Consider the following 53,887-nt stretch of genomic DNA (forward strand, 5'->3'; position numbering starts at 1 on the left):
AAGAAGGTCTGCGCTTCGCTATCCGTGAAGGCGGTCGTACCGTCGGCGCTGGTGTCGTCGCCAAGGTTCTCGAGTAAAATCCTGAGCTTGCTTCAAAAAAGCTGTAATTTGTAGTCGTGCCCGGAGCCGGGCGCACGCACCTTGCTGGTGCCCGGCTCCATGCTCTTTTACCAAATCGACGGTGCAACACCGTCTCGCTCTTTCAAGGAATTGTCATGGCAAACCAGAAAATCCGCATTCGCCTGAAGGCTTTCGACTATCGTCTGATCGATCAATCGGCAGCTGAAATCGTCGATACGGCTAAGCGGACTGGCGCAATTGTACGTGGTCCGGTGCCGCTGCCGACCCGCATCCAACGTTTTGACATCCTGCGTTCGCCGCACGTCAACAAGACGTCGCGCGATCAGCTCGAAATCCGTACCCACCAACGCCTGATGGACATCGTCGATCCGACGGACAAGACCGTTGACGCGTTGATGAAGCTCGACCTGCCGGCTGGTGTGGACGTGGAAATCAAGTTGCAATAAGTTTTACCAAGCGCTGCTCTCGCGAGGAGCGGCGCTAAGTCTTTGATTGCTTGCGGAAAACGAAAAGCCTTGTTATACTCCAAGGCTTTTCGCGCATTTGCGCAAAAAAGTCGGTTTCTTTCTTAAGAATGAGTTCTCAAGAATTAGCCGGCATTTTGTAAATCAGCCCCGACCAATCGCAGTTGGGAATGGAGAAAACGATGAGCCTTGGACTCGTAGGTCGCAAGGTTGGCATGACCCGTATCTTTACGCCTGAAGGGGATTCGATTCCCGTCACCGTATTGGACGTGTCGGACAACCGCGTGACGCAGATCAAGTCTGTAGAAACGGATGGTTACATCGCCGTTCAAGTTGCATTCGGCACTCGCCGCGCATCGCGCGTGACGAAGCCGCTGGCAGGTCACCTTGCCAAAGCCGGCGTACAAGCTGGTGAAGTTCTCAAAGAATTCCAGATCGATTCCGCTAAGGCTGCCGAGTTGTCGAACGGTACCGTGATCGGTACGGACATCTTCGAAGTGGGCCAGAAAGTCGACGTGCAAGGCGTGTCGATCGGTAAGGGCTACGCCGGTACCATCAAGCGTCACAACTTCGCTTCGGGTCGCGCATCGCACGGTAACTCGCGTTCGCACAACGTCCCTGGTTCGATCGGTATGGCGCAGGATCCGGGTCGTGTTTTCCCGGGTAAGCGCATGACGGGTCACATGGGCGACGAAACGGTTACGGTGCAAAACCTCGTGATCGCTCGTATCGATACCGACCGTCATCTGTTGCTGGTCCGTGGCGCTGTTCCTGGTGCCAAGGGCGGTAAGGTCTTCGTGACGCCGGCTGTCAAGGCTCGCGCTGTGAAAGGAGCGAAATAATGGAACTTAAGCTCCTGAGCGCCAATGGTCAGGAAGGCACGGGTGTTAACGCATCGGACGTCGTGTTCGGTCGCGATTACAACGAAGCCCTGATCCATCAGGTCGTCACGGCCTATCAGGCCAACGCACGTAGCGGTAACCGCGCGCAGAAGGATCGTGAGCAAGTCAAGCACACGACCAAGAAGCCGTGGCGTCAAAAGGGCACGGGCCGCGCTCGTGCCGGTATGTCGTCGAGCCCGTTGTGGCGCGGCGGTGGCCGTATCTTCCCGAATTCGCCGGAAGAAAACTTTTCGCACAAGGTCAACAAGAAGATGCATCGCGCAGGTCTCTGCTCGATCTATTCGCAGCTGGCCCGTGAAGGTCGCATCGTGGTCGTCGACGAGATGACCCTCGAAGCGCCGAAGACCAAGCTGTTGGCCGAAAAATTCAAGGCAATGGGTCTCGAGTCCGTCCTGGTCATCACTGACACGGTCGACGAAAACCTGTACCTCGCGTCGCGCAATCTGGCCCACGTGGCCGTTGTCGAGCCGCGTTACGCCGACCCGCTCTCGTTGATCTACTTCAAGAAGATCGTGATTACGAAGGCTGCGGTCGCCCAGATCGAGGAGTTGCTGTCATGAGCGAGATTCGCAAGAACGATCATCGTTTGATGCAGGTCCTGCTCGCGCCGGTGATCTCCGAAAAGGCGACGCTGGTGGCCGACAAGAACGAGCAAGTTGTGTTCGAGGTCGCGCCCGATGCCACGAAGCAGGAAGTCAAGGCTGCTGTCGAGCTGCTGTTCAAGGTAGAAGTCAATTCCGTCAACGTGCTGGTCACGAAGGGTAAAGCCAAGCGCTTTGGCCGCTTCATGGGCAAGCGCAAGGACGTGAAGAAGGCGTATGTCTGCCTGAAGCCCGGCCAGGAAATCAACTTTGAAGCGGAGGCCAAGTAATCATGGCAATCGTAAAAGTTAAGCCGACTTCGCCGGGTCGCCGCGCGATGGTCAAGGTGGTCAACAAGGATCTGTACAAGGGCAAGCCGCACGCAGCGCTGCTCGACGCACAGTCCGTGACCGCCGGCCGGAATAACTCCGGTCGCATCACGACGCGTCACAAAGGTGGCGGTCACAAGCAACACTACCGTATGGTCGATTTCCGTCGCGACAAGGACGGCATTCCGGCAAAGATCGAACGTCTTGAGTACGATCCGAACCGTAGCGCGAACATTGCGCTGGTTCTGTACGCAGACGGCGAGCGCAAGTACATCATCGCTCCGAAGGGTGCGACGGTGGGTCAGTCGTTGATGTCTGGTTCGGAAGCGCCGATCCGCTCGGGTAACACCCTGCCGATTCGCAATATTCCGGTCGGTACGACGATTCACTGCATCGAGATGCTGCCGGGCAAGGGCGCGCAAATGGCGCGTTCGGCTGGTACGTCCGCCATGCTGCTGGCTCGTGAAGGTACGTACGCTCAGGTTCGCCTGCGTTCGGGTGAAATTCGCCGCGTGCACGTTGAGTGCCGCGCGACGATCGGTGAAGTTGGCAACGAAGAGCATAGCCTCCGTCAAATCGGTAAGGCTGGTGCTAACCGCTGGCGCGGTATCCGCCCGACGGTGCGTGGCGTTGCAATGAACCCGGTCGATCACCCGCACGGTGGTGGTGAAGGTAAGACGGCAGCAGGTCGCGATCCGGTCAGCCCGTGGGGAACCCCGGCTAAGGGTTATCGCACCCGCAGCAATAAGCGCACGACGACGATGATCGTTCAGCGCCGTCACAAGCGCTAAGGAGTAAGCAATGGCACGTTCTGTTAAAAAAGGTCCGTTCTGCGACGCTCATTTGCTGAAGAAGGTTGAGGCTGCCGCAGCTGCGCGTGACAAGAAACCGATCAAGACCTGGTCGCGTCGTTCGACGATCCTGCCGGATTTCATCGGTCTGACGATCGCCGTGCATAACGGCCGTCAACACGTCCCGGTGTATGTTTCGGAAAACATGGTCGGCCACAAACTTGGCGAGTTCGCATTGACCCGTACGTTCAAGGGTCATGCAGCCGACAAGAAGGCCAAGAAATAAGGGGCTATCAAGATGGAAGTAAAAGCTATTCATCGCGGTGCCCGCATCTCGGCGCAGAAAACGCGTCTTGTGGCTGACCAGATCCGTGGTTTGCCGGTCGACAAGGCGCTGAACGTTCTTACGTTCTCGCCGAAGAAGGCGGCGGGTATTGTCAAGAAGGTCGTGCTGTCGGCGATCGCGAATGCGGAACACAACGAAGGCGCCGACATCGATGAGCTCAAAGTAACGAGCATCATGGTCGACAAGGCCGCTTCCCTGAAGCGATTCACCGCGCGCGCAAAAGGCCGTGGCAACCGCATCGAGAAGCAATCCTGTCACATCACTGTGACAGTCGGGAATTAAGGAGCCATACGATGGGACAAAAAATTCATCCGACAGGCTTCCGTCTGGCTGTCAGCCGAAATTGGGCATCGCGTTGGTACGCGAACAACACCAATTTCGCATCGATGCTGCAGGAAGACATCGGCGTTCGTGAATACCTGAAGAAGAAGCTGAAAAACGCTTCGGTAGGTCGGGTTGTCATCGAGCGTCCGGCGAAGAATGCACGCATCACGATTTACAGCTCGCGTCCGGGTGTAGTGATCGGCAAGAAGGGTGAGGATATCGAACTGTTGAAGACGGAACTGCAACGCCGTATGGGCGTTCCGGTCCACGTCAACATCGAAGAAATCCGCAAGCCGGAAACCGATGCGCAACTGATCGCCGACTCGATCACGCAACAGCTCGAGCGCCGGATCATGTTCCGCCGCGCGATGAAGCGTGCGATGCAAAACGCCATGCGTCTGGGTGCCCAGGGCATCAAGATCATGAGCGCCGGCCGGTTGAACGGTATCGAAATCGCTCGTACGGAGTGGTATCGCGAAGGTCGCGTTCCGCTTCACACGCTGCGTGCCGATATTGACTACGCAACCTCGGAAGCGAAGACGACCTACGGCATCATCGGCGTCAAGGTGTGGGTCTACAAGGGCGACACGCTGGGCCGCAATGATGCACCGGTGGTCGAAGAAGTAGCCGAAGACAAGCGTCCGCGCCGCAACGCACGTCCGGGTGGCGATCGCCGTCCGCGTCGTGACGGTGAAGGTGGTGGCCCGGCAAACGCAGGTGCGCGCCGTGGCGCTCCCCGTCGTGCTGGCGGTGCCGGCGGCGACGGGAAGACTGGAGAATAACGATGCTGCAACCGAAACGCAGAAAGTATCGCAAAGAGCAAAAGGGTCGTAACACCGGCAAGGCGACGCGCGGCAACGCGGTGTCGTTCGGTGAATATGGCCTGAAGGCTATCGGTCGCGGCCGTTTGACCGCGCGCCAAATCGAAGCGGCGCGTCGCGCAATGACGCGTCACATTAAACGTGGCGGCCGTATCTGGATCCGCATTTTCCCGGACAAGCCGATCTCGCAAAAGCCGGCTGAAGTACGGATGGGTAACGGTAAAGGTAACCCTGAGTACTACGTCGCAGAGATTCAACCGGGCAAGATGCTGTATGAAATGGACGGTGTTACTGAAGAGTTGGCACGTGAAGCGTTCCGTCTGGCTGCAGCTAAGCTGCCGCTGAAGACGTACTTCGTTTCACGCCAGCTCGGCGCCTAAGGAGCAATGATGAAGGCTTCCGAACTTCACCAGAAAGACCAGGCCGCTCTCAATCAAGAGCTGACGGACCTGCTGAAGGCGCAATTCGGCCTGCGCATGCAACTCGCGACCCAGCAATTGACCAACAACAGTCAATTGAAGAAGGTTCGTCGCGACATCGCTCGTGTGCGGACCGTCCTGACTGAGAAGGCGAACCAGAAATGAACGATAGCGTAAAAACCTCGCTCAAGCGGACGCTGGTCGGCAAGGTCGTCAGCAACAAGATGGAAAAGACGGTCACCGTGCTGGTCGAGCACCGCGTAAAGCACCCGATCTACGGCAAGTACGTCGTACGGTCGAAGAAGTACCACGCTCATGACGACGCGAACACGTACAACGAAGGCGATCTCGTCGAGATCCAGGAAACCCGTCCGATTTCTAAGACGAAAGCCTGGGTTGTGTCGAAATTGCTGGAGTCGGCGCGCGTCATCTAAGCGTCAAAATGCGGTAAAAGAAGTGTCGCAGTAAGTTTCGCTTGCAAGACCGAGATTATGCGTTATAATTTCGGTCTTCCCTCTTTGTGGGAGCCCCATCGCGGGCGAAGTAGGTGGGGGAAGCCGGTACGGGCGCCAGTTCGTACTGACAGATTCACCGGATTGCGATGGCGGGTTTCGTCTGCCCTCGCTGCCTGTTCTAACCCAAGCAGCCACCAGGCTGACGGGACCAAGACTGACCGGGTGCGCCATGGTGGCGTAACTGGATTAAGTTGGGAAAGATAAACCATGATTCAGACCGAAACTCGGCTTGAAGTTGCCGACAACACGGGTGCACGTGAAGTGATGTGCATCAAGGTGCTCGGCGGCTCGAAGCGTCGTTACGCTAGCATTGGCGACATCATCAAGGTGACCGTCAAGGAAGCAACGCCGCGCGGACGCGTGAAGAAGGGCGAAATCTACAACGCCGTGGTCGTTCGTACGGCCAAGGGCGTGCGCCGCCAGGACGGCTCGCTGATCAAGTTCGACGGTAATGCCGCCGTACTTTTGAATGCCAAGCTCGAGCCTATCGGTACGCGTATTTTCGGACCGGTTACGCGTGAATTGCGTAGTGAACGATTTATGAAGATCGTTTCACTCGCGCCGGAAGTGCTGTAAGGAGTCGCGATGAACAAGATTCGCAAAGGTGACGAAGTTATCGTCACCACTGGCAAAGACAAAGGCAAGCGCGGCGTCGTGCTGTCCGTTGGCGAAGAGCGTGTAACGGTCGAGGGTATCAATCTCGTCAAGAAGCACGTCAAGCCGAACCCGATGAAGGGTACGACGGGTGGCGTGGAAGCCAAGACGATGCCGCTGCATATTTCGAACGTCGCATTGGTCGACGCGAATGGCAAGGCGTCACGTGTAGGCATCAAGGTCGAAGGCGACAAGAAGGTTCGCTTCTTGAAGTCGACCGGTGCCACGCTTAGCGTCTGACGCGGAGTAAAAAATGGCACGTCTGCAAGAATTTTATAAAGAGAAGGTTGTACCCGGCCTCGTTGAGAAGTTCGGCTACAAGTCCATCATGGAAGTGCCGCGCATCACCAAGATCACCCTGAACATGGGTCTTGGAGAAGCCGTCGCCGACAAGAAGATCATCGAAAACGCCGTTGGCGACCTGACGAAGATTGCTGGCCAGAAGCCGGTTATCACAAAGGCACGCAAGGCTATCGCTGGCTTCAAGATTCGTCAGGGCTACCCGATCGGCGCGATGGTTACGCTGCGCGGCCAGGCCATGTACGAATTTCTCGATCGTTTCGTGACGGTTGCGCTCCCCCGGGTTCGTGACTTCCGCGGTGTATCGGGTCGTGCGTTCGACGGTCGCGGCAACTACAACATCGGTGTGAAAGAGCAGATCATTTTCCCCGAGATCGATTACGACAAGATCGACGCGCTTCGTGGGCTGAACATCAGCATCACGACGACCGCGAAGACTGACGATGAAGCGAAGGCACTGCTCGCCAGCTTCAAGTTCCCGTTCAGAAACTGAGGTTACCGTGGCTAAATTGGCACTGATCGAACGTGAAAAGAAGCGTGCGCGCCTGGCTGCAAAGTACGCTCCCAAGCGTACGGCGCTGAAGGCGGTCATTGATGACGCGAGCAAGTCGGACGAAGAGCGTTATGCCGCTCGTCTCGAACTGCAACAACTGCCCCGCAACTCGAACCCCACTCGCAAGCGTAACCGCTGCGCGATCACGGGTCGTCCGCGTGGCACGTTCCGCAAATTCGGATTGGCACGCAGCAAGATTCGCGAAATCGCTTTCCGCGGCGAAATCCCTGGCCTGACCAAGGCGAGCTGGTAATAGGAGATATCTAAATGAGTATGAGTGATCCTATCGCCGATATGCTGACTCGCATCCGCAATGCGCAGATGGTTGAGAAAGTATCGGTGACAATGCCCTCGTCGAAAGTCAAGGTTGCGATTGCGCAGGTTTTGAAGGACGAAGGTTATATCGACGATTTCGCAGTGAAGTCTGAAGGTGCGAAGTCGGAATTGAACATTGCGTTGAAGTACTACGCTGGCCGTCCGGTTATCGAGCGCATTGAACGCGTCTCGAAGCCTGGTCTGCGTGTGTATCGCGGTCGTAACGACATTCCGGTTGTAATGAACGGTCTTGGCGTTGCAATCGTGTCGACGCCCCAGGGTGTGATGACCGACCGCAAGGCGCGCCAGACCGGCGTCGGCGGCGAAGTCCTCTGCTACGTCGCTTAAGCCGAAAAGGAGAAGAAACATGTCTCGAGTAGGTAAAAGCCCGATTACGCTGCCGCAAGGCGCGGAAGTGGCCTTTAGCGGCGAAGTAATCACCGTCAAGGGCCCGCTGGGTACGATTACGCAAGCGGCCAACCCGCTTGTTACGGTAGCAAACGACAACGGCACGCTCAACTTCGCCCCGGCTGATGAAAGCCGTGAAGCGAATGCGATGTCGGGCACGATGCGCGCCCTCGTGGCGAACATGGTGAATGGCGTTACGAAGGGTTTCGAGCGCAAGCTGACGCTGGTTGGCGTTGGTTATCGCGCGCAGGCGCAGGGCGACAAGCTGAATCTGTCGCTGGGTTTCTCGCACCCCGTGGTGCACGCGATGCCGGAAGGCGTCAAAGTTGAAACCCCGACGCAAACCGAAATCGTGATCAAGGGGATCGACAAGCAGAAAGTTGGCCAGGTCGCTGCGGAAGTTCGCGGTTACCGTCCGCCGGAGCCCTACAAGGGCAAGGGCGTGCGCTACTTCGGCGAAGTCGTCATCCTCAAAGAAACGAAGAAGAAGTAAGGGTGCGCAATCATGGATAAGACTCAATCTCGCCTGCGCCGCGCCAAACAGACGCGCGTCAAGATCGCTGAGCTGCAGGTCGCACGTCTGGCTGTGCATCGCACGAACACGCATATCTATGCGCAAGTGTTCTCGCCGTGCGGCACCAAGGTGCTGGCAAGCGCGTCGACGCTCGAAGCTGAAGTGCGTGCCGAACTGGCCGACAAGACCGGTAAGGGCGGCAACGTCAACGCTGCGATCGCTGTCGGTAAGCGTATTGCTGAAAAGGCCAAGGCTGCCGGCGTCGAATCCGTCGCCTTCGACCGTTCGGGTTTCCGTTACCACGGCCGCGTGAAAGCGCTGGCTGATGCGGCACGCGAAGCCGGACTCAAGTTCTAAGGGAAGAATTCGTCATGGCAAAGATGCAAGCGAATGTGAAGGCTGAAGAACGCGACGACGGCCTCCGTGAAAAGATGATCGCGGTCAACCGCGTGACCAAGGTGGTGAAGGGCGGCCGGATTCTCGGTTTTGCCGCACTGACCGTGGTTGGCGATGGTGACGGACGCATCGGCATGGGCAAGGGCAAAGCGAAGGAAGTTCCGGTTGCTGTTCAAAAGGCAATGGAACAAGCACGCCGCAACATGTTCAAGGTGCCGTTGAAGAACGGTACGCTGCAACACGAAGTGCACGGTAAGCACGGCGCATCCGCAGTCCTCCTGGCTCCGGCCAAGGATGGTACGGGTGTTATCGCCGGCGGCCCGATGCGCGCAGTGTTCGACGTGATGGGCGTTCAAAACGTTGTGGCGAAGAGCCACGGTTCGACGAATCCGTACAACCTCGTTCGTGCAACGCTCGACGGTCTGCGCAAGCAGTCCACGCCGGGTGACATCGCGGCGAAGCGCGGCAAGTCCGTCGAAGATATTTTGGGCTAAGCCAGGTGGTCACCATGTCTGATAAAACTGTCAAGGTTCAGCTCGTGAAGAGCCTGATTGGGACCCGTGAAACGCATCGTGCAACGGTGCGTGGTCTGGGCCTGCGCCGACTCAACTCGGTTAGCGAACTGCAGGACACGCCGGCAGTGCGCGGGATGATCAACAAGGTCTCGTACCTTGTCAAAGTCCTCAGCTAAGCGGCTGACCAGGGATCAAGGAGTTGAATATGGATTTGAATAACCTTAAGCCGGCAGACGGCGCGAAGCATGCAAAGCGTCGCGTTGGCCGCGGTATCGGTTCCGGCCTGGGCAAGACTGCAGGTCGTGGTCACAAGGGTCAGAAATCGCGTTCGGGCGGCTTTCATAAAGTCGGCTTTGAAGGCGGTCAGATGCCTCTGCAACGTCGTCTGCCGAAGCGTGGTTTCAGCTCGCTGACGCATGAGTTCGTTGGCGAAGTGCGTTTGTCGGACCTCGAGAAGCTGCCGGTCGACGAAATCGACTTGTTGGCTTTGAAGCAAGCCGGTCTGCTCGGCGTGCTCTTTACGAGCGCACGGATCATCAAGACGGGCGAACTGACGCGCAAGATCACGGTCAAGGGCCTCGTTGCTACGAAGGGTGCCCGTGCTGCGATTGAAGCCGCCGGCGGCTCGGTCGCTGAGTAACGAGCGCGTGTTGTCGTTGTTAGCGAAAGCATCGGAGAAGGTTCTTGGCTAATAGCCCGAGTCTCGCAAAATCCGGTCGAAGCGCTGCGAAGTTCGGCGATCTGCGTCGGCGTGCAATGTTCTTGCTGCTGGCGCTGATCGTCTACCGTATCGGTGCGCATATTCCGGTGCCGGGTATCGACCCGGATCAGCTGGCGAAGCTTTTCCAGAGCCAGTCAGGCGGCATTCTAGGCATGTTCAACATGTTCTCGGGTGGCGCACTGTCCAGGTTCACGATCTTCGCGCTTGGGATCATGCCGTACATCTCGGCGTCGATCATCATGCAGCTGCTGTCGATCGTTTCGCCGCAAATGGAAGCGCTGAAGAAAGAAGGGCAGGCAGGGCAGCGGAAGATTACGCAGTACACGCGTTACTTCACGGTTGTTCTGGCTACGTTTCAAGCATTTGGTATTGCGGTGGCGCTGGAAAATCAAGCCGGGCTCGTTATTGACCCAGGCATGGTGTTCCGGTTGACGACAGTCGTGACGCTGGTGACCGGCACGATGTTCCTGATGTGGCTGGGTGAGCAGATCACGGAGCGCGGACTGGGCAACGGTATCTCGATCATCATTTTCGGTGGTATTGCGGCGGGTTTCCCGAACGCAATCGGTGGTCTCTTCGAACTGGTTCGCACCGGCTCCATGAGTATCATCTCGGCGATCATTGTCGTCGTGCTGATTGCGGCGGTCACGTTCGTGGTGGTGTTCATCGAACGCGGTCAGCGCAAGATCCTCGTCAACTACGCCAAGCGTCAGGTCGGAAACAAGATTTATGGCGGTCAGTCGTCGCATTTGCCGCTGAAGTTGAATATGTCGGGCGTGATTCCGCCGATCTTCGCGTCGTCGATCATCCTGTTCCCGGCAACTATCCTGAACTGGTTTAGTTCGGGTACGCGGACCGGCTGGTTTGCGAACACGCTGCACGGTGTTGCTGAGGCTCTTAAGCCTGGCCAACCGGTGTATGTGTTGTTGTACGCAATGGCGATCGTTTTCTTCTGCTTCTTCTACACCGCGTTGGTGTTCAACAGCAGGGAGACGGCCGACAACTTGAAGAAAAGCGGTGCCTTCGTTCCCGGGATTCGTCCTGGTGACCAGACGGCTCGGTATATCGATCGGATCCTCACGCGTTTGACGCTGGCCGGTGCGATCTACATTGTGTTCGTTTGCTTGCTGCCGGAATTTCTGGTGCTGCGTTGGAACGTACCGTTTTATTTCGGTGGAACGTCGCTGCTGATCATTGTCGTGGTCACGATGGATTTCATGGCGCAGGTGCAGTCCTACGTTATGTCGCAACAGTATGAATCGCTGCTCAAGAAGGCCAACTTCAAAGGCAGTAACGTCCCTATGCGCTAGTAAGGACTATGGCCAAAGACGATGTAATCCAGATGCAGGGCGAGGTGGTGGAAAACCTTCCCAATGCTACTTTCCGGGTTAGGTTGGAAAATGGCCATGTGGTTCTTGGGCACATATCCGGGAAGATGCGGATGCATTACATCCGCATTCTTCCAGGCGACAAGGTAACGGTTGAATTGACGCCTTACGATCTGTCTCGTGCACGGATCGTGTTCCGGGCGAAGTGATTTGAAAAAAGGGTAATATCATGAAAGTGATGGCATCGGTTAAGCGCATTTGCCGCAATTGCAAGATCATCAAGCGCAAGGGCGTTGTGCGCGTGATTTGCAGCTCTGATCCGCGCCACAAACAGCGTCAAGGCTGAACGCCGCGCTTTTGCTTGCGCTTTTTGTTTGAGGAAAAACAATGGCTCGTATCGCAGGGGTTAACATCCCGAATCACCAGCATACTGAAATCGGCCTCACGGCAATTTTCGGTGTAGGTCGCACGCGCGCTCGCGACATTTGCGTGGCGTCTGGTGTGGAATTTTCGAAGAAGGTCAAAGACCTCACTGACGCAGACCTCGAAAAGCTGCGAGAAGAAGTGGGTAAGTTCATCGTCGAAGGCGACCTGCGTCGTGAAGTGACGATGAACATCAAGCGCCTGATGGACTTGGGCTGCTACCGTGGCGTGCGCCATCGCAAGGGCTTGCCCATGCGTGGTCAGCGTACACGTACGAATGCCCGTACCCGTAAGGGTCCGCGTCGTGCAGCGCAATCGCTGAAGAAGTAAGCGGAATTGATAGTTACAGGAAAACGTAATGGCTAAGGCTTCGAACAACTCCGCGGCGCAACGCGTTCGCAAGAAGGTAAAGAAGAACGTCGCCGAGGGCGTAGTTCACGTTCACGCGTCGTTCAACAACACCATCATCACGATCACCGATCGCCAAGGCAATGCACTCGCCTGGGCAACGTCGGGTGGCCAGGGCTTCAAGGGTTCGCGTAAATCGACTCCCTTTGCTGCTCAGGTCGCAGCCGAATCGGCTGGTCGCGTGGCGATGGAATACGGCGTGAAGAACCTCGAAGTGCGGATCAAGGGCCCCGGTCCTGGCCGTGAATCGGCGGTGCGTGCGCTGCATGGTCTTGGCATCAAGATCACCGCAATCTCCGACGTGACACCGGTCCCGCACAACGGTTGCCGTCCGCCGAAGCGTCGTCGTATCTAAGACGTCGCGTAGCGCCTTGACCTGTTGACGCTCGCGCGTCGACAGGTTGCTTGCGTTATGGAATCAGCGTTAAGAATACTGACTAAGCCCACCGTTCGATCCATTGAGTTCGAACTAGCGCGAATGTATTTCGCGTGATCAATTATTAAGGATGCAAAGTGGCACGTTATACCGGTCCTAAAGCAAAGCTGTCCCGCCGTGAAGGTACTGATCTTTTCCTGAAGAGCGCACGCCGCTCGCTCGCTGACAAGTGCAAGCTCGATAGCAAGCCGGGTCAGCATGGCCGCACGTCTGGCGCTCGTACGTCCGACTACGGTACGCAGTTGCGTGAAAAGCAAAAAGTGAAGCGTATTTACGGCGTGCTCGAACGTCAGTTCCGTCGTTACTTCGCTGAAGCTGATCGCCGCAAGGGCCCGACGGGCGAAAACCTGTTGCAATTGCTCGAGTCGCGTCTCGACAACGTCGTGTATCGCATGGGCTTCGGCTCGACGCGCGCTGAAGCACGTCAGCTGGTCGGTCACAAGTCGATCACGGTGAACGGCGTTGTGAACAACATCCCGTCGATGCAAGTCAAGGCCGGTGATGTGGTTGCTGTTCGCGAACAGTCGAAGAAGCAAGTGCGGATTCTGGAAGCGCTTAACCTGGCTGAACAAGGCGGAATGCCGAGCTGGGTTTCTGTCGACGCCAAGAAGTTCGAAGGCACGTTCAAGTCGATGCCGGAACGCAGCGATATCGCTGGCGACATCAACGAAAGCCTGATCGTCGAATTGTATTCGCGGTAAATCGGATTAACGGCCGGGGAGCCCTGATTGCCGAAGGCAAGGGGCTACCTCGGCTGTCTATTTTCGGGTTGTCACCGGTCAGCCTTATCGGCGTAACGAGCCGAGGGTATTGAAAAGGAAAACCTATGCAAACCAGTTTGTTGAAGCCCAAGATTATTGCAGTCGAATCGCTTGGCGACAGTCACGCGAAAGTGGTCATGGAGCCGTTCGAACGCGGTTATGGTCATACCTTGGGTAACGCGCTTCGGCGTGTGCTGTTGTCGTCGATGATTGGTTATGCGCCGACCGAAGTGACGATTGCTGGCGTCGTGCATGAATATTCTACGCTCGACGGCGTGCAAGAAGATGTGGTCAACCTGCTGTTGAATTTGAAGGGCGTCGTTTTCAAGCTGCATAACCGCGACGAAGTCACGGTCACGCTGCGCAAGGAAGGCGAAGGCGTTGTCACGGCCGGCGATATCGAACTCGCTCACGATTGCGAAGTCATCAATCCGGGTCACGTGATTGCGCATCTGTCGAAGGGCGGCAAGCTCGACGTTCAGATCAAGATTGAAAAGGGCCGCGGCTATGTGCCGGGCAACGTGCGCCGTTATGGCGAAGATTCGGCGAAGATCATTGGCCGTATCGTGCTGGATGCGTCGTTCTCGCCGGTTCTCCGCGTGAGCTACGCCGTTGAAAGCGCTCGTGTTGAGCAGCGTACCGACCTCGACAAGCTCGTGATGAACATTGAAACCAACGGCGTGATTTCGCCCGAGGAAGCAATTCGTCAATCGGCTCGTATCCTGGTCGACCAGTTGTCGGTGTTCGCCGCACTGGAAGGCACGGAAGCAGCGGCAGAAGCACCGTCTCGCGCGCCGCAGATCGATCCGATCCTGTTGCGTCCGGTGGACGATCTCGAACTGACGGTTCGTTCCGCGAACTGCCTGAAGGCCGAGAACATCTATTACATCGGCGATTTGATTCAGCGCACGGAAAACGAATTGCTCAAGACGCCTAATCTCGGTCGCAAGTCGTTGAACGAGATCAAGGAAGTCCTGGCTTCGCGTGGTCTGACGTTGGGTATGAAGCTCGAAAACTGGCCGCCGGCTGGTCTCGACAAGTAAGTTTCAAGCAGTACGCTTGACTGGCAAAGATGCGGATTTTCCTTTAAAATCCGCATCTTGCTTTTTCTACGACCGGCCCGTGCGCTCAAAAGAGACGCAATAGAAGAGCTGGATCTAAACTTGGTTAATTAGGAAATTCAAAATGCGCCATAAACATGGTTTGCGGAAACTGAACCGCACGAGCAGCCACCGTCTGGCTATGCTCCGTAATATGTCGAACTCGCTGATCGAGCACGAAGTCATCAAGACGACGCTGCCGAAGGCTAAAGAACTCCGTAAAGTCGTTGAACCGCTGATCACGCTTGGCAAGAAGCCGTCGCTGGCAAATCGTCGTCTGGCGTTCAACCGCCTGCGCGATCGTGACTCCGTCGCGAAGCTGTTCGAAGTGTTGGGCCCGCGCTATGAAAAGCGTCCGGGTGGATATCTGAGCATCCTGAAGTTCGGCTTCCGCCAAGGCGACAATGCACCGATGGCACTGGTCATGCTGATGGATCGTCCGGAACTCGCTGAAGGCGACGACGTGCAAGAAGCTGAATAAGCTAGCAGCACGCTGTTGTTCGAAGAAAGGCCAAGCTTTGCTTGGCCTTTTTCTATTGCGCGCCGGGTTTGAGCTGCCGATAGTCGGCGGCTTGCATCCGGGGGGATAGGCCGATTGGCTGAATGCGGGTTGTTGACGTCCAGTGCTAGGATTGCATGCATATCCACCGCATCGGAGCTTTTCTTGAACACGCCCGTTGTCCTCGTTCTTACAACGTTGCCCGACAGCGAGGCGGCGTCAACGCTCGCGCAGCAAGCCATAGACGCACGGCTTGCCGCCTGTGTAACGGAGCTGGGAACGGTCAAGTCGCGGTATCGCTGGAAAGGTAAGGTGGAGGTTGCCGAGGAGCTTCAGCTCCTGTTCAAGACGAGCCTCGCACGCGGCGACGAACTGACGCGCTTTATCGAAGCAAATCATCCTTATGAAACACCTGAAATTGTCTCGTGGCAGGCGGATGCATCGGCTGCTTATGGGCAATGGATTACCGCGGAAACTCAACGTCCTCTTAATGTTTAAGTCCTTTGCCTTCTCCGCGCGCCGGCCGCTCGACGCAGTTCTCATGCTGGTGTCGTGCCTCGTGCTGCTGCTCTGCCCGATCTCGCCAAGCCATGCCGCCGACGATTTTCTTGACCCCGCGGTCGCGTTCAAATTCAGCGCTAGCGAGAAGCCGGGCGAGATCGACGTGCGATATAAGGTCGCAGATGGCTATTACATGTACCGCGAGCGTTTTGCGTTTGCGGTGAAGAATGGCACGGCGACGCTGGGCGAACCACAATTGCCCGCCGGCAAGGTTCACTTCGATCAGACGTTTAACAAGGATGTGGAAACGTATCGCGGCGAACTCGTGATCCGGATTCCGGTGAAGCAGGCTTCCGGCCCCTTCGATATTGCTGTCACGTCGCAGGGCTGTGCGGACCAAGGCATCTGTTACCCGCCGATGGAGCGCGTTTACCGCGTAAACGGCGCAGCCCTGCAGGCGGCCAGTGCCAATGGTCAGACACCATTGGCCAGCACCAGCGACGTGCCTTGGTATGACCGCGCGACCAACGCCGATTACGCGCAATCCTTGCTCGAAAGCGGCGGCTTTTTTGCGATCATCGGTTTGTACTTCGTGGCGGGTGTCGTGCTGAGCTTGCTGCCTTGCTCTTACCCGATGATTCCTATTCTCTCGGCGATCATTATTGGTGAAGGCGCGCGAGTGACGCGATCGCGAGGGTTCGGGTTATCGGCGGCGTATGTGTTCGGCATGGCGCTTGTCTACACGGTGCTAGGCGTGCTCGCGGCGATGATCGGGCAGAGTCTTGGCGCGTGGCTCCAGAACCCCTGGGTGCTCGGCGTGTTCGGCGTGCTGCTGGCCATATTCGCGCTCACGCTGATTGCCGGTGTCGATATTGCATTGCCCGCGCGCTGGCAAAACAGCGTCAACCAGGCGTCGCAGAAGCGCTCGGGCGGGAAGGTCGCGGCGGTTGTCGTCATGGGTGCGTTGTCAGCGCTCGTGGTCGGTGCGTGCATGACCGCGCCGCTCTTTGCCGTGCTCGCATTCATCGCGCATACAGGCAATGCGCTGCTCGGAGGTGCGGCATTGTTTTCCATGGGCGTCGGGCTCGGCGTGCCGCTCCTGATCATCGGGCTCGGTGCGGGGACGCTGTTGCCGCGCGCGGGGAACTGGATGGACGGCGTGAAGGTGTTCTTCGGCGTCGTGTTGCTCGCGGCCGCACTATGGGTAGTGTGGCCGGTGCTGAGTGCTGTCGTGCAGATGGCATTGGCAGCTTTGTGGCTGCTTGTAGCGGCCGCGGCGCTGGGGCTGTTTACATCGGCTGCTGCGGCGGCGTCGATATGGCGCAAGCTGGGTCGTGGATTCGGCGCCGCGCTCGCTATCTGGGGCGCTACGTTGCTCGTCGGACTCGCTGCGGGATCCACTGATCCGCTTCGGCCGCTGGCCGTATTTGCTGCGCGGACGAGTTCCGGCGCTGAAGCCGGCGTGCAGCAATCCGCTCTGGGGGAGACGTTCGCGCCGGTCAGGTCATCGGCGGAACTGGATCTCGCACTCAAGGCTGCGGGCCGCCCCGCCATGCTGGATTTCTATGCCGACTGGTGCGTGTCGTGCAAGGAGATGGAGCATCTCACGTTCAGCGATCCGCGGGTACGTGCGCGCCTGGCGCAACTTAACCTGCTGCGCGCTGATGTTACGGCGAATAATCCCGACGATCAGGCGTTGCTCAAGCGCTTCAAGCTGTTCGGGCCGCCGGGCATCATCTTCTTCGACGCGCAGGGCAACGAAGTGGTGCGGGTCGTGGGGTACGAGTCGGCGGATACGTTCTTGAAGAGCCTGGACAAGCTTTCCGCACCCGCACCTACGACGTGATTGTCCACGTGCGGAACCTGATGTGCGTTCGGACCCCGGACGCACGCCGCGTTTCTCCGGGATCCGCGATTCGGGTCCTTGAGCCCTCGGGCCGTCGCCGCATTAACCGACCATAACCGAGCACCATCAACACTCAAGCAGCCTTTCTGGCCGTCTTCTCCGCAGATTTCCACTGAAGTCTCAATCTCCCGCGATCAAGTCCGCAGGATTTGGTAAATCGCGTCGTGATACTTTTGTCTGTACTCAACGCTCGCTCTCATCGAGACGCCCATGAACGATCTCACCTATCAAGCTCGCTACGAAGCGCGACTGAGCCGTGTGCTCGACCATATCTACGATCACCTCGACGAGCCGTTGGATATCGACAGGTTGGCTGAGATTGCGTGTTTGTCGCCGTATCACTGGCATCGGATCTACCAGGCGATGTACGGCGAGACCATCGCCGCGACCGTGCGCCGGTTGCGGTTGCATCGCGCAGGCGGCTATCTGGCGAATGGATCGATGCCGATCCCGGAGATTGCCGAGCGTTCCGGGTATAGCAGCTTGCAGTCGTTTTCGCGCACGTTCAGGGCTGCGTTCGGCATGCCGCCGGCGCAGTACCGCAAAGAGGGCACTCACAGCCGGTTTCGGCCGGCGTTATCAGGAGACGATCAAATGGTGATGCATGAGGTGGTTATTCGTGACGTACCTGCGATGAACGTTGTGTCTCTCGACCACGTCGGGTCGTATATGCAGATTGGCAAGGCGTTCGATTCGCTGTTCGGTTGGCTGGTCGCCAGGAATTTGTTGCAGGCCGAGTTTCGGACGGTCGGCATCTACTATGACGATCCGGGGATCGTGCCTGAAGCGGAGTTGAGATCGAAGGCAGGGGTGGTGTTGCCTGGGGATATCGACGTTGCAGCACCGGTCAGCGTGACGCCGTTACGTGGCGGCCAGTATGCAGTGCTCCGCCATAAAGGGCCTTACAGCGATATGCACGCCGCTTATCAGTGGCTGTATGGCACGTGGCTCGTGCAGTCGGGCCGTGAGGCCGCCGATGCGCCGGTATTCGAGGAATATCTGAATAATCCCAAGGAGACGGCACCTGCCGACTTGTTGACGGAGATCTGTTTGCCGCTGGTGTGAGTGTTCGCGGCGATGGTTGCTTGAATTGACAACCGGTCGGGTGCGCCACTCGGACGGTGGTTGACGGGAGAAAGTCCGCTCTCAGGTGGACGTGCATCCGGCATTGGGGGGGCCCGCTGCAACCGTGTCCCAGGCATCTGGATAGCATCCGTCGCCGGGGTGCTGAAGGGGCTTTCGCCCCTCAGCACCAGCCCTCTGGCAACTCCGGGTAATGAGGTGGCAACGCCACATCAAGCATCAAGCAACCGCATCGCGGCCTCAAACCCCTGCAACCCATCGACCCCTTTATTTCGATGACGCCCGCAAAAGCCGAGCGGCATCCAGCGCGAAGTACGTGAGCACGCCATCCGCGCCCGCGCGCTTGAATGCCAGCAGCGACTCCATCACCGCCTTGTCGTGATCGAGCCAGCCATTCTGCGTGGCGGCCTTGATCATCGCGTACTCGCCGCTGACCTGGTACACGTAGGTCGGAAAGCGAAACTCTTCCTTCACGCGATACACAATATCCAGATACGGCATGCCCGGCTTGACCATCACCATGTCCGCGCCTTCCTCGATATCCATCCGCACTTCGCGCAGGGCTTCATCGGAATTTGACGGGTCCATCTGGTACGTCATCTTGTTGCTCTTGCCGAGGTTCGCAGCGGAGCCGACCGCATCGCGGAACGGGCCGTAGAACGCCGACGCATATTTCGCGGCATACGCCATGATCCGCGTGTGGATATGTCCGTCGCTCTCGAGCATTTCGCGAATTGCGCCGATCCGGCCGTCCATCATGTCCGACGGCGCAACGATATCCACGCCCGCTTCGGCCTGTGTGCGAGCCTGTTCGACGAGAATTTCGCAGGTTTCGTCATTGATGACGTAGCCATGTTCGTCGAGAACACCGTCCTGACCGTGGCTGGTGTAAGGGTCGAGTGCGACGTCGGTGAGTACGCCCAGTTCTGGAAAGTGCTTCTTCAACTCGCGAACGGCACGAGGAATCAGGCCTTCGGGGTTCGTCGCTTCACGGCCATCGGGCGTTTTCAGCGAGGGTTCAATGGCCGGGAACAGCGAAATGACGGGCACACCCAGTTCGACGCATTGCTCGGCCATCTTCATCAGCAGATCGACCGATGTGCGCTCGACGCCCGGCATGGACGGGACGGCCTGACGCACATTCGATCCCTCGACAATAAACACGGGATAGATCAGATCGTTGGTGGTCAGCAGGTTTTCGCGCATCAGGCGGCGCGAAAAGTCGTCACGACGCATGCGGCGCGGACGATGATGGGGATAGAAGCTCATGACTTGGCTTGAGGGATGATGGATAACGCGATTGCGGGGAATGGATGCTGGCTCAACCGCCGCGACCGCCGCAGATATGGGGCACGACAGCCTCCAGAACCTTTTCGAGACAATGGTATATCATACCGATCGAGGTAGGCGCTTGGCGCCGAACTCCCCGCTTCTCCTCCCTGAGCGGGTGCCTGTGATGATCGTAAAGGATTCGATCAGGCTGTTTGACCCGCCGTCATGCGGCGGGTTTTTTTATGCCGGGCGATACGAATCATCTCAACAATCGCCTCAAAGTCTGCCGCCAGGCGGTCCCCGACCTGGTTCACTGCGCTTCGTCTTCCGGCGCGATTTCCTCGGTAGCCTTCGGAATCAGCCAGCTTTCGATTTTCTCGTGGGCTTCATCGAGCCCGACGCGCTTGAGCGCCGAGAAGAGCTGCAGCGTCAATTCGCCGCGATATCCGGCCGCCGTGTACTCATCGAATGCTTTCTTGGTCGCGCGCAACGTGTTGATGCTTTCCTGCCGCGTCAATTTGTCGCATTTGGTCAGTAAGGCGTGAATTGGCTTTCCCGTTGGCGCAAACCAGTCGAGCATGATCTTGTCGAGTTCGGTCAGCGGACGGCGCGAATCCATCATCAGGATCATGCCGACGAGCTGTGCGCGGCTTTGCAGATAGGTGGACAGCAACTGCTGCCAATGCAGCTTGGCGTTACCCGAAACCTCTGCGTACCCATACCCCGGCAAGTCGACCACATGCGCCTTCGGCTGGTCTGCCGGGCCTATGGCGAAGTAGTTGATGTGCTGCGTGCGCCCCGGCGTCTTGCTGGCGAACGCCAGCCGCTTCTGGTTGCACAGCAGGTTGATGGCCGTCGACTTGCCCGCATTCGAGCGACCCGCGAAAGCGATCTCCGGCTGAGGTGTCGGAGGCAAGTCCTTCAGGTGGTTGACCGTTGTAAAGAAACGGGCTTGATGGAGCAGGAATGACGACATGGGAAGACCGAAAGTGAAATTCTGTGGAAACTTGAGCTGTAAGGAGCCACTGAATACTGGGCTTGCCCCGACTGGCGTCTTTGCGTTTAGCGAGTTATTGTACAATACGACGGTTGTACGAAGACCAGCCAGGGCACGCAAGACCCAAGCGGGATAAGGAGTGAGACAGGTTTGAAGACAGATTTCAGGGCGCGCGCCGGGTGACTTTTGAATCCGTGCCGAGTCCTCTGTCGGGTGTCTTGCAGTGCATCGGTAACCGTCGTTTTTTGCAGAACCTCACATTCTCACAAGACGAAAAACAGGGTACGCGAATGAACCGACTGTACAAGACTCTGATGGTCCTGGAAGTGGCAGCAGCATTAGGAGCGGGGTTGGTAGGCTGGACAGTCACAGCGCAAGCAGCAGACGCGGGTGCTCCCGGAGCCCCCGTCAAGCCTGACGTGACACGGGGACAGGCAATTGCCACCCAGGTTTGCGCATCGTGTCACGGGGCAGACGGCAACAGTGCCGGCGGCGCGTTTCCGAAGCTCGCAGGCCAGCACGCCGAGTACATCGTCAAGCAGTTGAAGGATTACAAGACGCAGCCGGGCGCGAAAGAGCCGGCGCGCAAGAACCCCATCATGGCGGGTATTGCGGGTGCGTTGAACGATCAGGACATGGTCAACGTGGCTGCCTATTTTGAGACGCAGAAGGCCAAGCCTGGCTACGCGCGCGACAAGGCCACCGTACCGGTCGGGCAGAAGATCTACCGTGGTGGCATTGCGGACAGGGGCGTGCCCGCGTGTGCCGCATGTCATGGTGCAACGGGCATGGGCGTGCCGGTGCAGTATCCGCGGCTGTCGGGACAATGGGCGGACTACACGGCAGCGCAACTCACCGCGTTTGCGCAAGGTACGCGCAACAACAGTGAGCCAATGCACACCATTGCGCTGCGCCTGAATGAGGCGGAAGTGAAGGCGGTTGCAGACTACATTGCAGGCCTTCATTGACGGTCTCTAACGGTCTGTGATGGCTCGTACGACCCGCCTGCACCAAGTGCGGGTGTGCATTAAGATGCGCGCAGCGTCGCCCGGACGTCACATGCGCAAGTCATAGTCAAAAGTTGCAGTCGAATGATGTAAGAGCCGGTCCGACTAGGCCGGCGCGCAAAATAAGAAAAAGGGTGGGACGCCGGTCAAAGACCGCTTGCGTCTCCACCCTTTTTTGCTGTTCAGCCGGAGTTTGAATGAGCGTCACCACGTCGGGATTGCAGTCGAAGTCGAGCCGTAGCAGCGTGCGTCATGCCATCGAAACAATAAGTTCGATGCGCTTCGCCATCTCGCTGCTCGTCATCCTCGCTATAGCAAGCATCATCGGTACGGTTCTTACGCAGGAAGATCCGTATCCGAACTACGTCAATCAGTTCGGTCCGTTCTGGGCCGATATCTTCCGCGGGCTGAGCCTCTACAACGTGTATAGCGCGTGGTGGTTCATGCTGATCCTGATTTTCCTGGTGATCTCCGTGTCGCTGTGCGTGATCCGCAACGGCCCGAAGATGATCGCGGACATGAAGAGCTGGAAGGACCGGGTGCGCGAAGGCAGCCTGCGCGCATTCCATCACAAGGGTGAATTTTCGCCGGTCGCGGGCAATCGCGCCGAGACCTCCGCCAGCCTGCAACGGCTCGCCGCCAAGATGGGCTACAAGTTCGTCACGCGCGAGACGGACAGCGGCGCGACACTGATCGCGGCCAAGCGCGGCGCACTGACGAAGCTCGGTTATATCTCGGCGCATCTGGCGATCGTGATCATCTGCATTGGCGGCCTGCTGGACAGCAACCTGCCGATCAAGCTGCAGATGTGGCTCTTCAACAAGACGCCTATTGCATCGAACGAAGTCATCAACGACATTGCACCGAATCATCGGCTGCCGACATCGAATCTCACGTTTCGCGGTTATGCCTGGGTGCCGGAAGGGCAGCACGTCGCAACCGCCATCCTGAATCAGCAGGACGGTTCGTTGATCCAGGATCTGCCGTTCTCGATCCAACTGAATAAATTCATCGTCGATTATTACTCGACGGGTATGCCGAAGCTGTTTGCGAGCGATATCGTCGTGATCGATCATGCGACCGGCAAGCGTATCCCGGCGCGTGTGGAAGTGAACAAACCGTTCACCTACGACGGCATTTCGATCTATCAATCGAGCTTCCAGGATGGCGGCTCGAAACTGTCGATGACCGCCTGGCCCATGACCGGCGGCAGCGCGAAAACCACGCCGTTCGACGGCGCCATTGGCGGCACGGCGCCAATGAGCCCGCAGATCATCGGCGGGCAGGGTGAAACCGTGGAATTCACTGATTTCCGCGCGATCAACGTGGAAAACGTCACTGACGGCAACGGCTCGATCGACGCCCGCGGTGTCGGCCAGACGCAGACGCTGAAGCAGGCCTTCGATGAACGGCTGGGTTCCGGCGCGAAGACGTCGAAGCCCACGGATCTGCGTAACGTCGGGCCATCGGTGCAATACAAGGTGCGGGGCACGGACGGCCAGGCGCGCGAGTTCAACAACTACATGCTGCCCGTCGACGTACAAGGCCAGCCAATGTTCCTTGCCGGCATGCGCTTGAGCCCGAACGATCCGTTCCGCTATTTGCGCATTCCCGCCGACGACCAAAGCTCGATCAAGCAGTGGATGAACCTGCGCGCCGCGCTGGAAACGCCCGCGATGCGTGATGAAGCGGCACGCCGTTTCGCGAAGCGCTCGGTGCCGGAAGCGAACGCGGACTTGCAGAAGCATCTGGAAGAGAGCGCGTCCCGGGTGCTGAACCTGTTTGCCGGCGCGGACGAAACCGGCGTGGCAGCGGTTCCGGGGCAACCGGGCGCTACATTGGGCGGTTTCCAGGCGATAGCGGGTTTTATCGACAAATCAGTGCCCAAGGGCGAGCAGGAAAAGGCGGCAGGTTTGTTGCTGCGCATGCTGGAAGGCGCGACCTGGGATCTGTGGCAGATTTCGCGTGCCCAGAATGGCCTGCCGGAAGCGCAACCGGACGCGAAAAACACGCAATTCGTGCAATCGTCGATCAATGCGCTTTCGGACAGCTTTCTGTACGGATCACCGGTTTTTCTGCGACTCGATTCATTCAAGCAGATCCAGGCTTCCGTGTTCCAGTTGACGCGCGCGCCGGGCAAAAAAGTGGTGTATCTTGGCAGCCTGCTGCTCGTGCTCGGCATTTTCTCGATGTTTTACGTGCGTGAACGTCGTCTCTGGTTCTGGCTCAAAGACACGGCAACGGGCGGCACGAGCGTGTTGATGGCAATGTCCACCGCACGCCGCACGCTCGATTTCGAGAAGGAATTTGCGCAAACGCGCGACGCGATCGGCGCCATGCTGGGCGTCAAGTCACAGCCGGTACCTTCATCACCGGAAACGCCCGCGGACACCAAGTCCACCGGCTCGCAGAATTCAACTCGGTAAGAACATGGACCTCACACAAGTCTCCTCGCATTCGACTTCGGCGCAACAGCGCGCGGGCAAAGTACCCGTCGATCCGAACCTCTTCGACGAACGTCCGTTTCTGAAGCGTCTCGGCCCGACCGACTGGCTGTTCGCACTGGCAATGGTCGCCGGGGCGGGTTTCGCGCTGTTCCGGTATCACCCGTTCATGAACTACTACGACAAGCTGGTGCTCTGCTGCGCTGTACCCACGTTCGTCGTGCTCGGATGGCGCTGGAAGCCGGTGCGGCTTCTGATTGCGTGCATTGCGTTGTTGTCGCTGTCGTCGCTTCAGCTTTATCACTCCGACCTCGCGCGCGCCGACACCAATTTCTTCCTCAAATACTTCCTGTCCAGCCAGTCGGCCATCTTGTGGATGAGCGCGCTGCTCGTGCTCGCCACGGTGTTCTACTGGATCGGCCTGATTTCGCGTTCGCCTACCGGCGGCGCGATCGGCTCGAAGATGACCTGGGCAGCAGTGCTGATGGGCTTCACCGGCCTGATGGTGCGCTGGTACGAGTCTTACCTGATCGGTTCGGACGTGGGCCATATCCCAATTTCGAACTTGTATGAAGTGTTCGTGCTGTTCTGCCTGATCACGTCGCTGTTTTATTTGTACTACGAGCAGCACTACAGCACGCGTGCCATGGGTGCGTTCGTGCTGCTGGTGATCAGCGCCGCGGTCGGCTTCCTGATGTGGTATTCGATTGCCCGCGATGCCCAGCAGATCCAGCCGCTCGTGCCCGCGCTGCAAAGCTGGTGGATGAAGATCCACGTGCCGGCGAATTTCATCGGTTATGGCAGCTTTGCGTTGGCGGCCATGGTCGGGGTGGCCTATCTGGTCAAGGAACGCGGCATTCTGGCGGACCGCCTGCCGTCGCTCGAAGTGCTCGACGACGTGATGTACAAGTCGATTGCAGTCGGTTTCGCGTTCTTCACCATCGCGACCATTCTTGGTGCACTCTGGGCCGCCGAAGCGTGGGGTGGTTACTGGAGCTGGGACCCGAAGGAAACGTGGGCATTGATCGTGTGGCTGAATTACGCCGCGTGGCTGCACATGCGCCTGATGAAAGGCTTGCGCGGCTCGGTGGCCGCATGGTGGGCGTTGACCGGTTTGCTGGTCACCACGTTCGCTTTCCTTGGCGTCAACATGTTCCTCTCCGGCCTGCATAGTTACGGCAAGCTGTAACATCTGCCGCTAAACGCCGTTTAAAAAGCCGCCATGCAAGATTTGCTGGCGGTTTTTTTATTGCCTGGGCGGAATAGCTGAAACCGATTCGGTGTTTGCCACGAATATAGCTATAGCAACGGCCGCGCTGACGCAGGCCGCAACACGAATTCCAGGAGTATCGAAATGGGTATGAAACACACACGCCAGCTTTTCGGCGACGACATCGCCCGAAGCGAGATTACGCCGCGCGCGTTCTTCGAGAACCGCCGGCGCGTGTTGCGGGCCGCAGGTGTGCTGGCCGCGACGGGGCTCGTAGGCGTGAACGGCGAGGCGCTCGCGACGATGACATCACCTGATGCAAAGGGTCAGAAGCTCGCGGCGACCACGAATACGAAGTTCGTCGCCCTGGACAAGGTGACGCCGTTCAAGGACATCACGAGCTACAACAACTTCTACGAGTTCGGCACGGACAAGGCCGATCCGGCGCAAAACGCGCATACGCTGCGGCCCCGGCCGTGGAAGATATCGGTGGAAGGCGAGATCAAGAACGCGAAGGTATATGACATCGATGAAATCCTGAAACTCGCGCCGCTCGAGGAGCGTATTTACCGGTTGCGGTGCGTGGAAGGGTGGTCGATGGTGATCCCGTGGATCGGCATTCCGTTGTCCGAAATCATCAAGCGCGCACAGCCGACGGGCAACGCGAAGTACGTGCAGTTCATCACGCTGGCCGATCCCTCGCAAATGCCCGGGCTGTCCGACCCCATTCTCGACTGGCCGTACTCCGAAGGTTTGCGCATGGACGAGGCGATGAACCCGCTCGTGCTGCTGACCGTTGGTTTGTATGGTGAAGTGCTGCCGAATCAGAACGGAGCGCCGGTGCGTGTCGTGGTGCCCTGGAAATACGGCTTCAAGAGCGCGAAATCGCTGGTGAAGATCCGGTTTGTCGAGCAGCAGCCGAAGACGAGCTGGAGCGAATATGCGCCGAAGGAGTATGGTTTTTACTCGAATGTGAATCCGAATGTCGATCATCCGCGCTGGAGCCAGGCAACGGAACGGCGTATTGGCGAGGACGGTTTCTTCACGCCAAAGCGCAAGACGCTGATGTTCAATGGTTACGGCGATCAGGTTGCGTCGCTGTATCGGGGCATGGATCTCAAGGCCAATTTCTAGGGTTTAGGGGAAGAGGATGGCTGTGGCTTCCGATGTCAAAAGAAAGCCGGTAACGCGCGTTGCCGCAGGCGGCATGAACTGGATCGTGCCGGCGAAAGTGGCTGTGTTTCTTGGCGGGTTGTATCCGCTCGCGCGCATCGTGCTGCTGGGCTTCACGGGCGGACTGGGTGCAAATCCGATCGAATTCATTACCCGCTCGACCGGCCTGTGGACGCTCGTGTTCCTGTGCATCACGCTTGCCGTCACGCCGGTTCGCCGGCTGACGGGCCTGAACGCGCTCCTGCGTTTTCGCCGGATGCTCGGGCTGTTTGCGTTCTTCTATGTCGTGCTGCACTTCACCACGTACGTCTGGTTCGACAAATGGTTCGATGTCTTCGCCATGCTCAAGGACATCGTCAAGCGGCCGTTCATCCTGGTTGGTTTCTCGGCGTTCGTGCTGCTTATCCCGCTTGCCGTGACGTCGCCGAAAGCAATGGTCAGGAAGCTGGGCCGTCGCTGGCAAACGCTGCACATGCTGATCTATCCGATCGTCGTGCTCGCGATCCTGCACTTCTGGTGGATGAAAGCGGGCAAGCACGATCTCTTCCTGCCAAAGATCTATGGCTCGATCGTGGTGGTGTTGCTGGCGTGGCGGATGCTTGCCTGGCTGCGCTCGCGCATCACGCGGGCACGCGCGGTTTAGCGGATCGTTGATCGCGACGCACATGAAAAAAGGGCGACGCTTAATGGCGTCGCCCTTTTTTCATGCTGCTCGGACCAACCGGTATCAGTCCGGAAAAATCGATTCGCCTGCGAACAACTGCGTCACTTCTTCACGTTCACGCACTCTGCGCGCACGTTCGCGATCGACCATGACTTCGGCAGCGCGCGGGCGCGTGTTGTAGTTCGAGCTCATCACGAAACCGTACGCGCCCGCCGAGAAAATCGCGATCAGGTCGCCCTGTTCGATGGCGAGTTCCCGATCCTTGCCGAGCCAGTCGCCGCTTTCACACACGGGACCGACCACGTCGTAGAGCTGCGCTTTTGTCGCACGCTTTTCCACTGCTTCCATACGATGGAATGCCTGATACATCGCAGGGCGCGCGAGGTCGTTCATGGCGGCATCGACGATGGCGAAATTCTTTTCCGCACCCGGCTTCAGGTATTCCACGCGCGTGAGCAATACGCCCGCGTTGCCGACCAGCGAACGTCCCGGCTCGAAATACACTTCGCGATGACCGTGCCCGCGTTCATCGATATGCGCGAGCACCGCTCGCACGAATTCCCCGATAGCCGGCGGCGTTTCGTCGTCGTACGTGATGCCAAGTCCACCGCCGACATCGACGTGATGAATGTTCGTGCCGTCAGCCTCGATCTGCTCGACGAGGTCCAGCAATTTGTCGACGGCGTCGAGATACGGGCTCACTTCAGTGATCTGCGAACCAATATGGCAGTCGATCCCGATCACGTCGAGATTCGACATGGCAGCGGCTTGCGCATAGGTCGTGCGAGCGTCGGCGAAAGCCACGCCGAACTTGTTCGACTTCAGGCCCGTGGAAATATACGGATGCGTCTTGGCATCGACGTCGGGATTCACGCGCAGCGACACCGGCGCTTGTTTGCCCGCAGCCTTGGCCACTTCATTGAGCGCATGCAGTTCGGGAATCGATTCGACGTTGAAGCACTTCACGCCGGCATCGAGTGCTTCGCGCATTTCCGCCGCCGACTTGCCAACGCCGGAGAACACGGTGTTTTCGGCCTTGCCGCCCGCGGCCAGGACGCGCGCCAGTTCACCCGACGAGACGATGTCAAAGCCCGCGCCCAGTCGCGCGAATACGTTCAGCACCGCGAGGTTGCTGTTGGCTTTCACGGCTACGTGGATAGTGGCGTGGCGGCCATTGCAGGCATCGGCGTAAGCTTTATAGGCGTCGGTCAACGCACTGCGCGAATAGACGTAGAGCGGTGTGCCGAACTGTTCGGCCAGCGACGCGGCCGAAACGCCTTCGACCTGCAGCACGCCTTCGGCGCGCGAGAATGCGGATTGGGTCATGAGTTTTCTGGCTCTGCTGACGCGCTTGGCCGGATTTGGCCCAAGCGCGGTATGGCAACGATTATTCGCCGGAGGAAGCGGCTTTGGGTGCCGATGCCGACTCGGGCGATTTCAAATTGTCGTCAGGGGAAAGCGACAGCGCCGTGCCGGATGTGTCGGGAACGTCGCCGACGCTGACAGCAGACGAGGCGGACGATGCTGCTGCCGGTGCGCTCACGCTTTTCGCATCGCTCGCCGGCAACGGCGGCATGCTGGCGGGACGCGCCGGAATGGGGGGGGCGGTGGGCAAATAGAGCGGTCCGCGCTGACCACAGGCGGCGAGCAGTGTGCCAGCGGAAATGGCCAAAGCCGCTACAATCGCGCTCATCCGGAAGACGACTTGCATTGCTGTCCCTGACTAATTAATCGATGGAGTTTAGCATGACCGACAACGAATACCTGACCCTCGCCGAGGCTGCGCTGGCGGCCATCGAGCGGGACGTGGACGGCCTCGAAGCCGATGTCGAATTCGAGCGCAGCGGTAATGTGTTAACGCTCGAATTCGAGAACCGCACGAAGCTGATTGTCAACTTGCAGCCGCCAATGCACGAGCTCTGGCTTGCAGCAAAGGCGGGCGGTTTTCACTACCGCTATGCGGACGGTGCATGGCGCAATACGCGCGACGGCAGCGAGTTTTTTGAGGCACTCAGCCAATACGCCAGCGAACAGGCCGGCGAGGCGATTCGGTTTTCAGCTTGATATCTGCGGTGTGATTTGGCGCGCAAGCCCCGGATTGACCGGGGCTTGAATTCAGGACTTAGTGACCTTTGAACAGATTCATGATGTCCTGCTTTTCCTGCTCGCCGACTTGCGGCGCGGGCGCGGGCGCCGCACCGCTGACGTCTTCCGGCACGGCCTGACTCACACCGATGGTTGCCACGAACCCGTGGCCCGGCGTCATGTCGTCGAAATAGAGTTCGCCCCCGAGCGAGACCACATCGGGCGGCATGGTCGACTTGTATTCCGGCACGCCGCGCAACGCCCGGCTCATGTACTCCATCCACACCGGCAGTGCGAGTCCGCCACCCGTTTCCTTGTCGCCGAGACTGCGCGGCGCGTCGTACCCAATCCACGCGATGGCCACCAGTGAATGCTGGTAACCGGCGAACCATGCGTCGTGGGAGTCGTTCGTCGTGCCGGTCTTGCCGGCAAGGTCGGTCCGCTTCAACTGGTTGGTTCGTGCGCCTGTACCGCGTTGCGCCACGCTTTGAAGCAGGCTGTTCATCACGTAGGCGTTGCGGGGGGTAATGGCGAGCGGCGCGGAGTCGCCGGCGACCAGCGGCTGCGGATGCGAGACCACGGCGCCGCGCGGATCAGTGATATCGGCGATCAGATAGGGATTCACACGGTATCCGCCGTTTGCGAACACTGAATATCCCGTCGCCATCTGCAGCGGCGTAACCTGGCCTGCGCCAAGCGCCATTGGCAGATACGCCGGTTGGCGGGAAGCGTCGAAACCGAACTTCGTCACATAGCCTTGCGCATACTTCGGACCGATGTTGTTCAGGATCCGGATGGAAACCAGGTTCTTCGATTTCATCAATGCCGTGCGCATGGGCATTGGGCCGTCGAAACCGCCGCCGTAATTCTTCGGCTCCCATGCCTGACCACCGGTCTCGGCGGCGCTGAAGAACAGCGGCGCGTCGTTGATGATGGTCGCCGGCGACAAGCCCTTTTCCAGCGACGCCGAATAGATGAACGGCTTGAAGCTCGAACCCGGCTGGCGCCACGCCTGAGTGACGTGATTGAATTTATTCTTGTTGAAGTCGAAGCCGCCCACCAGCGAGCGGATCGCGCCGTCCTGCGGCACGATGGAAACGAATGCACCTTCCACCTGCGGCAGTTGCGTGATGACCCAGTTGTCGTCGTCGTTTTTCATCAGACGTACGATCGCGCCGGGCCGGATACGCTGGTTCGGCTGCGCCCGCGTGCCGAGCGCGCTGGCGACAAACCGCAGATCGTTGCCTTGAACGATGGCCACGTTGCCATCGATAAAGCTCGCCTTCACCTGCTTCGGGTTTGCGTCGGTGACGACCGCCGCCACGATCTCGCCGTTGTCGGGATGGTCGACGAGGGCGTCGTCAATAGCCTGCTCGCGATCGTCGGCGTCAGTCGGCAGATCGATATACCCTTCCGGCCCGCGATACCCATGCCGATGCTCATAATCCATCAGGCCTTTGCGCACGGCGCGATAGGCTGCGTCCTGATCCGCGGAATCAATGGTTGTCACCACGTTCAGGCCCAGCGTGTAGGCCTCTTCGCGATACTGCGTGTACATCATCTGGCGCACCATTTCCGCCACGTACTCGGCGTGCACGCTGAACTCGCGCCCGGCGCCCTTCACCACGAGCGGTTGTTTCGCCGCGTCCTCATACTGCTGCTGCGTGATGTAGTGCAGTTCGAGCATCCGTTCCAGGATGTATTGCTGGCGCACCTTCGCGCGTTTCGGATTGACCACCGGGTTGTACGCGGAGGGCGCTTTCGGCAAGCCGGCCAGCATGGCTGCTTCGGCTAGCGTGATGTCCTTCAGATCCTTGCCGAAATAGACCCGCGCGGCGCTCGCAAAGCCATAGGCCCGCTGTCCCAGATAAATCTGGTTCATATAGACCTCGAGGATCTGGTCCTTCGTCAGCGCGCGCTCGATCTTGTAGGCGAGCAGCATCTCGTAGATCTTGCGGGTATAGGTCTTTTCGCTCGACAAGAAGAAATTTCGCGCGACCTGCATGGTGATCGTGCTTGCGCCCTGGGACGCATGGCCGTTCGTCAACGCCACCGTGCCGGCGCGCAGGATGCCGGTCAGGTCGACACCGCCGTGGTCGTAGAAACGCGCGTCTTCAATGGCGAGCACCGCTTTCTTCAGGTAATCCGGCACGTCCTGGATACGCACGACGCTACGCCGTTCCTCGCCGAATTCGCCAATCAGCACGTGATCGGCCGTGTAGACCCGTAGCGGCACTTTCGGGCGGTAGTCGGTGAGCGCCTCGAGCGACGGCAGATTGGGCTGTGCCACGACCAGCGCATAACCGAGCACGAGCCCCGCACTGACAATCAATCCGACAATGCAAATTAACAATCCGAGCAGGAGCCTGATCCAGAGCGGGCGAACACGCTTTGGGGAATCGGGATGACGGGACGGAGGGGACGACGGAGACTGAGATTGCATGGCACCACCAAAAAACGGTCCCGCGATTATAGCTGCCCAACTTTACGGCTTTCGTCTGGCTTACTTGGGTGTTGCGCGCAGGGTGCGGCGACACCTTTTTCGTCACGATAAGCGTTGACGGACCGACACGGCTAACGTTTGCAGCGCATTGTTTCAATGCTGTCCACGCTCGTTTCATGCCCGCTGCCGTCCGGCGTTTAATCCTCGTCCACCCTTTACGTTAGCCACTTGGACGAATGGTGGCAACCACCTCCGCTGCCCACAATCGTTTCATTGCCAGCGCCCGAACGGTTCGGTGCGCGGCCTGGAAAGAGAGGATGAGCATGGGTACGCAAACACCACTGCGCGGATCGGTCCTGACCGTCACGCGCCGGTTCGCGGCGGGTATCGACATCACCGAAGGGGCCGTGAGGCTGGCCGTTGTCAGCAAGCGGTTGCAAGCGGACCGGCCGGTTTGTGTCGAACGGCTGGAGGAGGTTCTGCTTGAACCGGGCGCAGTGATAGGCGGTGATTTCATCGACCGGCCGGCTATCTCGGCCGCGTTGCGCGAAGCGTTTTCACGGCTGCCGGCGCGAGCCGCGCTGCGCTCGCTGCGGTGTGCAATGGCGTTGCCGGCGTCGGCTACGCTCACCACGCGAGTGCCGCTCGCGCGGCTTACGCAGGCCAGCCAGCTGTCCATTTCGGTGGCGGCGGGGCACGATCCGCGCGGTTTGCTCGAACCGGCCGTGCTGGCGGAAGCCGAGCGCGTGGCGGGGATCGAGCGCGGTGCGCTCGCGGTCGACTGGTCCATCGAGGCGCTCGAGGACGGTGGCGCTGAGGTTTGCATTGCAGCCACCGGGCGGCAATACGTGGAGTCGCGCGTGGAAACGGCGGCGGCCGCGAACATTGTGTTGAGCGCGATTGATGGCGAACCCGGTGCTGCGTTGCGCGCCCTGCGCTATTCGGCGTCTATCGAGATTGATCCACTGGAGCGTTTCGTGGCTTGCTGGGTAGAGAGCGCCGGGCTGCATGCGTGGCTTGTCGGAGAGGATGGCGTGGAGAACGAGATACGTTACCCGTCGCCGGAATATTCGAGCGCGGCTGAAGCGCTGACGGATCTGGTGGGCGACGATCCACGCGTGCACTGGATTTATATCGGTGGAGATATCGAACTGCTCAATCGAGCCGGCGTTTCCACGCCTATGTTGGCCGCGTTGTTCGGGTGTCCGGTCATGCCGTTTGAATGCGCGCCGTTTTGCAACGGCGCGCAACGGGTGGACGAACGTCTCGCGCATTCGCCGCTGTTTGCCGTGGCAATGGGACTTGCGCTGCGCGAGGTGATGCCATGAGCGCGGTCGGTTTGCATGCATTCAATCTGCTGCCGTACCGGTCAGGTGCCCGGCGTCGAGCACGTAACCGGGCGCTGTCGCTGCTTGCGGGAGCAGGTCTGATCGGCTGTGCTGCTGTCGGCGCGGTGGCTGGCTGGGACGCGTTGGAACGGGTGCGTATAGAAGAGAAACGAGACTCGCTCCACGTCGCGTTGCGGCAGTTGAGTGCGCCCATCGCGGAACATGCGCGTCTGGTCGAGCGCCAGGCGCTGGAGCGGCGGGCACAGGCCGCCGCCATGCCGATAGCCGAGCCGCGTGCCCGGTTTCTCGGCTTGCTCGACGCGCTGGCGCAGGGGACATCGCGGGGGAATATCGGCTTGCAGCGGGTGACGCAGCGTGTGAGCGAAGTTGAGCTTGCCGCCAGCGCGCCGGATTCGCACACGGCCGCCGTGTGGCTTAAAGCGCTTGAGAACGTGACAGGCGTACAAGCCGTGGAGATCGTGGAAATGCGCCGGCGGGCGGCTGCTGCGCGACCTGCGGCAGTCGCTGTCGCGCAATCCGGCGCGGTGAATTCGCCGGGCAAGACGGGCCCTTACGATTTCATCGCGGTCGTGCGTTGGACGCAGAGCGCCGCCGGGGACGCCGTGCCGAAGCGGCTCAAGGCCGCTGGACGAGAGGCGTCGTCGAAGCCGAAAGGCGCTAGCCGGAGCCCGCAATGATCCGTCTCCCTAAATCTTCCCGCGAGTTTCAATTGCTGCTGCATGAGCCGCTGGATGCCTGGAGTGGTTATCGGATCGCGCTCACGGGCGTTGTGGTTGCGGTGCTGGTATTTGCTGGAGGCGTGTCGTTGTGGTGGTCCTCCGATTTAAGCGGCACGGAAGCGAGCCGGTCGGCATCGCACGACGCGCAGCAACGCCTGGACCGGGCGCGAGCGACGGCTGCTGAACTACCCGCGATGCGCGCTCGTTCAGGCGATGGTGTGCCGCTCGCCCGTTGGACCGTTGCTGACGCACTTCGCGAGTTGACTGCGCTTGCGGCGCAGAGTGGCTTGCGAATCGGGATGATCGAACCGTCGGCACAGAAGGGCGAAGGGCTCGAGATCGAGCGGCCGTTGAAATTTCGCGCCGAAGGTTCGTTCGGCGAGATTCGGCAGTTTCTGGACGCGCTGGAAGGACTGCCGAGACTCGTCATTCCGGCAGATGTGCAAATGAAACGAGTAACGAATGCGCTCGCCCTGGAAGCGACGCTCAGGGTATTCGAGGACCTCCCGGCGATAACGCGGCCGGAGCCGTCACGTCGCGACGCGTTTGCTATCGATCCGTTTGGTGTGAAGAACGGCACGGGGGTGGGCGATGGGGGCGCGATGCTTCTTGTCGGCACCTTGCGTGCTCAGCGTCGTGCGATGGCGCTGGTGGAGACGGCTGCGGGAGTCGATGGATTTCTGCAGGGCCAGATGGTTGGCGACGAGCGCCTTGGCAATGTCCGCTCGCGTTCGATCGAGCTCAGCCGCCCTGACGGGGTTGTGCGGACGATTGGCTTCGCGGATGACCGGCCATGAAGATGCTGCGGGTTTTGCGGTTGTCAGGCTGTTCGCTGAACGAGGTGATTCGGCTGCTTCCCGGGGAAGCGGTCGGTAGAGTGTTCTCGTTGGGGTGGCGAATTTGCATAGGTGGCATCGCGGCCGCGTTGCTGCTGGGGGCTGTCACCACCCACGCCTCCACTCCTCCGTTGCCGCCCCTGCCCGAGCCGTTTCCCGAGACTCTGTCCACGGATCAGTTCGCGGTCGAGGTTCCTCCGGCCGTCGTCGTGCAAGCGTCCGATGAGGACACCGCCTGGCTGGCGCCCGTTGCAACGTCCGCCACGGCTGCTGCTTCCACTCCAGCGGCCACACCTGATGCCGGGCCCCCGCTGGAAGGCCCGCCAACACCCTTGCCGCCTATCGAGCGCATGAGCCGTGGTCCGGCGGACCCTGCAGCCACGTTGCTCGACGACGGCAAACCGATCTCGCTGAACCTGAAAAATGCCGACTTGAGCGCCGTGCTGCAAACTTTCGCGAAGTTTTCGGGTGTCAACATTGTCGCGAGCGAGAAGATCCGCGGGCTGGTCTCGCTAAATCTCGTCGATGTCCCGTGGCGGCGCGCGTTCGACACGCTGCTCGACGTCCACGGCCTCGCGATGGAGCGTCACGGTGAGGTCATCTGGGTTGCGCCGCTTAGTGAACTGGCAGCGCGCGAGCGCCTTCGCTACGAAGCGCACGCCCGTGCAGCCGATCTCGAACCGCTCGGCAGCCGCACGTTCGTTCTGCGCTACCCGCGTGCCGACGACGTGCGCAAGCTCCTGACGGGCTCGGGCAGCCAGCGGGTGTTATCGAAGCGAGGTTCTGTCATGGCCGATGCCCGCACCAACCTGCTGTTCGTAACTGACCTGGAGGCCCGCGTCACGCAGATCGCCGAGCTGATCGCGCAGATCGACCGACCGACGCCGCAGGTGATGATCGAAGCGCGCATTGTGGAAGGGGACGCCGGTTTTTCGCGCAATCTCGGCGTGAAACTATCGATGACGCCCACCGGCGACTCCACTGCACGCGGTCTTGTGGCGGGCGCGGACGGGGCGGTATTCGATTTGTCGGCGCGGCCGATTGGCGGGTTCGACGCCGCGACCGCCGGCCTGACGCTATTCGCCGCGCAGGCTACGCGCTTGCTGAACATCGAGTTGAGCGCGCTCGAAAACGAGGGGCGCGGTGAGATTGTGTCGAGTCCCCGCGTGATCACGGCGGATCGCGTGAGGGCGGTAGTCGAGCAGGGCACGGAATTACCGTATCAGGCAAAAGTGGGCAACGGCGTGTCGGGCGTCCAGTTTCGCCGGGCCGCGCTGAAACTGGAGGTCGAGCCCCAAATTACGCCGCATGGTCACGTGATCCTGGATCTCGATGTGTCGAAAGACAGCGTTGGTGAGCAGACGGCAGCCGGCCCGGCGATCAACACCAAGCACGTCCAGACGCGCGTGGAGGTGGAGGACGGCGGCACGGTGGCAATCGGCGGGATATATTCCACTGATGAACGCGAGGATGTCACGAGGGTCCCGCTGCTCGGTAAAATCCCGGTATTGGGCTGGCTTTTTCGTCACTCCGCGCGCCGCAATGCACGCAGCGAACTGGTCATTTTCATCACCCCACATATCGTTCCGGCGCGTCTGTGAAGGCCGCCGGCAAGCCTTCCCGACTCGACAAAGCGGCCCTTTTGCCCTTAAGCTCCCGCACGAACGGGACCAGAATCGGGACCGGAATCAATGCACAAGGAAGCGAGTTGGAAGCCGGGCAAGCGAACGCGAACGTATTTTTTGTCGGACTCATGGGGGCTGGAAAGACCACCGTGGGGCGGGCGGTCGCGCGCCGGTTACAACGTTCTTTCATTGATTCCGACCACGAAATCGAGGCGCGCACGGGTGCGCGCATCCCGGTGATCTGGGAGGTCGAGGGAGAAGAAGGCTTCCGGCAGCGCGAAGCGGATGTGATCGACGAGTTGTCGCGGCGCGAGAATATTGTGCTGGCGACCGGCGGCGGCGCGATTCTCCGCGCGGAGAATCGGGAACATCTGAAGAGTCGCGGGCTGGTGATCTACCTGCGCGCCACGCCGCACGAATTGTGGCAACGTACGCGGCGCGATAAAAACCGGCCGCTGCTGCAGACCGACGACCCGCGCGGCAAGCTGGAAGCGCTCTACAAGACGCGTGATCCTCTGTATCAGGAGTGCGCGCATTTCATCGTGGAAACTGGCCGGCCGACCGTGAATAACCTCGTCAACATGGTGTTGATGCAACTGGAGATGGCCGGTATCGTCAAACCGGCTACGTCATAATGTCCGCCATGATTACCGTCAACGTCGAACTGGGCGATCGCGCCTACCCCATCCATATTGGCGCCGGGCTGATTGGCCGGACCGAACTGTACGCGCCGCATATTGCGGGCTCGTCGGTCGCGATTGTCACCAACACGACTGTCGATCCGCTGTACGGCGAAGCGCTCCGCGCCGCGCTCGCGCCGCTCGGCAAGGCAGTCACGACCATCGTTCTGCCCGACGGTGAAGTGCACAAGAATCTCGAGACGCTCAACCAGATTTTCACCGCGCTGCTGGCCGGCCGCGCCGACCGCAAGACCACGCTGATTGCGCTGGGCGGCGGGGTGATCGGCGACATGACGGGTTTTGCCGCTGCCAGTTATATGCGTGGCGTGCCCTTTATCCAGGTGCCGACCACGCTGCTCGCGCAAGTCGATTCGTCTGTGGGCGGGAAGACCGGCATCAATCATCCGCTTGGCAAGAACATGATCGGCGCGTTTTATCAGCCGCAAGCGGTCATCGCCGACATCGGGGTACTGCGCACGCTGCCGCCGCGCGAACTCGCAGCGGGAATCGCGGAAGTGATCAAGACGGGCGCCATTGCCGACAGCGAATTCTTCGACTGGATAGAGACGAACATCGCGGCTTTGAACGCCTGCGATCCGACTGCGCTCGCGCATGCAGTGAAGCGCTCATGCGAGGTGAAGGCTTCGGTGGTGGCTGCCGACGAACGCGAAGGCGGCTTGCGCGCCATTCTCAATTTCGGCCACACATTCGGTCATGCAATTGAAGCCGGTCTTGGTTACGGGGAGTGGCTGCATGGCGAGGCAGTCGGTTGCGGCATGGTAATGGCAGCGGACCTGTCCGTACGGCTCGGCCGGCTCGATGAAACCTCGCGTGAGCGGCTTACGCGGTTGATCGCCGCGGCGAAGCTGCCGGTCAAGGCGCCGGCGCTTGGCGCGGATCGTTATATCGACTTGATGAAGGTCGACAAGAAAGCCGAAGCAGGCGAGATCAAATTCATCCTGCTCGAGCGTTTCGGCAATACAAAGATCACGGGTGCGCCTGACGAGGCAGTGCGCGCAACGCTCGCCGCCAGCGTCTGACGAGGCTGCGTTCAGCAGCGGGTTGTTGCGACAAAGCTCAGTCGCGAGACATCCAGGTTCACCCATGCGCTGACTTTCGTGACACTGGCTGACCGTCGGCCGTAGCCACCGCGGCAGAGAACGCCACAGCTCATGGCCACAAACGAAGCCAACAACGAAACGACGATGATTCGGAGCAGCCGGTGAGCGACAAGACATTCCAGTTTTCCAGCATCACGCCGACGTCCTTCGCACTCGAGGCGCATCTCGCCCCGTATGCTGCGCATTCGGCCGAGTCGCGTGGCCGGCGCTTCGAAGAAAAACCGCCCGCTGCGCGCACTGAGTTCCAGCGCGATCGTGATCGCATTGTTCACTCCACGGCGTTCCGCCGGCTCGAATACAAGACGCAGGTTTTCGTGAATCACGAAGGCGATCTGTTCCGAACGCGCCTGACGCATAGCCTGGAAGTCGCGCAGATCGCCCGTTCCGTGGCGCGTAACCTGCGCGTGAACGAAGATCTGGTCGAAGCCATTTCGCTGGCGCACGATCTTGGCCATACGCCGTTCGGCCATGCCGGGCAGGATGCACTAAATGAATGCATGCGCGAGCACGGCGGCTTTGAACACAACCTGCAGAGCCTGGTGGTGGTCGATGAGCTGGAAGAGCACTACGGCGCATTCAACGGCCTGAACCTCTGCTTCGAAACCCGCGAAGGCATTCTCAAACACTGCTCGCATGAGAATGCGCTGAAGCTCGGCGCGTTGGGCGAGCGGTTTCTGAATCGCAAGCAGCCGTCGATAGAAGCCCAGATCGCGAACGTCGCCGACGAAATCGCCTACAACAATCACGACGTCGACGACGGCCTGCGCTCCGGCCTGATCACCCTCGACCAACTCGCCGATGTCGCTCTGTGGCAGACGCACTACGAAGCAGCGCGCGCGGAGTATCCGGATATCGAAGGGCGCCGGCTGATTCACGAGACCATCCGCCGGATCATCAATACGTTGATCGTGGATTTGATCGAGTCGACGAGCGAGAACCTGGCGCGGCTGAATCCGCAATCGGTCGACGACGTGCGCGACGCCCCGGCGCTGGTCAACCACAGCGAAACCGTCGCCGCCCAGGCGACCGAACTCAAGCGCTTCCTTTACAAGAACCTGTATCGCCACTACAAGGTCATGCGGATGGCTAACAAAGCGGGGCGCGTGGTGAGCGGCCTTTTCAAGGCGTTCAACGACGACCCGCGCCTGCTGCCCCCGGCCTATCAGGCACGCGGACCGATCGCGGAAGAGTCGGCCAACGACCCCCGCGGCAGCGAGAGCGCGTCGGGCAGCCAGCAGGCGCGCCTGATTGCCCATTACATCGCGGGCATGACGGATCGATACGCATTAAAAGAATACGGACGTCTATTCGTCATAGACGACAATTAGAATGCCGCGTTCCAGGCGCTTTCTGCGTTTGTCCCAACCAAAAAAACTCCACCGGGGTTCAAGGAGAGGTTAGTCATGAGTAGTCGCAAGTTGTTGGTCAGCGCCTTTTCCATTGCCGCTGTATTCGCCTTTGGCGCCAGTCAGGCACAGGCCGCCACCGAAATCCAGTTCTGGCACGCAATGGAATCCGCGCTCGGCGAGCGCGTGAACGACATCGCAAACGATTTCAACGCGTCGCAAAGCGACTACAAGATCGTGCCGGTCTTCAAGGGCAGCTACGACCAGACGATGGCAGCGGGCATTGCGGCGTATCGCAGCGGCAACGCACCGGCCATCCTGCAGGTGTATGAAGTGGGCACGGCCACGATGATCCAGGCCAAGAAAGCCGTCATTCCGGTCTCCGACGTATTCAAGCAAGCCGGCGTCCCGCTCGATGAAAAGGCGTTCGTACCAACCATTGCAAGTTATTACAGCGACTCGAAGACGGGCCACCTGATTTCGATGCCGTTCAACAGCTCGACGCCGGTCCTGTATTACAACAAGGACGCGTTCAAGAAAGCCGGCATCGATCCGACCCATCCGCCGAAAACCTGGGATGAACTCGCCGCTGATTCGAAAAAGCTGAAAGCGATCGGCATGTGCGGCTATTCATCGGGCTGGCAAAGCTGGATTCAGCTTGAGAACTACAGCGCATGGCACGGCTTGCCGTTCGCATCGGAGAACAATGGCTTCGACGGCACCAACGCGGTGCTCGAATTCAACAAGCCGCTGCAGGTCGCGCACATCCAGTTCCTGCAGAACATGGCGAAGGACGGCACGTTCACGTATGTCGGCCGCAAGGACGAGGCGGTATCGAAGTTCTATAGCGGCGATTGCGGCATCCTGACCAACTCGTCGGGGTCGCTCGCCAACATCAAGAAGTACGCGAAGTTCGATTTCGGCACGGGCATGATGCCGTACGACGCGAGCGTGAAGGGCGCACCGCAGAACGCGATCATCGGCGGCGCGAGTCTTTGGGTTCTGTCCGGGAAAGATGCGGCCACCTACAAGGGTGTCGCGAAGTTCCTGGCTTATCTGACCTCGCCGGCAGTGGCGGCTAAATGGCATCAGGACACGGGCTATCTGCCGGTCACGACCGCCGCTTACGAGCTGACGCAAAAGCAGGGCTTCTATGAAAAGAATCCCGGCGCCGATACCGCGATCAAGCAGATGCTGAACAAACCGCCCCTGCCGTTCACCAAGGGCTTGCGCCTGGGCAACATGCCGCAGATCCGCACGATCGTCGATGAGGAACTCGAGCAGGTCTGGGCGGGCAAGAAAACGCCGAAGGACGCGCTGGATTCGGCTGCATCGCGCGGTGATGACCTGCTGCGCCGCTTCGAAAAGGCTGGAAACTAAACTCGCCATGGAAAAACGATCGCGGTTCAATACGAGCCTGCTGCCTTATCTGCTGGTCGCGCCGCAACTCGCCATCACCGCGCTCTTTTTTCTGTGGCCGGCCGGCGAGGCGCTGTGGCAAGCCACGCAGACCCAGGATGCGTTCGGTACATCGAGCGAATTTGTCGGACTGGCGAATTTCAAGCAGATCTTCACCGATCCGCTTTACCTCGCCTCGTTCAATACAACGATCATCTTCTGCACGCTCGTCACCGTGTCGGGCCTGGTGATCTCGCTGCTGCTGGCCGCGTGTGCCGATCGGGTGACTCGCGGCCGGAAGGTCTATCAGACGCTTTTGATCTGGCCGTACGCGGTCGCCCCGGCGATTGCCGCCGTGCTGTGGTCGTTCCTGTTCAACCCGAGTATTGGACTGGTGACCTATGCGCTCGCGAAGTACGGCATTGTCTGGAACCATGCGCTCAATGGGTCACAGGCGATGTTCCTAGTCGTGCTGGCGTCGGTGTGGAAACAGGTGAGCTATAACTTCCTGTTTTTCTTCGCCGGACTGCAGGCTATTCCGCGTTCGCTGATCGAGGCGGCGGCAATTGACGGCGCCGGGCCTGTGCGGCGGTTCTTCGGGATCGCGCTGCCGTTGCTCTCGCCGACGAGTTTCTTCCTGCTGACCGTGAACCTGGTCTACGCCTTCTTCGATACTTTCCCGGTTATCGATGCAGCCACCGGCGGCGGTCCTGCGCAGTCCACAAAAACGCTCATCTACAAGATCTTTGCTGAGGGTTTCCAGGGTCTCGATATCGGCAGTTCCGGCGCGCAGTCGGTTGTGCTGATGGTGATCGTGGTGGCGCTGACGGTCGTGCAATTCCGCTTTATTGAACGTCGGGTGCAGTACTCATGATCGAGAACCGTCGCGGTTTTGACCTGTTTTGCCACGCGGTGCTGATCGTGGGCGTGGTGCTGGTCGTGTTTCCGGTGTACATCGCTTTTTGCGCGGCCACCATGAGCGAAGCGGAAGTCTTCAGGGTGCCGCTTTCGCTGATTCCGAGCACGCACCTGTTCGAGAACATAGCGAACATCTGGACGCACGGCAGCGGCAACGCGGCGGCGCCGTTCGGCCATATGCTGCTGAACAGCCTTGTCATGGCGCTGGTGATTTCGATCGGCAAGATCGCTATCTCCATGCTGTCGGCCTACGCCATCGTGTTCTTCCGCTTCCCGTTTAAAAACCTGGCCTTCTGGCTCATTTTCATCACGCTGATGCTGCCGGTGGAAGTGCGCATTTTCCCGACGGTCCAGGTCGTTTCATCGATGCATCTCAGCAACACGTACGCCGGCCTGACGCTGCCGCTGATTGCATCGGCGACGGCGACGTTCCTGTTCCGCCAGTTCTTCATGACGTTGCCCGATGAACTGATGGAGGCGGCGCGCATCGACGGCGCAGGGGCATTGCGCTTCTTGTGGGACGTGGTGCTGCCGCTGTCGAAGACGAACATTGCCGCGCTGTTCGTGATCACGTTCATCTATGGCTGGAACCAGTATTTGTGGCCGATCCTGATCACGAGCGACCAGTCGCTGCAAACCGCGGTGGTCGGCATCAAGAGCATGATCGCTTCCGGCGACACCGCCACTGAGTGGCATCTGGTCATGACCGCGACGCTGCTGGCGATGTTGCCGCCGCTCGCGGTGGTACTGACCATGCAGCGCTGGTTCGTGCGCGGTCTCGTCGATTCCGAAAAATAACGGAGGTTCATTCAATGATCCTTGAAGTTGCTCAATTGCCGGTGAAGGCCGGCGAAGAGGCCGCGTTCGAAGCGGCATTCGCTGAAGCCGAAAAGATCATCTCGGCGCAACCGGGGTATCTCTCGCACGAACTGGTGCGTGGCGCCGATGCGGACAACGGTTCGCAATACGTGCTGCTCGTACGGTGGGAAACGGTGGCGGCGCACCAGGAAGGCTTCCGCAATTCCGCCGACTACCAGACGTGGCGCGCGCTGCTGCATAAATTCTACGAACCGGGCATCGCGGTCGCGCATTTCGCGACGGTCGCGGGCGCCCTTAAATGAAGGCGGGTCGATGGCTGCACTGAGCCTTCAAGGCGTCAAGAAAACCTACGACAGCAAGCAGTTCGTTCTGCACGGCATCGACGTGGAAGTGACGGACGGCGAATTCGTCGTGATGGTCGGTCCGTCCGGCTGCGGGAAATCGACTTTGCTGCGGATGGTCGCGGGGCTGGAAAGCGTGTCCGAAGGGACGATTTCCATCGGCGAGAAAGTGGTGAACACGCTCGAGCCGAAGGATCGGGACATTGCGATGGTGTTCCAGAACTACGCGCTGTATCCGCACATGAGCGTCGCGCAGAACATGGCGTACGCGCTGAAGATCAGCGGTGTCGGCAAATCGGAAATCGACCGGCGGGTTCAGAATGCCGCGAAGATCCTGGAACTCGAGCCGTTGCTCGCCCGCAAGCCGCGCGAGCTGTCCGGCGGCCAGCGGCAGCGTGTGGCCATGGGCCGCGCGATCGTGCGCGAACCGGCCGTGTTCCTGTTCGACGAACCGCTGTCCAACCTCGACGCCAAGTTGCGCGTGCAAATGCGGCTGGAAATCCAGCGGCTGCACGCGCGTCTCGCGACCACGAGCCTGTACGTCACGCACGACCAGATCGAGGCAATGACACTCGCGCAGCGCGTGATCGTGATGAATCGTGGCCGGGCCGAGCAGATCGGGCCGCCGACCGAAGTCTACGAGCGTCCGGCGACGGTGTTCGTCGCGAGTTTCATTGGCTCACCGGCCATGAATCTGCTGGAAGGCCGCGTATCGGACGACGGGTTGAGCTTCGAGGTCGCGGGTAACGGGCCACGCCTGCCGCTTGCGGGCATGCAGTCCCTGCAGCAGGATCTGAAGGGGCGTGAGTGGGTTTTGGGCATCCGGCCGGAACACATGCTGCCGGAGCACCAGGGCGCGCATGTCACGTTGACGGTCGACTCCTGCGAACTCCTCGGCGCGGATAATCTGGCACACGGCCGTTGGGGCAAACACGACGTCGCGGCGCGTTTGCCGCACGAACATCGTCCGGCGCGGGGCGAGGCGCTTGAAGTGGCGCTGCCGGCGCACCGGTTGCACATCTTCGATCCGGCGACGGGCTTGCGCGTCAATTGAGGAATACAGGAACATGAAGATCTGGCCATATCCGCGCATCGTCGCGCATCGCGGCGGAGGGAAGGTCGCGCCGGAAAACACGCTCGACGGTATTGACACCGGCGCGCGGCTCGGTCTGAAAATGATCGAATTCGATGCGAAGTTATCGGCGGATAATGTCGTATTTTTGCTACACGACGACCTCGTCGACCGTACGTCGAACGGGCGTGGCGCAGCGAAAAATCTTCGCTACGAAGAACTCGAGCAACTCGATGCCGGCAGTTGGTTCGATCCGAGTTTCGCGGGTGCGCGCATGCCTACGCTTGCCGAGGTCGCGGAGCGGTGTTTTTCGCACGGATTGGCGGCGAATATCGAAATCAAGCCGTGCGAAGGGCGCGATGTTGAAACGGGCGTTTTAGTGGCGCAGGAGGCCGCGCGGCTGTGGTCGGGCGCAGAACCGGCGCCGCTGTTGTCGTCGTTTTCCTACGCTGCGCTTGAGGCCGCTGCCGGGGCTGCCCCCGATCTGCCGCGCGGTATGCTTTACGAAGCCATTCCCGGCGACTGGCGAGCCCAAACCGCGGCTTTGGCGTGCGTATCGCTCCATGCGAATCACAAGACGCTGGACAAGCGTCTGGTCGCCGAGATCAAGGATTCCGGCTTGCGGATCCTGGCCTACACCGTCAACGACCCGGAGCGGGCGCGTGAGCTCGCGACATGGGGCGTGGACGCGATCTGCACGGATCGTATCGACGTGATCGGTGCAGATTTCCTGGACTGAGCTGAACCCAGGCGAACGTATAAAAAACGCGCGCCCGGAGCAATTCGAGCGCGCGTTTTCCATTGATACAAGCAAAAGGCTTATCGGGCGCGGGCCAGCAATACGCCCGTCACCAGCGCCAGACCGCCCACCAGGGCGATGACTTGCCACGGTTTGTCGTGAATATAGGTGTCCGCGTCGGCCAAGGCCGTATTCGCGCGAGCGCGTACCGCGTCGTGCGTATTATTCAAACGCTCGCGTGCCGAATCCACGCTCTTGCTCAACTGCGCCCGCAGCGCGGCGACGTCGGCTGACGTCCCTTCTGACAGCGTTTCTTCAATCTCCGAAATCAGCTTGCGCAGTTCTCCGCCAATGTCTTGCGCCGCGTCCTGGCTGTGGCGCGAAATGCGGCGCGCATGGCGGCTGGTGGAGTTCCATGAATCTCCGATGGCATCTCGCGTATTAGAAAATGCGTTCATAGGATCGCTCCGTCGATGGGTGAATCGTGGATGGGCCGCGAAAGCGCGGAAAAACAGAAGGTGAGCAAGTTGGATGCCGGTTCATCCACCGCGTTCAACATTGCACGTTGGAGCCTCGCCGTGCAAGGCATCCGGGGAAAAGCAGAAGATCAGAAAAAGTAGAAACTACCTGAATGGGTGTGGAAAATAGTCCGGGGCGTAGCATTTTTACAAACGCCGAAAAGACAAACGCCGTTGCGAGGGAGCCTCGCAACGGCGTTTGTCTTGGGTTTGCTTTGACGGAACAGCCCGAAAACAGCGCGGACGGAGTTGCTTAAAACCGATATCCGACGTTCAGGTACGTCACGATCGGATTCAGCTTCAGTTTTGCTTCCGAGTTCACGGTGAGCTGGCCAACCGGCGTCTGCGCCTGGGTCGTCAGCTTGGCCGTGGCGTGGAGGGGCACGAAGGAGATGGAGAAACCGGCGAACCAGTGGTCGTTGAAGGCGTATGTAAGGCCTGCATTAAACACGGGCGCCCACGAACTATCCGTCGATACGTCGGTCGGACCATGCAGTACATTGGTTTCGAAGGAGCTATTCGTGATCTTCGCGTCGGTGAACCACACGCGCGTTACGCCAATACCAACGTACGGGCGAATCTTCGACTGCGGCTGCATGAAGTAGTACTTCAGCAGCAGCGTCGGGCTCCACTGCTTGGCCGTACCGAGCGTGCCATATTGCGAGTATGACTTTTCACCCTGCAAGTTGAAGGTGGGCGGAATGCCGATAACGAATTCGCCGGCAATATGGTCGGTGACAAAGTAGCCAGCGGTGAAGCCGGCGGTGTCGGCGCTGGAGAGGCTCGCGCCGGTGTTGGGTATTTCAATGCCGACTGGCGATCCGCCTACGCTCGTTTCCTTGAGCGGGCCGCTGCTGGAGATAGGAGCGAAATGGAACCAGCCGGTAGTGACGTAGAACGTGTTCGCCGACTGTGCATGTGCTGCGCCAGATACGCACGCGAATGTGGCGACCCCCGTAACAACCCGTTTTATTTTCATTGAGTGCTCCTCCGAAAAAGCACGCTAATTATGAACAGAACACTTGAAACAAACCATGCTTGGCCTCAGAGCGTTTTCCCTAAGAAGAATGCCGGCTCCAATTGGGTTAGCGCGGTGCCAGGCTCCTGATTTCCCCGGCTGACGCACGGGTTGATACTTGCCCCGCACGACTTGAACGAAAAATTTCAAGGTGGCCCAGAATGTGGCTTTGACGGACCGCCGGAATACCCCGAACCCGACCAACGCTCGACCAACGGAAAATCCAGCATGGCACGGCTAGCACGACTCTACGTTCCCGAACAGCCGCAGCATGTCATCTTGCGCGGTCTCGACCAGCAGCCCGCTTTCGTCGAAGCTCCGGACTACGAGCTTTTCATCGAATGCCTGCGTACGGCCTCCCGCGACCACCATCTCGCCATCCACGCTTACGCGCTGATGCCCGGCGCGGTGCACCTTCTCGTTACGCCCCGCGACGAAGCCAGCCTCCCGAAAGCCATGCAGGCGGTCGGCCGGCGCTACGTTGCGCATTTCAATCGCCGTTATGCCCGCCGCGGTACCTTGTGGGAAGGCCGCTACCGGGCGACGGTGATCGAAGGTGAAACCTACTTCCTGCTCGCGAGCCGGGTAGTCGAGATGGCGCCGGTGCATGCCGAACTCGCGGCCCTCCCGCAAGACTACAAATGGTCGAGCTACCGTCATCACATCGGTTTGACGCTCGACAGTCTCATCACCGACCATCCGCTGTACTGGAAGCTCGGCAATACGCCCTTTGAACGCCAGCGCGCCTACACGGAGCTGTGCGAGCAGCCGCTCGACCAACGCGAAGCCAACCGGTTGCTTCAGGCGACGCTCAAGGGCTGGGTGCTCGGTAGCGACTCCTACAGGGAGTGGGCCGGGCGAGCCGCCAACCGGCGCGTCTCACCGTTGCCCCGCGGCCGTCCACGCAAGATCCGAGAGACTCCTCAGACTCGTTAACGGAGTTTTTGCACCGCAACTGAAGAATGAATGAACGGCATGACGACAAAAATCGGCATGCCGTTTTATTTTCGGTTTGTTTTTGATATGGAACCAATTAAATGGGGCAATCGTGCACCAACTCGATAATAGGTGTCAGATCATCGGATTTTGATTGCCAAGTTTTTGATTCATCGCGTATATTTCGTTTTCCGGCAGTTCAGGACGCATCGCGTCTGTTTGCACGACCGGCTTCGCGGTTTTCGTCCAGGTTCGGGGTCTTGGCCTGCCGGAGGCGCAAGCAACGCACATAAGCAACACAAAACATGTTCAACGGCCGCCCGCGGCCCCCCACAGAACACGGTGACCCATGAACGATCAACTGCCGCCGACTCTCGGTTCCGCTCCCGCCGCGCAGGGCATGTATGACCCCGAGAACGAACACGACTCCTGTGGCGTCGGCTTCGTCGCTCACATCAAGGGCAAGAAGCGCCACGAAATCATCGAGCAGGGCCTGAAGATCCTCGAAAACCTCGACCATCGCGGCGCAGTCGGCGCCGACAAGCTGATGGGCGACGGCGCGGGCATCCTGATCCAGATCCCCGACGGGTTTTATCGTGAGGAAATGGCGAAGCAGGGCGTGACGCTGCCGCCGGAGGGCGAGTACGGCGTCGGCATGATCTTCTTGCCGAAGGAACATGCGTCGCGTCTCGCGTGCGAGCAGGAACTGGAACGTACGGTGAAGGCCGAAGGCCAGGTCGTGCTTGGCTGGCGTGATGTTCCCGTCGACGGCACCATGCCCATTTCGCCGACCGTGAAGGCCAGCGAGCCGCTGATCCGGCAGATCTTCATTGGCCGGGGCAAGGACATTGTTGTGACGGACGCGCTCGAGCGGAAGCTGTACGTGATCCGCAAGACCGCCAGTCATCGGATCCAGGCGCTCAAGCTCAAGCACGGCAAGGAATACTTCGTACCGTCCATGTCGGCGCGCACCGTCGTTTATAAGGGCCTGCTGCTGGCCGGTCAGGTTGGCGTGTATTACCGCGACCTGCAGGACGAACGCACGGTGTCGGCACTCGCGCTCGTGCACCAGCGCTTCTCCACGAACACGTTCCCGGCGTGGGAGCTCGCGCACCCGTACCGGATGATTGCGCACAACGGCGAAATCAACACCGTGAAGGGCAACGTCAACTGGCTGAACGCGCGTACCGGCGCGATCGCCAGCTATGTGCTGGGTGACGACCTGCCGAAGCTCTGGCCGCTGATCTACCCGGGCCAGTCGGACACGGCATCGTTCGATAACTGCCTTGAACTCCTGGTCATGGCGGGTTATCCGCTCGTCCACGCAATGATGATGATGATCCCCGAAGCCTGGGAACAGCACACGCTGATGGACGACAACCGCCGCGCGTTCTACGAATATCACGCGGCCATGATGGAGCCGTGGGACGGCCCCGCTGCGATCGCGTTCACGGACGGCCGCCAGATTGGCGCGACGCTCGACCGTAACGGCCTGCGTCCGGCGCGCTACGTCATCACTGACGACGACCTCGTGATCCTCGCATCGGAATCAGGCGTGTTGCCGGTGCCGGAATCGAAGATCGTGAAGAAGTGGCGTCTGCAGCCGGGCAAGATGTTCCTGATCGACATGGAGCAAGGCCGGATCATCGACGACAAGGAGCTCAAGGACAACCTCGCGAACGGCAAGCCGTACAAGAGCTGGATCGACGCCGTGCGCATCAAGCTCGACGAAATCGAGCCGAAGGCGGAAGACGTCGAGACGCAGCGCCGTGAAGCGGCCGCCTTGCTGGACCGTCAGCAGGCGTTCGGCTACACGCAGGAAGACGTCAAGTTCCTGATGGCGCCGATGGCGCAGCTGGGCGAAGAAGCCGTCGGTTCAATGGGCAATGACTCGCCGCTCGCGGTGATGTCGAACAAGAACAAGACGCTGTATCACTACTTCAAGCAGCTCTTCGCGCAGGTCACGAACCCGCCGATCGACCCCATTCGCGAGAACATGGTGATGTCGCTGGTGTCGTTCGTCGGCCCGAAGCCGAACCTGCTCGACACGACCAACATCAACCCGACGATGCGTCTCGAAGTCTCCCAGCCCGTGCTCGACTTCAAGGACATCGCGAAGATCCGTGCTATCGATAAATACACGGGAGGCAAGTTCAGCTCGTACGAACTGAGCATCTGCTATCCGGTCGCGTGGGGCAACGAAGGCGTGGAAGCGCGTCTGGCTTCGCTGTGCGCGGAAGCGGTGGATGCAGTGAAGTCCGGGTACAACATGCTGATCGTGTCCGATCGCAAGATGGATCGTGACAACCTGGCTATCCCGGCGCTGCTCGCCACGTCCGCTATTCACACGCACCTCGTGCAGCACGGTCTGCGCACGAGCACGGGTCTGGTCGTGGAAACGGGATCGGCGCGCGAGACGCATCACTTCGCTTTGCTCGCCGCGTACGGCGCGGAAGCGGTCCATCCGTACCTTGCGCTGGAAACGCTAGCGCAAATGGCCGAAGGCCTGAAGGGCGACCTTTCTGCCGATAAAGCCATCTACAACTACACGAAGGCGGTCGGCAAGGGCTTGTACAAGGTCATGTCGAAGATGGGCATTTCCACGTACATGTCGTACACCGGCGCGCAGATTTTCGAAGCGGTCGGGCTCTCCAGCGAACTTGTGGAGAAGTACTTCAAGGGCACGGCATCGAAGGTCGGCGGTATTGGTATTTTCGAAGTGGCCGAGGAAGCGATTCGCCTGCATCGCGAAGCGTTTGGCGAGAACCCTGTGCTCGCGACCATGCTCGATGCGGGTGGTGAATACGCGTATCGCGTGCGCGGTGAAGAGCACATGTGGACGCCGGACGCCATCGCCAAGCTGCAGCATTCCACGCGCAGCAACTCGTACCAGACGTACAAGGAATATGCGCACCTGATCAACGACCAGACCAGGCGTCACATGACGTTCCGCGGTTTGTTCGAGTTCAAGGTCGATCCGGCGAAGGCGATTCCCCTGGATGAAGTGGAACCGGCGAAGGAAATCGTCAAGCGTTTTGCGACCGGCGCCATGTCGCTGGGGTCGATCAGCACCGAAGCACACGCCACGCTGGCTGTGGCCATGAACCGTATCGGCGGGAAGTCGAACACGGGTGAAGGCGGTGAAGATGCGAACCGGTATCGCAACGAACTGCGCGGCATTCCGATCAAGAACGGCGACACCATGAAGTCCGTGATCGGCGACGAAGTCGTCACGGACATTCCGTTGAAAGACGGCGATTCGCTGCGCTCGCGGATCAAACAGGTCGCGTCCGGACGCTTCGGCGTGACGGCGGAGTACCTGTCGTCGGCTGATCAGATCCAGATCAAGATGGCGCAGGGCGCGAAGCCGGGCGAAGGCGGACAACTGCCGGGTCACAAGGTCAGTGATTACATCGGCAAACTGCGGTATTCGGTGCCGGGCGTGGGCCTGATTTCGCCGCCGCCGCACCATGACATTTATTCGATCGAAGACCTGGCGCAGCTTATTCACGACCTGAAGAACGTGAACTCGTCGTCGAGCGTCTCGGTGAAGCTGGTGTCGGAAGTGGGCGTTGGGACCGTTGCCGCCGGCGTTGCGAAGGCGAAGGCCGATCACGTCGTGATCGCAGGCCACGATGGCGGCACGGGCGCTTCGCCGTTGTCGTCGTTGAAGCACGCCGGCACGCCGTGGGAACTGGGTCTGGCCGAAACGCAGCAAACGCTGGTGCTCAACCGCCTGCGCGGCCGTATCCGCGTGCAAGCCGACGGCCAGATGAAAACCGGCCGCGACGTGGTGATCGGTGCGCTGCTCGGCGCCGATGAATTCGGTTTCGCGACCGCGCCGCTCGTCGTGCAGGGTTGCATCATGATGCGCAAGTGTCACCTGAACACATGCCCGGTCGGCGTTGCGACGCAAGATCCGGTGCTGCGCGCCAAGTTCACGGGGCAGCCGGAACATGTGGTGAACTTCTTCTTCTTTATCGCTGAAGAAGTGCGCGAAATCATGGCGCAACTGGGCATCCGCAAGTTCGACGATCTGATCGGACACGCCGAATTGCTCGATACGAAGAAGGGCGTCGAGCACTGGAAGGCGAAGGGCCTGGATTTCTCGAAGGTGTTTTATCAAGTGCCGAACGACGGCAGCATTGCGACGAAGCACGTCGAGACGCAGGATCACTCACTCGAGAAGGCGCTGGATCATGTGTTGATCGAGAAGTCGAAGGCGGCTATCGAGAAGGGCGAGCACGTCTCGTTCATCCAACCGGTGCGCAACGTGAACCGCACGGTCGGCGCGATGTTGTCCGGTTTGATCGCACGCAAGTACGGTCACGACGGCCTGCCCGACGACTCGATCCATATCCAGTTGAAGGGTACGGCGGGGCAGAGTTTCGGTGCGTTCCTGGCGAAGGGCATCACGCTGGATCTCGTCGGCGACGGCAACGACTACGTCGGCAAGGGGCTGTCGGGCGGCCGCATCATCATTCGCCCGACCAACGACTTCCGGGGCAAGTCGGAGGAAAACATCATCTGTGGAAACACGGTGTTGTACGGCGCGATTGAAGGCGAAGCGTATTTCCGGGGCGTCGCGGGCGAGCGTTTCGCCGTGCGTAACTCGGGCGCGACGGCAGTCGTGGAAGGCACCGGTGATCACGGTTGCGAATACATGACCGGCGGCACGGTGGTTGTGCTCGGCGAAACCGGGCGCAACTTCGCAGCGGGCATGTCGGGCGGCGTGGCGTTTGTCTTCGATCCGGACGGCACCTTCGGCAGCAAGTGCAACAAGGCGATGGTCGCACTCGATCCGGTCCTGCAGCAGGCAGAACAGGAACGCACGGTGGATCGGGCTTTGTGGCACACCGGCAAGACCGATGAAGCGTTGCTCAAGGATCTGATCGAGCAGCACTTCCAGTCCACCGGTTCGCCGCGCGCGAAAGCGCTGCTCGAGAACTGGGACGCGTCGCGTCGTCAATTCGTGAAGGTATTCCCGACGGAGTACAAGCGTGCGCTTGGCGAGTTGGGCGCGAAGAAAGCGAAGGATGCGATCGCGGCCTGAGTCTTCTGCTGACATCCAATGACTAGTACGGCCCTTCGGCGTTGAGCGCCGAAGGGTGGATCAACCCCCAATACAGAGAAAGAGAACCACATGGGCAAGGCAACCGGTTTTCTCGAGTTCGAGCGCCAGCATGAGACGTATGAAGCGCCGCTCGCGCGCGTCAAGCATTACAAGGAATTCGTCCACGCGCTGTCGGACGAGAACGCGAAGATCCAGGGCGCGCGCTGCATGGATTGCGGTATTCCGTTCTGCAACAACGGCTGTCCGGTGAACAACATCATTCCGGACTTCAACGACCTGGTGTTCCAGCAGAACTGGAAGACGGCCATTGAAGTGCTGCATTCCACGAACAACTTCCCGGAGTTCACCGGGCGCATTTGTCCGGCTCCGTGCGAAACCGCGTGCACGCTTGGTATCAACGACGATCCCGTCGGCATCAAGTCGATCGAACACGCGATCATCGATAAAGCGTGGGCCGAAGGTTGGGTCGCGCCGTTGCCGTCGAAGCACAAGACCGGCAAGAAGGTGGCCGTGGTCGGATCGGGTCCCGCCGGTTTGGCCGCTGCGCAACAACTCGCGCGTGCTGGACATGACGTGACGGTGTTCGAGAAGAACGATCGCATCGGCGGATTGCTGCGCTATGGCATCCCCGATTTCAAGCTCGAAAAGTGGCTGATCGATCGTCGCATGCGGCAGATGGAAGCCGAGGGCGTGGCGTTCCGGACCAATGTGTTTATTGGTAAAGAACCGCTGCCGGGGCATATCGCGAATTCATCGCGTGAAACCATTTCGCCCGATGAGTTGCGTGAGCAATTCGACGCTGTTGTGATTGCGGGTGGCTCGGAAACGCCGCGTGATTTGCCGGTGCCTGGGCGCGAGATGCAAGGCATCCATTACGCGATGGAATTCCTGCCGCTGCAGAACAAGGTCAATGCCGGCGATACAGTCGTCGATCAGTTGATTGCGAAAGGCAAGCATGTTGTTGTGATCGGTGGCGGCGATACGGGTTCGGATTGCGTCGGGACATCGAATCGGCATGGTGCTAAAAGCGTGACGCAGTTCGAGTTGCTGTCGCAGCCGCCCGAGACAGAGAACAAGCCGCTCGTTTGGCCGTACTGGCCGATCAAGCTGCGTACGTCGTCGTCGCATGAGGAAGGTTGCGAGCGTGATTGGTCGGTGGCGACCAAACGCTTTGAAGGCAAGAACGGCAAGGTTGAAAAGCTGATCGCCGTGCGCGTGGAATGGAAGGACGGGAAGATGCAGGAAATGGCGGGATCGGAGTTCGAAATGAAAGCCGATCTGGTGCTGCTCGCGATGGGCTTTACGCAGCCCGCGTCGCCGGTGCTCGAGGCGTTTGGTGTCGATAAAGACGCGCGCGGGAATGTGAAGGCGTCGACCGAAGGGGAGAAGGCTTACTTCACTTCGGTGCCGAAGGTGTTCACCGCAGGCGATATGCGACGCGGCCAGTCGCTGGTTGTTTGGGCGATTCGTGAGGGACGGCAGTGCGCCCGTTCAGTCGATGCGTTTTTGATGGGGTCTAGTGAGTTGCCGCGTTGAGATTTTTGGCGTGGGATGTGTGATGAAAAACCGGGCTCGAAGTTTGAGCCCGGTTTTTTATTGGGTGTAGCGATATGGAACTGTCAGTATTTTTGTGTGCAAGGCGTTAAAGACCGGCTTCGCAGCAGGCCAGAATAAAACGTTATGAGCTTG

At 59.6% G+C, this 53,887-nt stretch carries 63 protein-coding genes; 56 read left to right on the forward strand and 7 right to left on the reverse strand.

Annotated features, from left to right (window positions below):
• The 33 genes from AWB69_RS46285 to AWB69_RS34385 form a co-directional block, all read left to right on the forward strand.
• A partial coding sequence (locus tag AWB69_RS46285) for an EF-Tu C-terminal domain-related protein (protein ID WP_291430591.1) occupies positions 1 to 77 on the forward strand: 77 nt, incomplete at its 5' end.
• A gap of 138 nt (positions 78 to 215) precedes the next feature.
• Entirely contained in the window at positions 216 to 527 is a 312-nt protein-coding gene (gene rpsJ, locus AWB69_RS34230; RefSeq protein ID WP_031361584.1) for a 30S ribosomal protein S10, read from the forward strand.
• A gap of 200 nt (positions 528 to 727) precedes the next feature.
• The gene (gene rplC / locus AWB69_RS34235) at positions 728 to 1,387 is read left to right on the forward strand and encodes a 50S ribosomal protein L3 (protein WP_062091252.1); all 660 of its coding nucleotides are present in this window, start codon (positions 728 to 730) and stop codon (positions 1,385 to 1,387) included.
• Positions 1,387 to 2,007 carry a 50S ribosomal protein L4 gene (gene rplD, locus AWB69_RS34240; RefSeq protein ID WP_031361582.1) on the forward strand — a complete coding sequence of 207 codons (621 nt, stop codon included), beginning with the start codon at positions 1,387 to 1,389 and terminating at the stop codon, positions 2,005 to 2,007. Before rplC ends, rplD begins: the two co-directional genes overlap by 1 nt.
• Positions 2,004 to 2,318 (forward strand): 50S ribosomal protein L23, encoded by a 315-nt coding sequence (gene rplW, locus AWB69_RS34245; RefSeq protein ID WP_031361581.1) that lies wholly within the window; start codon positions 2,004 to 2,006, stop codon positions 2,316 to 2,318. Before rplD ends, rplW begins: the two co-directional genes overlap by 4 nt.
• A 2-nt stretch (positions 2,319 to 2,320) precedes the next feature.
• Positions 2,321 to 3,148: a 50S ribosomal protein L2 gene (gene rplB / locus AWB69_RS34250; RefSeq protein WP_062091253.1), complete on the forward strand. Its 828-nt coding sequence runs from the start codon at positions 2,321 to 2,323 to the stop codon at positions 3,146 to 3,148.
• A 10-nt stretch (positions 3,149 to 3,158) separates the two neighbouring features.
• Positions 3,159 to 3,434, forward strand: a complete 276-nt coding sequence (gene rpsS, locus AWB69_RS34255) for a 30S ribosomal protein S19 (RefSeq protein WP_031361579.1) — start codon at positions 3,159 to 3,161, stop codon at positions 3,432 to 3,434.
• A gap of 12 nt (positions 3,435 to 3,446) precedes the next feature.
• Positions 3,447 to 3,776, forward strand: coding sequence for a 50S ribosomal protein L22 (gene rplV, locus AWB69_RS34260; RefSeq protein WP_031361578.1), 330 nt, complete (start codon positions 3,447 to 3,449; stop codon positions 3,774 to 3,776).
• An 11-nt stretch (positions 3,777 to 3,787) separates the two neighbouring features.
• Positions 3,788 to 4,600, forward strand: a complete 813-nt coding sequence (gene rpsC / locus AWB69_RS34265) for a 30S ribosomal protein S3 (protein ID WP_062091254.1) — start codon at positions 3,788 to 3,790, stop codon at positions 4,598 to 4,600.
• A 2-nt stretch (positions 4,601 to 4,602) separates the two neighbouring features.
• Entirely contained in the window at positions 4,603 to 5,019 is a 417-nt protein-coding gene (gene rplP / locus AWB69_RS34270; protein ID WP_031361576.1) for a 50S ribosomal protein L16, read from the forward strand.
• A 9-nt stretch (positions 5,020 to 5,028) separates the two neighbouring features.
• Positions 5,029 to 5,223, forward strand: a complete 195-nt coding sequence (gene rpmC / locus AWB69_RS34275) for a 50S ribosomal protein L29 (RefSeq protein ID WP_047845339.1) — start codon at positions 5,029 to 5,031, stop codon at positions 5,221 to 5,223.
• Positions 5,220 to 5,492, forward strand: coding sequence for a 30S ribosomal protein S17 (rpsQ, locus tag AWB69_RS34280; RefSeq protein ID WP_031361574.1), 273 nt, complete (start codon positions 5,220 to 5,222; stop codon positions 5,490 to 5,492). The genes rpmC and rpsQ overlap by 4 nt, the downstream gene beginning before the upstream one ends.
• Positions 5,493 to 5,780: 288 nt before the next feature.
• Positions 5,781 to 6,149, forward strand: a complete 369-nt coding sequence (gene rplN, locus AWB69_RS34285) for a 50S ribosomal protein L14 (RefSeq protein WP_006052212.1) — start codon at positions 5,781 to 5,783, stop codon at positions 6,147 to 6,149.
• Positions 6,150 to 6,158: 9 nt separating this feature from the next.
• The gene (rplX, locus tag AWB69_RS34290; protein WP_047845340.1) at positions 6,159 to 6,467 is read left to right on the forward strand and encodes a 50S ribosomal protein L24; all 309 of its coding nucleotides are present in this window, start codon (positions 6,159 to 6,161) and stop codon (positions 6,465 to 6,467) included.
• A gap of 13 nt (positions 6,468 to 6,480) precedes the next feature.
• Positions 6,481 to 7,020: a 50S ribosomal protein L5 gene (rplE, locus tag AWB69_RS34295; protein WP_035933066.1), complete on the forward strand. Its 540-nt coding sequence runs from the start codon at positions 6,481 to 6,483 to the stop codon at positions 7,018 to 7,020.
• A 7-nt stretch (positions 7,021 to 7,027) separates the two neighbouring features.
• Positions 7,028 to 7,333: a 30S ribosomal protein S14 gene (rpsN, locus tag AWB69_RS34300; protein ID WP_031361570.1), complete on the forward strand. Its 306-nt coding sequence runs from the start codon at positions 7,028 to 7,030 to the stop codon at positions 7,331 to 7,333.
• A 14-nt stretch (positions 7,334 to 7,347) separates the two neighbouring features.
• Complete coding sequence (gene rpsH, locus AWB69_RS34305) at positions 7,348 to 7,743, forward strand: 30S ribosomal protein S8 (RefSeq protein WP_031361569.1); 396 nt, start codon at positions 7,348 to 7,350, stop codon at positions 7,741 to 7,743.
• Between the two features lie 19 nt (positions 7,744 to 7,762).
• The gene (gene rplF, locus AWB69_RS34310) at positions 7,763 to 8,296 is read left to right on the forward strand and encodes a 50S ribosomal protein L6 (protein ID WP_056355422.1); all 534 of its coding nucleotides are present in this window, start codon (positions 7,763 to 7,765) and stop codon (positions 8,294 to 8,296) included.
• A gap of 12 nt (positions 8,297 to 8,308) precedes the next feature.
• Complete coding sequence (gene rplR / locus AWB69_RS34315) at positions 8,309 to 8,674, forward strand: 50S ribosomal protein L18 (RefSeq protein ID WP_047845342.1); 366 nt, start codon at positions 8,309 to 8,311, stop codon at positions 8,672 to 8,674.
• A 14-nt stretch (positions 8,675 to 8,688) separates the two neighbouring features.
• Entirely contained in the window at positions 8,689 to 9,207 is a 519-nt protein-coding gene (rpsE, locus tag AWB69_RS34320) for a 30S ribosomal protein S5 (RefSeq protein ID WP_031361566.1), read from the forward strand.
• Between the two features lie 14 nt (positions 9,208 to 9,221).
• Positions 9,222 to 9,404, forward strand: coding sequence for a 50S ribosomal protein L30 (gene rpmD, locus AWB69_RS34325; protein ID WP_047845343.1), 183 nt, complete (start codon positions 9,222 to 9,224; stop codon positions 9,402 to 9,404).
• Positions 9,405 to 9,433: 29 nt separating this feature from the next.
• On the forward strand, positions 9,434 to 9,868 hold the full coding sequence (rplO, locus tag AWB69_RS34330) for a 50S ribosomal protein L15 (RefSeq protein WP_062091255.1): 435 nt from the start codon (positions 9,434 to 9,436) through the stop codon (positions 9,866 to 9,868).
• A gap of 44 nt (positions 9,869 to 9,912) precedes the next feature.
• Entirely contained in the window at positions 9,913 to 11,259 is a 1,347-nt protein-coding gene (secY, locus tag AWB69_RS34335; protein WP_062091256.1) for a preprotein translocase subunit SecY, read from the forward strand.
• 8 nt (positions 11,260 to 11,267) lie between these two features.
• Positions 11,268 to 11,486 carry a translation initiation factor IF-1 gene (gene infA, locus AWB69_RS34340; RefSeq protein ID WP_047845346.1) on the forward strand — a complete coding sequence of 73 codons (219 nt, stop codon included), beginning with the start codon at positions 11,268 to 11,270 and terminating at the stop codon, positions 11,484 to 11,486.
• Between the two features lie 20 nt (positions 11,487 to 11,506).
• On the forward strand, positions 11,507 to 11,623 hold the full coding sequence (rpmJ, locus tag AWB69_RS34345; protein WP_004199844.1) for a 50S ribosomal protein L36: 117 nt from the start codon (positions 11,507 to 11,509) through the stop codon (positions 11,621 to 11,623).
• Positions 11,624 to 11,664: 41 nt separating this feature from the next.
• Entirely contained in the window at positions 11,665 to 12,030 is a 366-nt protein-coding gene (rpsM, locus tag AWB69_RS34350; RefSeq protein ID WP_031361562.1) for a 30S ribosomal protein S13, read from the forward strand.
• A gap of 28 nt (positions 12,031 to 12,058) precedes the next feature.
• Positions 12,059 to 12,463, forward strand: coding sequence for a 30S ribosomal protein S11 (gene rpsK / locus AWB69_RS34355; RefSeq protein WP_006052224.1), 405 nt, complete (start codon positions 12,059 to 12,061; stop codon positions 12,461 to 12,463).
• A gap of 158 nt (positions 12,464 to 12,621) precedes the next feature.
• Positions 12,622 to 13,245: a 30S ribosomal protein S4 gene (rpsD, locus tag AWB69_RS34360; protein WP_062091257.1), complete on the forward strand. Its 624-nt coding sequence runs from the start codon at positions 12,622 to 12,624 to the stop codon at positions 13,243 to 13,245.
• A gap of 125 nt (positions 13,246 to 13,370) precedes the next feature.
• Complete coding sequence (locus AWB69_RS34365) at positions 13,371 to 14,348, forward strand: DNA-directed RNA polymerase subunit alpha (protein ID WP_047845349.1); 978 nt, start codon at positions 13,371 to 13,373, stop codon at positions 14,346 to 14,348.
• A 142-nt stretch (positions 14,349 to 14,490) separates the two neighbouring features.
• The gene (rplQ, locus tag AWB69_RS34370) at positions 14,491 to 14,886 is read left to right on the forward strand and encodes a 50S ribosomal protein L17 (RefSeq protein ID WP_062091258.1); all 396 of its coding nucleotides are present in this window, start codon (positions 14,491 to 14,493) and stop codon (positions 14,884 to 14,886) included.
• A gap of 183 nt (positions 14,887 to 15,069) precedes the next feature.
• Complete coding sequence (cutA, locus tag AWB69_RS34375; protein WP_062091259.1) at positions 15,070 to 15,402, forward strand: divalent-cation tolerance protein CutA; 333 nt, start codon at positions 15,070 to 15,072, stop codon at positions 15,400 to 15,402.
• Positions 15,395 to 17,251 (forward strand): protein-disulfide reductase DsbD, encoded by a 1,857-nt coding sequence (dsbD, locus tag AWB69_RS34380; RefSeq protein WP_156529060.1) that lies wholly within the window; start codon positions 15,395 to 15,397, stop codon positions 17,249 to 17,251. Before cutA ends, dsbD begins: the two co-directional genes overlap by 8 nt.
• Positions 17,252 to 17,521: 270 nt before the next feature.
• Positions 17,522 to 18,376, forward strand: coding sequence for an AraC family transcriptional regulator (locus tag AWB69_RS34385; RefSeq protein WP_062091261.1), 855 nt, complete (start codon positions 17,522 to 17,524; stop codon positions 18,374 to 18,376).
• 285 nt (positions 18,377 to 18,661) lie between these two features.
• On the opposite strand, the gene hemB is transcribed toward AWB69_RS34385, so the two are convergent.
• Both hemB and yihA read right to left on the reverse strand, forming a co-directional pair.
• Entirely contained in the window at positions 18,662 to 19,663 is a 1,002-nt protein-coding gene (gene hemB / locus AWB69_RS34390; RefSeq protein WP_062091262.1) for a porphobilinogen synthase, read from the reverse strand.
• A 313-nt stretch (positions 19,664 to 19,976) separates the two neighbouring features.
• Positions 19,977 to 20,642 (reverse strand): ribosome biogenesis GTP-binding protein YihA/YsxC, encoded by a 666-nt coding sequence (gene yihA / locus AWB69_RS34395; RefSeq protein WP_062091263.1) that lies wholly within the window; start codon positions 20,640 to 20,642, stop codon positions 19,977 to 19,979.
• 311 nt (positions 20,643 to 20,953) lie between these two features.
• Here yihA and AWB69_RS34400 point away from each other — a divergent pair, with 311 nt between their 5' ends.
• The 5 genes from AWB69_RS34400 (at position 20,954) to msrQ (ending at position 27,140) form a co-directional block, all read left to right on the forward strand.
• The gene (locus AWB69_RS34400; RefSeq protein WP_062091264.1) at positions 20,954 to 21,631 is read left to right on the forward strand and encodes a c-type cytochrome; all 678 of its coding nucleotides are present in this window, start codon (positions 20,954 to 20,956) and stop codon (positions 21,629 to 21,631) included.
• 236 nt (positions 21,632 to 21,867) lie between these two features.
• Positions 21,868 to 24,096, forward strand: coding sequence for a cytochrome c biogenesis protein ResB (locus AWB69_RS34405; RefSeq protein ID WP_062091265.1), 2,229 nt, complete (start codon positions 21,868 to 21,870; stop codon positions 24,094 to 24,096).
• 4 nt (positions 24,097 to 24,100) lie between these two features.
• On the forward strand, positions 24,101 to 25,303 hold the full coding sequence (gene ccsB / locus AWB69_RS34410) for a c-type cytochrome biogenesis protein CcsB (protein WP_062091266.1): 1,203 nt from the start codon (positions 24,101 to 24,103) through the stop codon (positions 25,301 to 25,303).
• 171 nt (positions 25,304 to 25,474) lie between these two features.
• A complete protein-coding gene (msrP, locus tag AWB69_RS34415; RefSeq protein WP_407923071.1) occupies positions 25,475 to 26,458 on the forward strand; it encodes a protein-methionine-sulfoxide reductase catalytic subunit MsrP in 984 nt (327 codons plus the stop codon).
• A 16-nt stretch (positions 26,459 to 26,474) separates the two neighbouring features.
• Positions 26,475 to 27,140 (forward strand): protein-methionine-sulfoxide reductase heme-binding subunit MsrQ, encoded by a 666-nt coding sequence (gene msrQ / locus AWB69_RS34420; protein WP_062091268.1) that lies wholly within the window; start codon positions 26,475 to 26,477, stop codon positions 27,138 to 27,140.
• Between the two features lie 84 nt (positions 27,141 to 27,224).
• On the opposite strand, the gene lysA is transcribed toward msrQ, so the two are convergent.
• Entirely contained in the window at positions 27,225 to 28,487 is a 1,263-nt protein-coding gene (gene lysA, locus AWB69_RS34425; RefSeq protein ID WP_062091269.1) for a diaminopimelate decarboxylase, read from the reverse strand.
• Positions 28,488 to 28,548: 61 nt separating this feature from the next.
• Positions 28,549 to 28,872, reverse strand: a complete 324-nt coding sequence (gene lptM, locus AWB69_RS46290) for an LPS translocon maturation chaperone LptM (RefSeq protein ID WP_075644044.1) — start codon at positions 28,870 to 28,872, stop codon at positions 28,549 to 28,551.
• Positions 28,873 to 28,907: 35 nt separating this feature from the next.
• Between lptM and cyaY the strand changes: the two genes are divergently transcribed.
• Positions 28,908 to 29,225 carry an iron donor protein CyaY gene (cyaY, locus tag AWB69_RS34435; protein ID WP_062091271.1) on the forward strand — a complete coding sequence of 106 codons (318 nt, stop codon included), beginning with the start codon at positions 28,908 to 28,910 and terminating at the stop codon, positions 29,223 to 29,225.
• A 58-nt stretch (positions 29,226 to 29,283) separates the two neighbouring features.
• Here the strand turns inward: cyaY and AWB69_RS34440 are convergent, their stop codons facing one another.
• Positions 29,284 to 31,689, reverse strand: coding sequence for a penicillin-binding protein 1A (locus tag AWB69_RS34440; RefSeq protein WP_062091272.1), 2,406 nt, complete (start codon positions 31,687 to 31,689; stop codon positions 29,284 to 29,286).
• A 323-nt stretch (positions 31,690 to 32,012) separates the two neighbouring features.
• Here AWB69_RS34440 and pilM point away from each other — a divergent pair, with 323 nt between their 5' ends.
• From pilM to ugpQ, 13 genes are all read left to right on the forward strand, one after another.
• A complete protein-coding gene (pilM, locus tag AWB69_RS34445) occupies positions 32,013 to 33,017 on the forward strand; it encodes a type IV pilus biogenesis protein PilM (protein WP_062091288.1) in 1,005 nt (334 codons plus the stop codon).
• On the forward strand, positions 33,014 to 33,715 hold the full coding sequence (locus AWB69_RS34450) for a hypothetical protein (protein WP_062091273.1): 702 nt from the start codon (positions 33,014 to 33,016) through the stop codon (positions 33,713 to 33,715). Before pilM ends, AWB69_RS34450 begins: the two co-directional genes overlap by 4 nt.
• Complete coding sequence (locus AWB69_RS34455; RefSeq protein WP_062091274.1) at positions 33,712 to 34,554, forward strand: type IV pilus inner membrane component PilO; 843 nt, start codon at positions 33,712 to 33,714, stop codon at positions 34,552 to 34,554. Before AWB69_RS34450 ends, AWB69_RS34455 begins: the two co-directional genes overlap by 4 nt.
• Positions 34,551 to 36,194 carry a type IV pilus secretin PilQ gene (locus tag AWB69_RS34460; protein ID WP_082913713.1) on the forward strand — a complete coding sequence of 548 codons (1,644 nt, stop codon included), beginning with the start codon at positions 34,551 to 34,553 and terminating at the stop codon, positions 36,192 to 36,194. Before AWB69_RS34455 ends, AWB69_RS34460 begins: the two co-directional genes overlap by 4 nt.
• Before the next feature lie 152 nt (positions 36,195 to 36,346).
• Positions 36,347 to 36,853 carry a shikimate kinase gene (locus AWB69_RS34465; protein WP_407923072.1) on the forward strand — a complete coding sequence of 169 codons (507 nt, stop codon included), beginning with the start codon at positions 36,347 to 36,349 and terminating at the stop codon, positions 36,851 to 36,853.
• An 8-nt stretch (positions 36,854 to 36,861) separates the two neighbouring features.
• Positions 36,862 to 37,938, forward strand: a complete 1,077-nt coding sequence (gene aroB, locus AWB69_RS34470; protein ID WP_062091290.1) for a 3-dehydroquinate synthase — start codon at positions 36,862 to 36,864, stop codon at positions 37,936 to 37,938.
• 182 nt (positions 37,939 to 38,120) lie between these two features.
• Entirely contained in the window at positions 38,121 to 39,347 is a 1,227-nt protein-coding gene (locus AWB69_RS34475) for a deoxyguanosinetriphosphate triphosphohydrolase (RefSeq protein ID WP_062091276.1), read from the forward strand.
• Between the two features lie 75 nt (positions 39,348 to 39,422).
• Positions 39,423 to 40,745, forward strand: coding sequence for a sn-glycerol-3-phosphate ABC transporter substrate-binding protein UgpB (gene ugpB, locus AWB69_RS34480; RefSeq protein ID WP_062091277.1), 1,323 nt, complete (start codon positions 39,423 to 39,425; stop codon positions 40,743 to 40,745).
• 7 nt (positions 40,746 to 40,752) lie between these two features.
• Complete coding sequence (gene ugpA, locus AWB69_RS34485; protein WP_062091278.1) at positions 40,753 to 41,637, forward strand: sn-glycerol-3-phosphate ABC transporter permease UgpA; 885 nt, start codon at positions 40,753 to 40,755, stop codon at positions 41,635 to 41,637.
• Positions 41,634 to 42,479, forward strand: a complete 846-nt coding sequence (gene ugpE, locus AWB69_RS34490) for a sn-glycerol-3-phosphate ABC transporter permease UgpE (protein ID WP_062091279.1) — start codon at positions 41,634 to 41,636, stop codon at positions 42,477 to 42,479. The genes ugpA and ugpE overlap by 4 nt, the downstream gene beginning before the upstream one ends.
• A gap of 14 nt (positions 42,480 to 42,493) precedes the next feature.
• On the forward strand, positions 42,494 to 42,802 hold the full coding sequence (locus AWB69_RS34495) for an antibiotic biosynthesis monooxygenase family protein (RefSeq protein WP_062091280.1): 309 nt from the start codon (positions 42,494 to 42,496) through the stop codon (positions 42,800 to 42,802).
• Between the two features lie 10 nt (positions 42,803 to 42,812).
• Positions 42,813 to 43,895, forward strand: a complete 1,083-nt coding sequence (locus AWB69_RS34500; RefSeq protein ID WP_062091281.1) for a sn-glycerol-3-phosphate import ATP-binding protein UgpC — start codon at positions 42,813 to 42,815, stop codon at positions 43,893 to 43,895.
• Positions 43,896 to 43,908: 13 nt separating this feature from the next.
• Positions 43,909 to 44,652, forward strand: coding sequence for a glycerophosphodiester phosphodiesterase (gene ugpQ / locus AWB69_RS34505; protein ID WP_062091282.1), 744 nt, complete (start codon positions 43,909 to 43,911; stop codon positions 44,650 to 44,652).
• 80 nt (positions 44,653 to 44,732) lie between these two features.
• On the opposite strand, the gene AWB69_RS34510 is transcribed toward ugpQ, so the two are convergent.
• Positions 44,733 to 45,110 (reverse strand): DUF883 family protein, encoded by a 378-nt coding sequence (locus AWB69_RS34510; RefSeq protein WP_062091283.1) that lies wholly within the window; start codon positions 45,108 to 45,110, stop codon positions 44,733 to 44,735.
• Between the two features lie 15 nt (positions 45,111 to 45,125).
• On the opposite strand from AWB69_RS34510, the gene AWB69_RS48150 reads away from it, so the two are divergent.
• Entirely contained in the window at positions 45,126 to 45,272 is a 147-nt protein-coding gene (locus AWB69_RS48150) for a hypothetical protein (protein WP_156529061.1), read from the forward strand.
• A 151-nt stretch (positions 45,273 to 45,423) separates the two neighbouring features.
• Here the strand turns inward: AWB69_RS48150 and AWB69_RS34515 are convergent, their stop codons facing one another.
• Positions 45,424 to 46,149, reverse strand: a complete 726-nt coding sequence (locus AWB69_RS34515) for an OmpW/AlkL family protein (protein ID WP_062091284.1) — start codon at positions 46,147 to 46,149, stop codon at positions 45,424 to 45,426.
• A 267-nt stretch (positions 46,150 to 46,416) separates the two neighbouring features.
• Here AWB69_RS34515 and AWB69_RS34520 point away from each other — a divergent pair, with 267 nt between their 5' ends.
• From AWB69_RS34520 to AWB69_RS34530, 3 genes are all read left to right on the forward strand, one after another.
• Positions 46,417 to 47,124: a transposase gene (locus AWB69_RS34520; protein ID WP_062091285.1), complete on the forward strand. Its 708-nt coding sequence runs from the start codon at positions 46,417 to 46,419 to the stop codon at positions 47,122 to 47,124.
• Between the two features lie 349 nt (positions 47,125 to 47,473).
• Positions 47,474 to 52,177: a glutamate synthase-related protein gene (locus tag AWB69_RS34525; protein WP_062091286.1), complete on the forward strand. Its 4,704-nt coding sequence runs from the start codon at positions 47,474 to 47,476 to the stop codon at positions 52,175 to 52,177.
• A gap of 90 nt (positions 52,178 to 52,267) precedes the next feature.
• A complete protein-coding gene (locus AWB69_RS34530; RefSeq protein ID WP_062091287.1) occupies positions 52,268 to 53,734 on the forward strand; it encodes a glutamate synthase subunit beta in 1,467 nt (488 codons plus the stop codon).
• The last annotated feature ends 153 nt before the right edge of the window (positions 53,735 to 53,887 follow it).

Source organism: Caballeronia udeis, from assembly GCF_001544555.2.
Classification (GTDB): Bacteria; Pseudomonadota; Gammaproteobacteria; order Burkholderiales; family Burkholderiaceae; genus Caballeronia; species Caballeronia udeis.

Coding starts and splice junctions, on each gene's coding strand:
- rplC (WP_062091252.1), top strand. CDS start 728: ATGAGCCTTGGACTCGTAGGTCGCAAGGTTGGCATGACCCGTATCTTT.
- rpmC (WP_047845339.1), top strand. CDS start 5,029: ATGAAGGCTTCCGAACTTCACCAGAAAGACCAGGCCGCTCTCAATCAA.
- msrP (WP_407923071.1), top strand. CDS start 25,475: ATGAAACACACACGCCAGCTTTTCGGCGACGACATCGCCCGAAGCGAG.
- rpmD (WP_047845343.1), top strand. CDS start 9,222: ATGTCTGATAAAACTGTCAAGGTTCAGCTCGTGAAGAGCCTGATTGGG.
- rplQ (WP_062091258.1), top strand. CDS start 14,491: ATGCGCCATAAACATGGTTTGCGGAAACTGAACCGCACGAGCAGCCAC.
- AWB69_RS34440 (WP_062091272.1), bottom strand. CDS start 31,689: ATGCAATCTCAGTCTCCGTCGTCCCCTCCGTCCCGTCATCCCGATTCC.
- rpsS (WP_031361579.1), top strand. CDS start 3,159: ATGGCACGTTCTGTTAAAAAAGGTCCGTTCTGCGACGCTCATTTGCTG.
- ccsB (WP_062091266.1), top strand. CDS start 24,101: ATGGACCTCACACAAGTCTCCTCGCATTCGACTTCGGCGCAACAGCGC.
- AWB69_RS34405 (WP_062091265.1), top strand. CDS start 21,868: ATGAGCGTCACCACGTCGGGATTGCAGTCGAAGTCGAGCCGTAGCAGC.
- rpsE (WP_031361566.1), top strand. CDS start 8,689: ATGGCAAAGATGCAAGCGAATGTGAAGGCTGAAGAACGCGACGACGGC.
- AWB69_RS34385 (WP_062091261.1), top strand. CDS start 17,522: ATGAACGATCTCACCTATCAAGCTCGCTACGAAGCGCGACTGAGCCGT.
- AWB69_RS34495 (WP_062091280.1), top strand. CDS start 42,494: ATGATCCTTGAAGTTGCTCAATTGCCGGTGAAGGCCGGCGAAGAGGCC.
- rpsM (WP_031361562.1), top strand. CDS start 11,665: ATGGCTCGTATCGCAGGGGTTAACATCCCGAATCACCAGCATACTGAA.
- AWB69_RS34450 (WP_062091273.1), top strand. CDS start 33,014: ATGAGCGCGGTCGGTTTGCATGCATTCAATCTGCTGCCGTACCGGTCA.
- rplX (WP_047845340.1), top strand. CDS start 6,159: ATGAACAAGATTCGCAAAGGTGACGAAGTTATCGTCACCACTGGCAAA.
- lptM (WP_075644044.1), bottom strand. CDS start 28,872: ATGCAAGTCGTCTTCCGGATGAGCGCGATTGTAGCGGCTTTGGCCATT.
- AWB69_RS34460 (WP_082913713.1), top strand. CDS start 34,551: ATGAAGATGCTGCGGGTTTTGCGGTTGTCAGGCTGTTCGCTGAACGAG.
- AWB69_RS34510 (WP_062091283.1), bottom strand. CDS start 45,110: ATGAACGCATTTTCTAATACGCGAGATGCCATCGGAGATTCATGGAAC.
- rplD (WP_031361582.1), top strand. CDS start 1,387: ATGGAACTTAAGCTCCTGAGCGCCAATGGTCAGGAAGGCACGGGTGTT.
- rplV (WP_031361578.1), top strand. CDS start 3,447: ATGGAAGTAAAAGCTATTCATCGCGGTGCCCGCATCTCGGCGCAGAAA.
- AWB69_RS48150 (WP_156529061.1), top strand. CDS start 45,126: ATGGGTGAATCGTGGATGGGCCGCGAAAGCGCGGAAAAACAGAAGGTG.
- lysA (WP_062091269.1), bottom strand. CDS start 28,487: ATGACCCAATCCGCATTCTCGCGCGCCGAAGGCGTGCTGCAGGTCGAA.
- AWB69_RS34520 (WP_062091285.1), top strand. CDS start 46,417: ATGGCACGGCTAGCACGACTCTACGTTCCCGAACAGCCGCAGCATGTC.
- infA (WP_047845346.1), top strand. CDS start 11,268: ATGGCCAAAGACGATGTAATCCAGATGCAGGGCGAGGTGGTGGAAAAC.
- ugpE (WP_062091279.1), top strand. CDS start 41,634: ATGATCGAGAACCGTCGCGGTTTTGACCTGTTTTGCCACGCGGTGCTG.
- aroB (WP_062091290.1), top strand. CDS start 36,862: ATGATTACCGTCAACGTCGAACTGGGCGATCGCGCCTACCCCATCCAT.
- rpsK (WP_006052224.1), top strand. CDS start 12,059: ATGGCTAAGGCTTCGAACAACTCCGCGGCGCAACGCGTTCGCAAGAAG.
- rplW (WP_031361581.1), top strand. CDS start 2,004: ATGAGCGAGATTCGCAAGAACGATCATCGTTTGATGCAGGTCCTGCTC.
- AWB69_RS34525 (WP_062091286.1), top strand. CDS start 47,474: ATGAACGATCAACTGCCGCCGACTCTCGGTTCCGCTCCCGCCGCGCAG.
- rplB (WP_062091253.1), top strand. CDS start 2,321: ATGGCAATCGTAAAAGTTAAGCCGACTTCGCCGGGTCGCCGCGCGATG.
- dsbD (WP_156529060.1), top strand. CDS start 15,395: ATGTTTAAGTCCTTTGCCTTCTCCGCGCGCCGGCCGCTCGACGCAGTT.
- AWB69_RS34465 (WP_407923072.1), top strand. CDS start 36,347: ATGGGGGCTGGAAAGACCACCGTGGGGCGGGCGGTCGCGCGCCGGTTA.
- rplR (WP_047845342.1), top strand. CDS start 8,309: ATGGATAAGACTCAATCTCGCCTGCGCCGCGCCAAACAGACGCGCGTC.
- rplO (WP_062091255.1), top strand. CDS start 9,434: ATGGATTTGAATAACCTTAAGCCGGCAGACGGCGCGAAGCATGCAAAG.
- rplF (WP_056355422.1), top strand. CDS start 7,763: ATGTCTCGAGTAGGTAAAAGCCCGATTACGCTGCCGCAAGGCGCGGAA.
- yihA (WP_062091263.1), bottom strand. CDS start 20,642: ATGTCGTCATTCCTGCTCCATCAAGCCCGTTTCTTTACAACGGTCAAC.
- rplN (WP_006052212.1), top strand. CDS start 5,781: ATGATTCAGACCGAAACTCGGCTTGAAGTTGCCGACAACACGGGTGCA.
- AWB69_RS34365 (WP_047845349.1), top strand. CDS start 13,371: ATGCAAACCAGTTTGTTGAAGCCCAAGATTATTGCAGTCGAATCGCTT.
- rpsH (WP_031361569.1), top strand. CDS start 7,348: ATGAGTATGAGTGATCCTATCGCCGATATGCTGACTCGCATCCGCAAT.
- rpsQ (WP_031361574.1), top strand. CDS start 5,220: ATGAACGATAGCGTAAAAACCTCGCTCAAGCGGACGCTGGTCGGCAAG.
- AWB69_RS34500 (WP_062091281.1), top strand. CDS start 42,813: ATGGCTGCACTGAGCCTTCAAGGCGTCAAGAAAACCTACGACAGCAAG.
- rpsJ (WP_031361584.1), top strand. CDS start 216: ATGGCAAACCAGAAAATCCGCATTCGCCTGAAGGCTTTCGACTATCGT.
- AWB69_RS34400 (WP_062091264.1), top strand. CDS start 20,954: ATGAACCGACTGTACAAGACTCTGATGGTCCTGGAAGTGGCAGCAGCA.
- cyaY (WP_062091271.1), top strand. CDS start 28,908: ATGACCGACAACGAATACCTGACCCTCGCCGAGGCTGCGCTGGCGGCC.
- pilM (WP_062091288.1), top strand. CDS start 32,013: ATGGGTACGCAAACACCACTGCGCGGATCGGTCCTGACCGTCACGCGC.
- hemB (WP_062091262.1), bottom strand. CDS start 19,663: ATGAGCTTCTATCCCCATCATCGTCCGCGCCGCATGCGTCGTGACGAC.
- rpsC (WP_062091254.1), top strand. CDS start 3,788: ATGGGACAAAAAATTCATCCGACAGGCTTCCGTCTGGCTGTCAGCCGA.
- ugpA (WP_062091278.1), top strand. CDS start 40,753: ATGGAAAAACGATCGCGGTTCAATACGAGCCTGCTGCCTTATCTGCTG.
- AWB69_RS34455 (WP_062091274.1), top strand. CDS start 33,712: ATGATCCGTCTCCCTAAATCTTCCCGCGAGTTTCAATTGCTGCTGCAT.
- msrQ (WP_062091268.1), top strand. CDS start 26,475: ATGGCTGTGGCTTCCGATGTCAAAAGAAAGCCGGTAACGCGCGTTGCC.
- AWB69_RS34530 (WP_062091287.1), top strand. CDS start 52,268: ATGGGCAAGGCAACCGGTTTTCTCGAGTTCGAGCGCCAGCATGAGACG.
- rplE (WP_035933066.1), top strand. CDS start 6,481: ATGGCACGTCTGCAAGAATTTTATAAAGAGAAGGTTGTACCCGGCCTC.
- rpmJ (WP_004199844.1), top strand. CDS start 11,507: ATGAAAGTGATGGCATCGGTTAAGCGCATTTGCCGCAATTGCAAGATC.
- ugpB (WP_062091277.1), top strand. CDS start 39,423: ATGAGTAGTCGCAAGTTGTTGGTCAGCGCCTTTTCCATTGCCGCTGTA.
- AWB69_RS34515 (WP_062091284.1), bottom strand. CDS start 46,149: ATGAAAATAAAACGGGTTGTTACGGGGGTCGCCACATTCGCGTGCGTA.
- rplP (WP_031361576.1), top strand. CDS start 4,603: ATGCTGCAACCGAAACGCAGAAAGTATCGCAAAGAGCAAAAGGGTCGT.
- ugpQ (WP_062091282.1), top strand. CDS start 43,909: ATGAAGATCTGGCCATATCCGCGCATCGTCGCGCATCGCGGCGGAGGG.